We start from the raw sequence: 57,671 nt of genomic DNA on the forward strand, positions 1-57,671 counted from the left end.
GGGCGGTGCGAGACCGATGACGTCCCCTCTCCCGGCTCACTTTCGTTCGCCACCCTCCCCCGCAAAGGGGGGAGGGAGAGACCACTGAAGCCTCCTTCGAGACGCAGACTGCGTCTGCTCCTCAGGATGAGGGGAAGGCAAGACAAAGACGGGGCTGACGAAGAAGGATGCCATTCCTGGCCGTGCACGGCAAAGCAAAGAGGCAGGGCATAAGCCCTGCCTCATGCATGTCCGGTGTTGTGAAGTTTAGTCGAGCGTCCGCACCCGGCGACGCACGGTGGTTGTGGTCGTGGTGTCGTCGTCATCGTTCATCAGACGTCCGGGGGCATAATCGCGGGCGGATTGCACGGTCACGCGCTTCTTCACCTGTCCGGGAGCGTAGTAGGACGCGCCGCGGCGGGTGGTGACGGTGGCGGTGGTGGAAGGCTCGCGCACGACACGGCGCTCCACGGTGCCGGAGCGGCGGATCACGCGGGTGGAACTCACCTCGTCGTCATCCTGCATCATGTGACCGGGGGACACGGAGCGGGAGCGGATTTCCACCGACTGGGCGGAAGCTGCCGTGCCAAAGCCCACAACCAGAGCAGCGGCCATCAGGCCGGTTTTAACAAGACGCATACTAACCTCCTCAAGGGGTTCCTTGGTTGCAGACCCAACGTGAGGTCGCCCTGAGCGTTCCAGCGTGACAATGAATTTTGTCGGCTCCTTAGGACAGGGATCAGCGGTGGCGGTAACGGTCGCCTGTCCTCGTCAGGGCCGGGTCTGGCCTGCCCGCCAACCCTCCGCGGTCCCGACGAACGCGAGCAGGTCGGACACGAAATCCTCCGGCGCTTCCCATGGCGGGTCATGGCCGATCCCGGGGCTGAGCTTGAGGCTGGCGCCCGCGATGCGGGTCGCGAGCTGCTCCTGTTCGGCCTGCGAGAAGACGCTGTCCTGCTCTCCGCCCAGGATCAGCACCGGGCAGCGGATGCGGCCGAGATCCGCCGTGGCATCGGCTTCGAGAAGGCCGGACAGCGCCGCCTTCCACACCCGCGCCGGAACCTTCAGGCTCTCGGCCACGATCCGGTCGAAGAATTCCTCCGGCACCGGGCGGCAGAGGGTGCTGGCCTCGAACGTGCGGACGAAGTCCTCCCCGACGGGATCCTCCAGCGCGTCGACCTGGCGTAGCAGGTCCCGCGTGGCCTCGTTGCGCGCCGTCACGGCCGAGCCGACGAGGACCAGGCGCTCGACGCGCTCGGGGTGCTGGGCCGCAACCAACCGGGCGACGAAGCTCCCCATGGAATGTCCCACCACGACCGCGTTTTCGATGCCGAGACGATCCAGGAGGCGCAGGGCGTCTCCGGCGAAATCGGCGGGGGTGTAGCCCCCGTCGGGCCGGTCGGATTCCCCATGCCCGCGCTGATCCGGCACGATCACGTGCCAGTCCTTCGGAAGAAGCGGGAGGATGCGGCTGTAGGAGAACCAGGAATCGGCATAGCCGTGCAGCATCAGGACGGCCCTGCCGGTCCGCGGGCCCTGCTCGGCGACATGCAGCCCGAGGCCGGATGGCAGACGATGCTTCGCAAAGCGCAGATCGTTCGGCATGGCCGCCATTTTACTGCGGAGGAGAGGAGGCGGCAATTGCCGATGCGTTCCGCTTTTCAGGCGGGCCGTCGGCTAGACGGTGTCCAAGGGTGCAGCCTCCAGGAGCGCGGCCTCCTTCTCCGGCGGCATGCCGGCCTTCAGGGGCACGTCGCGGCGGCCCCGGTCCCAGGCGAGAATCTGGCTCAGGGTCTCGTCGAGCGGCCGCAGCTGCAGGCCGTGCGCAAAGGCCTTGCCGGCGTCGATCTCGAGGAAATGCCGGAAGGCCTCATTCGCCTGCGGCAGCCAGAGAGGAACCTCGCTCCAGGGCTCGAGGCCCGCGGCCAGAACCGCCTCGTCCGGGCGCCAGACGAAGCGCGCATCCGATCCGGCCACCCGGCGGATCGCCTCCAGGAGATCGCCGAACGGAAAGGGGCGGCCGGTGAGGTTGAAGATCCCGCTCAAAGTCCGCTCCGCGCCCTCGACGATGAAGCGCGCTGCATCGCGCACGTCGATGAGCTGGACGAGGCGCCCCGGATCGCCGGGCGCCGGAACCGGCCCGCCCTGATCCACCCGGCGCACCCAGGAGGTCAGGCGGTCGGTGTAATCGCCCGCGCCGACAAGCAGGCCCGCGCGCAGGATGAAGGCGCGTTCGCCGAGGCGGTCGAGCGCCACGAGCTCGCATTCGCGCTTCAGCGGCCCATAGGCCGTGCCGTAGTTCGCGGCGCCGGAGCGCCGCTCCGGGGGCAGGGCGCGCGCCATCTCCAGCTGCTCAGGGCTGGCGCGGCTCGCGGGCGCGTCCTCCGCGATGCCCGGCACCGTGAAGCCCGCATAGACGGAGGCGCTCGTCACCAGCGCATAGCGGCCGACGTCGGGCAACAGGGCATCGAGGAGCGAGGCCACCGCGTCGGGCGCGAAGGCGCAGGTATCGACCACGAGATCGAACGAGCGGCCTTTGAGCGCCGAGAGATCGCTGTGCCGGTCGCCCACGAGAACCTCGATCCCAGCCGGCTCCGCATCATGCCCGGTCTGCCCGCGGGTGAAGATCGCCACCTGGTGGCCGCGCGCCAGCGCCTCCCGCGCGACCGCGCCGCCCAGAAAACCCGTTCCGCCCACCACAAGCACGTTCATCATCCGCCCCTCCTGGTCTCACCGCAGATGGTGATTCCCCGCCGGGATGATCGGCGGCGCCGGGCGGTCAGGCAAGGCGGAGCCGCAGGATGAGGGCTGAGCAGGGAGGACGGGGATCACCGGAACCTGTCCGCGGATGACGTGGAGGGTTCCAGGTCCGGAGGAGCTCAAAGAAATGTGGGGCGCAGGAAAAAATGCGGGTTTCGCCGGCCTGTCCTTGGGTTATAACCTGTCCATTCAAGGGGGCTGGATCGATGGCGACTTATATTTCAGACACAAGGGAAGTGACACAAACCGTTCTCGGCGATCTCGTGCTCGAACGGAGCGGTACCATCCGAACCGTCGCGACCGCCATCGATGCCGAGCGTTTTGCGTCGGTCACGGTTTTCGGCTCGATCTACAGCGAAGCGAATGCGATCGCGGCGAAATTGGGATCGCAGATCAGCATCGGCTCCTCAGGGATTATCTACAGTGAGCTTGTCGGCCTCTCGGTCGAAGGACAGTCGAACGTCAACAATGACGGGTCGATCCTCACCCGAGCCGTCTTCGGCGTCGGGATCATCGCCACCGGTCGGCTGAACACCATCTCGAATACCGGCACGATCCAGGCCTATTACGGCATCCGCGTCACCAGCGGAACGGCGCGCGCCGACAGCATCGTCAATACGGGCAAGATCGTCTCTCACGACGGCGTCGGCATCGAGCTGATCGGCAGCGGCACGATCACCAACAACGGCGACATCCTCGCCGGGATCGCAACCGGCATCAAGCTGACGGACGGCGTGAGCGGCCGGGCCAATGTGGTGATCAACACCGGCTTCATCTGGGCTGGAACGGCCATCGAGGGATCCGCGCAGGCCGATCTCGTCACCAATACGGGAACGATCCGGGGCTGGGTCGATCTGGGAGACGGCAATGACCGTTACCGGGGCGAAAACGGCTGGAGCAACGGCTACATCCTGCTCGGCAATGGCGACGATCAGGCCTGGGGCGGCGCGGCTTCGGAAATTTTCAGCGGCGGGGGCGGCAACGACACCGTCGACGGCGGGGCAGGCGACCAGGATGCGATCTATTTCATGGACGATGCCAACAACGTCACGGCGGATCTGCGCATCGCGGGACCGCAGCAGACCGGCGAGGGCCTCGACACCCTTCTCAATATCGAGTGGGTCTATACCAGCGACGGGGCTGATCGGCTCACCGGCAGCGATCTCGCCAACTTGCTCGACAGCGCCGGCGGAAACGACACCCTCGATGGCGGCCTGGGCAACGACACGCTCGATGGCGGCGGGGGGATCGACACGCTCGTGTTCAGCGGCAGCAAGGCCGCGACGGTCACTCTCGGCCTCGGCTCGGTGGGGCAGAACACCGGCTATGGCCTGGACCTGATCCTCGGCATCGAGAATGTCGCCGGCGGTTCCGGCGCGGACAGGCTGACCGGCGACGGACTGGCGAATGCGCTCGTCGGCAACGGCGGCAAGGACCAGCTCTCGGGCGGCGACGGAGACGATACGCTCACGGGCGGCGCGGACGACGACATCCTGACCGGCGGCGCCGGCCGGGACGTGTTCGTGTTCGATGCGGCGCGCTTGAAGAACGTCGACACCATCAAGGGCTATGTCGTGGCCGACGATGCGATCCATCTGCAGAATGGCATCTACACCAAGATCGGCGCCCCGGGCGCCCTCGCCGCAAAAGCCTTCTGGTCCGGAAAGAAGGCGCACGATTCCTCCGACCGTGTGATCTACGACAAGGCCACGGGCGCGCTCTATTACGACGCCGACGGGACGGGCTCCGCCCTGCAGGTCAAGATCGGCCAACTCGCCAAGAATCTGAAGATGTCCGCGGCGGAGTTCTTCGTGATCTGATTTGCTTGAATCCGGCCGCTCGTCGACGACACTCTCCCGTCATGGCCGGCGCTGTGCCGGCCATCCACGTCCTTGAACCCTTGCAGAAGACGACGTGGATCCCCGGACCACATCCGAGCCAACGGGGAGGCGCTGCGCCGGAAAGGGCGAGGAGGTTCATCGGAATTTCTGTTTCTGTAGCGGGCTTATCACCGCCGCGTCATGGCCGCACTTGATGGACGGCCATCCACGTCTTGATCGGATTCCAGCTCACGACCCTCATCCTGAGGAGCAGCCGTGAGGCTGCGTCTCGCAGGAGGACTCAGCGCGCTCTGGACCCTCCTTCGAGACGGTCGCTGAAGCGGCCTCCTCAGGATGAGGTTGGACGAAGAGCGGTAAAGACGTGGATCACCGGCACAAGGCCGGCGATGACGAAGAAGAGGTCGGGTGCAGCGTCCTGCCGGTCAGCGACGTGCTTAAAGGCCGGATCGCGCCGAGGCGTTCTTCGGCCGCTTGGCGGGCTTGGATGCGTTAAGGGCGGCGGCGGCGCGGATGAGGGTTGTGAAGGCCTCCTCGTCGAGGGCCTCGCCCTCGTGGAGATCGATGGCGCGGCGGGTGTTGCCGTCCAGGCTGGCGTTGAAGAGGCGGGACGGGTCGTCCAGCGCGGCGCCCTTGGGGAAGGTCAGCTTCACGACGCTCTTGTAGGTCTCGCCCGTGCAGATGATCCCGGCCTTCTCCCACACCGGAACCCCACGCCACTTCACCGCCTCGACCACATCGGGCAAGGCCTGCCCGATGAGCGCCCGCACCCGCGCCAACGTCTCGCCGCGCCAGTCGTTCAGGTGCTGGATGTGCGCGTCGATCTGTTGGGAGGGGGAGGGCGGTTCTTGCGGCGGGGTGTTTGTGCTCGTTTGCATGGGTGTTGGCGCTTTCCTCGTAGTAGCTCCCGGTGCCTGTCAGCCAATTCTGGAGATCACCAAGATGTTTGACTGGGAGCGCCAGCAACAGTTTCCATTCTACGTCAGAGTCGCTAAATTGATTTAGGTGCTCTACTATAAATGACAATCAAATGAGTGATAACCCCCTTGATGGGAATGATGAGAGTAACGATTCGCAGAATCCAAAACTCTCCTTTCTAGAGTTGATGGCCCGTGATGCAGCGCGGCGGAGCGCCCGGTTAGAGGCAGCAGCGTCAGCATTGCGCCTTGGTGAGTTTCCGACATCTCCTGAGCTTAGAAAAATCATACAAAGTACGGTCGGACGAGAGAGACAGAGGCTACTACAATCACATCCCTTTTGGACCGAGATGAAGTTGAGAGAGGGCTTCAAGGCACTCGTAAGCGCCGCTTACGCTGCACTGGCAGATATTTGTCGACACGAAGCGGCTCTAACTGCGTATGCCACTGATCGCGGCGTTTTTCAGCAGCACGTTGAATATACCGTCTCCAATCCTGCTCAGAAGGATGTCATGGCATTCTGCGCCGCTGCGACTGGCCTAATCGACACAACCCGGCGAATTTTGAAAAGGCGCCCCGATATTGCTGATGAAGTATCAGCATTAATCGGAAGGCTATTCGTTGATGATCTTACCGCATTTGTGAAAGATCTGAGAAAAAACCTATCGCATGGCTCTGTCGTCGTTCCTGGCTGGATGCTTCAAACCGATCAAACTGGAACCTCAGGAGCTATGAGCTTCGACAGCGATGAGTTGCTAGCGTTTGGAGATTGGTCAGCTTCTGCGCGGAAGTATATCCTTTCAGCCTCCGATGGGCGAATTCGCGTTAGTAAAGTTGCCAATCTATACCATAAGAAAATTCAGGACTTTTCCGTCGGTTTAGATGATGTCTTCTCCCAGAATGTGTCCGCTTCCGAAAGAGACTTCTATGACCTCGAAGATGAGTACCGCATGAGGGGGCAAGGCCAATGGGCAAAAATACTTGCCGACCAAGTTGGCCGAGGACGTGACCCGTACAGATACCTTCACAGGTTTTTCAAGGACGAGGAGGTTCGTGCGATCCTTCGCTTGCCGAGACACAGCAAGGAGCAGGTAGATTTTATAATTGCTTTAAAAGGCGCTGAGATCAGATGTGATAATGCCCTAAGAGATAGTCTCTATCGCATGTTCGGAGCACCTACTGACGATGCTGGATAGGAAATTGGATCTGCGTTTGGGTGCACATTGTGCCTTAGCGTTCATATAACGCTATGCCTCTATCAGGATCCCATTTTCCAGAACGATCTGAATGAGGCTGATGCATCAGTTGGGATCTTGGCTGAAGATATTGGAGGAGGCTTGAGAAATATTGAGCCAGGAAATCGGGCCTGCTCTTCATCCCAAGGTGCTACTAATCGCTTTTGATCTGTGTGTACGAAGCATGTAATCAAAACGTTGTGGTGAAAGACGAACTGATAAAGCCCATAGTCTGGAGATTCAGTTTGTGCCGCTCTGTATGCAAACTGATCCCAGACATCCCACTTGCCTTGTTGAAGCGTGCCAACTTGAGCTGCAGGGATATCAATGTCGGGAAGTTCTCCCTTTATGAACTCAGGCCCGATGCGAACATCAGAGACCACTATACCACTTGGTGGTACAATCAATTTTGTGCCGTGATAGTGCGCTGCTAAGGCCATCTTTGCGCAAAAATTATATAAGTAGGTCCTCACAATAGGACCAATATGCATCAGCTCAAAGTCTGATCGTCCTATCGTCTTTTTTAGTCTTATCTTTTCCTTGGTCAGCCCGGAAGCATTGTAGAACATCTCCAGAATGATGCTCTTATCATTGCTGCTTATGGATCTAATAAGCTCTACGAGGCTGGGATCTTCGCTGTAAGCCTTGTCAAACGGCTTCGCTCTAAAGAGCATGGTGGAAACCATCTCGCTCAACGAACTAGCTCGGTTGCAGTCTGAGCAAGCAGGAAAGACGAAGCCGTCAGGCCTCGCCTTTCCGATAAACATTACCTTCGGTGGAGCGTGATCAATCTCGACAGCAGGTTTTGAGCCACCACAATAGCAACAATAAGGATGGCTCTTTATAAACCGTCGAAACCTGAGTGATCTCTCTCCCATAAGGCTTATCAGCTGCACCCCGTCGTGCTGCCGCAGGTATCGCACTTCAAGCACGTCCCGTTCCGCACCAGCGTGAAGTTGGCGCATTCGGGGCAGGCTTCGCCGACATAGCCTTTCATCTTGGCCTCGGCGCGCCGGTCGGCGACGGAGGGGGCCGTGAAGGCGAGCTTGGACATCTCGGCTTCGCCGACCGGTTTCTCCTGCACAGCAGGCTGTGCCAACTCAGCCTTCAACGCATTCGCCCCGACCGTCATGCCGCCCGTGCGCTGAGTCACGCCCGTGGCGCTGCCACCGCCGGGGATCAGCATGAGGCGGTCGGAATTGCCGCGCACGAAGCCGCGGGAGACGATGGCCGTGGCGGGGGAGGGCTCCGGCGCTTTCGACTGGTCCTCGCCCTTGCCGATGGTGGTGGGGCCGGCTTCCGACGGGTCCACATGGGCGAGGTCGTTGCGGGAGAGATACGAGACCGCGAGCTCGCGGAACACGTAGTCGAGGATCGAGGTCGCGCTCTTGATGCGCTCGTTGCCCTGGACGAAGCCGGCGGGCTCGAAGCGCGTGAAGGTGAAGGCCTCCACGTATTCCTCCAGCGGCACGCCGTATTGCAGGCCGAGCGAGATCGCGATGGCGAAGTTGTTCATCATCGCGCGGAAGGCAGCGCCTTCCTTGTGCATGTCGATGAAGATCTCGCCGAGGCGTCCGTCGTCGTACTCGCCGGTGCGCAGGTACACCTTGTGGCCGCCGACCACGGCCTTCTGGGTGTAGCCCTTGCGGCGGTCGGGCATCTTCTCGCGGTCGTGCACCTTCACGATGCGCTCGACGATCTTTTCGACGATCTTCTCCGACACGTGCGCAACCTTCGCGGCGGCCGGCATGGCGGCGAGGGTCTCGACCGCGTCGTCCGCATCCTCGTCCTCATCGGCGATGAGAGCGGAGTTGAGCGGCTGCGAGAGCTTGGAGCCGTCGCGGTAGAGGGCGTTGGCCTTCAGCGCCAGCTTCCAGGACAGCATGTAGGCGTTCTTGCAATCCTCGACGGTGGCGTCGTTGGGCATGTTGATGGTCTTGGAGATCGCACCCGAGATGAAGGGCTGCGACGCCGCCATCATGCGGATGTGGCTCTCCACCGAGAGATAGCGCTTGCCGATCTTGCCGCACGGGTTGGCGCAGTCGAAGACCGGGTAGTGCTCCACTTTGAGGAAGGGTGCTCCCTCGAGAGTCATCGCTCCGCAGATGTGGATGTTCGCGGCCTCGATGTCGGCCTTCGAGAAGCCGAGGAATTGCAGCAGGTCGAAGGACGGATCGTTGAGCCTGTCCGCCGGCACTTTGAGCGTGCCGGTGAGGAAATCCTCGCCGAGCGTCCAGCGGTTGAACACGAACTTGATGTCGAAGGCCGACTTCAGGCCCTTCTCCACCGCGTCGATCTTCTCGTCCGTGAAGCCCTTTGAACGCAGGGAGCCGGGGTTGATGGCGGGCGCTTGGCTCATGGAGCCGTGGCCGACCGCATAGGCCTCGATCTCGGCGATCTCATGCTCGCGGTAGCCGAGCGCACGCAGGGCATCGGGCACCGCCCGATTGATGATCTTGAAGTAGCCGCCGCCGGCGAGCTTCTTGAACTTCACCAGGGCGAAGTCGGGCTCGATGCCGGTGGTGTCGCAATCCATCACGAGGCCGATGGTGCCGGTCGGCGCGATCACGGTGGACTGCGCGTTGCGGTAGCCGTTCTTCTCGCCGAGCTCCAGCGCCTTGTCCCAGGCGGATTTCGCATGGGCGACGAGATCCTGGTCGGGGCAGGAGGCGTGATCGAGGGGGACCGGGTTGACGGCGAGGCCCTCGTAGCCCTGCGCCTCGCCATGGGCCGCGCGGCGATGGTTGCGGATCACGCGCAGCATGTGCTTCGCGTTGGCCTTGTAGTTCGGGAAGGGCCCGAGCTCGCCCGCCATCTCGGCCGAGGTCGCATAGGACACGCCGGTCATGATCGCGGTGAGCGCGCCGCCGAGCGCACGTCCGGCGTCGGAGTCGTAAGGAAGGCCCATGGTCATGAGCAGGCCGCCGATATTGGCAAAGCCCAGGCCGAGGGTGCGGTACTCGTAGGAAAGCTGCGCGATCTCCTTCGAGGGGAACTGCGCCATCATCACCGAGATTTCGAGCACCACCGTCCACAGGCGGCAGGCATGCTCGAACGACTCGGCGTCGAACTTGTGGTTCTGGCGGTCGAAGAACTGCAGCAGGTTGGCGGAGGCCAGATTGCACGCCGTGTCGTCCAGAAACATGTATTCCGAGCAGGGGTTCGACGCCCGGATGCGTCCGCCGGCGGGGCTGGTGTGCCAGTCGTTCATGGTAGTGTTGAAGTGCAGGCCGGGATCGGCGGAGGCCCAGGCGGCGTGGCCGATCTGCTCCCACAGGTCGCGGGCCTTGAGGGTCTTCACCACCTTGCCGTCCTTGCGGGCGGTGAGGTGCCAGTCGGCATCGTTCTCGACGGCGCGCAGGAAGTCATCCGTCAGAGAGACGGAGTTGTTGGAGTTCTGGCCGGAGACGGTGAGGTAGGCTTCCGAATCCCAGTCGGTGTCGTAGACGGGGAAGTCGATGTCGGTGTAGCCCTGCTTGGCGAACTGGATGACGCGCTTGATGGAGTTGTCCGGGATCATGACCCGGCGGGCCAGCTTGATCTCCTTCTTCAGGGCCGGGTTCTTCTCCGGATCGAAGCAGGCATCGCCCTCGGCCTCGCAATTCACGCAAGAGCGCATGATGGCCTTGAGGTGCTTGGCGGCGAGCTTGGAGCCGGTGACGAGGGCCGCAACCTTCTGCTCCTCCTTCACCTTCCAGTCGATGTAGCTCTCGATGTCCGGGTGATCGACATCGACCACCACCATCTTGGCGGCGCGGCGCGTGGTGCCGCCCGACTTGATCGCGCCGGCGGCGCGGTCGCCGATCTTGAGGAAGCTCATGAGGCCGGACGAGCGGCCGCCGCCGGAGAGCTTCTCGCCCTCGCCGCGCAGCTTGGAGAAGTTGGAGCCGGTGCCGGAGCCGTACTTGAACAGGCGCGCCTCGCGGACCCACAGGTCCATGATGCCGCCGTCGTTCACCAGATCATCCTCGACGCCCTGGATGAAGCAGGCATGCGGCTGCGGGTGCTCGTAGGACGACTTGGACTTGGTCAGCTTGCCGGTCTTGTAGTCCACGTAATAATGGCCCTGGCCGGGGCCGTCGATGCCGTAGGCCCAATGCAGGCCAGTGTTGAACCATTGCGGCGAGTTCGGCGCCACCATCTGGTTGGCGAGCATGAAGCGCAGCTCGTCATAGAACGCCTGGGCGTCTTCCTCGGAGGAGAAGTAGCCGCCCTTCCAGCCCCAATAGGTCCAGCAGCCGGCGAGGCGGTCGAAGACCTGCTTGGAGGAAATCTCGGAGCCGAGGCGCTGATCCTCGGGCAGGGCGGAGAGCGCCGCCTCGTCGGGCACGGAGCGCCACAGCCAGGAGGGAACGTCGTTCTCCTCCACCTTCTTCAGGCGGGCGGGGACGCCGGCCTTGCGGAAATACTTCTGGGCCAGCACGTCGGAGGCCACCTGGCTCCAGGTCTCCGGCACCTCGATGTTCTCGAGCTTGAAGACGACCGAGCCATCCGGATTGCGGATCTCGCTCGTGGCGAGCCGGAAGGCGAGGGAGGAATAAGGCGATTGGCCGGTTTTCGTATAACGCCGCTCGATCCGCATAGGTCACATTCCTAAGTTCTGAGGACAAAACGTCCCCATGGCCGCGATTTGCCCCGCAGCTCATCAGCCCACAATTATTGTTCGACGCCCCAACGATCCGCTCTTTCGGATCGCCCACGCAACACGCCTGAGTTACGGCCCCGTTCGGGCGTCACAGGTGGCGCGGCAACTCTGTTGCCACGGGCTCTGACGCCTGCTCTGGGGAGTGTTCAACCGGCCCTTTCAGGTCGGCCGCCGGTCTCTGGTCGGTACCCCGGCAAGCTAGTCGTGTTGCGAGCCTTACGTCAAGAACTAGTGTCGTGGCTGACGGTTCCGAACTATATGTTGTGTGTACCTGTGAGAATTGTGGATAACAATTTCCCTTCCGGCTAAGCCTCTCAGACTCCTCTGAGAATCCGTTCCCGATTTTTGCAATGGCCAAGCTTTGCCGGCTCAAGAGCGCACTTCGAGTCATGCTTAACGGCCGATCAATGTTGTGCCGGCGCATCAATCTCGGGTGCCAGCTCCGGATGGCGGCTTCGGACCCCGGCCGAGCCTGAAATGGCCCGAATGCGGGAGATTTGCCTGCCGCCGCCGGGGAAGGGGTGAGTCGGAGAATCAGAGCGGGCTTTTCGCGACTCGGAAGGCTGGACTTCGCCCACCCTTGCGGCCATATTCCGCGCAACTTCACGAACCCCTCCGGCGGGAGCAGCATGAAAGAGTTTTTCACCCAGTTCTTCACCTGGTGGAACGGACAGACCCTCGGCACCCGATTCTTCACCTGGCGCAAGGGGCAGTTCGTGGGCACGGACGAGTTCGGCAACACGTACTACCGCTATGTCCAGCCGCAGGCGATCGACTCCAATGTGGGCGCCGAGCGCCGCTGGGTCGTCTATAACGGCGATGCCGACGCCTCGAAGGTGCCGCCCGGCTGGCGCGCCTGGATGTGCCACAACGGCGACGTGCCTCCGAGCGAGGAGACCTACCGGCCTCATTCCTGGGAAAAGCCCTATGTGCCGAACATGACCGGCACGGTTCAGGCCTACCGGCCGCAGGGCTCGCAGCTCTCGACCGGCCAGCGCCCTGCTGCCACCGGCGACTACGTGCCGTGGGCACCGGGGGAGTGAGGCTCCGCCGAGCCTCGCCGCATTATCTGTCATGCTGAAGAAAACGCAGGCCCGCACCTGCATCGAATGCGGGCTGCCTTACGGCCATCCCGATTTCACCTATCACGCCGGCCGGATCGAGAGCGGACCGGCCTATTGGTCGGAGCGTGGACTTCTCTGCTCGCACGCCTGCTCCACGGCGCATTTCGAAAAGCGCGTGAAGCGGGGCGATCCCATGACGGAGCCTGCGCCCAATCCGCTGGAGCAGGACTGGTCCTGAAAGTCTAGCCCAAAAAGCCACAGCCTCTTTCCCCTCCCCCTTGCGGGGAGGGGTAGGGGTGGGGGTCGCAAAGTCAGAGCACTCAACCTTATGAGCAAAGCTGTAGCCTGATACAGCGCCTGACGTCCTAATTATTCACCCAGTCGCACCACCCCACCCTTGATCCCTCCCCGCAAGGGGGAGGGAAACACCTGCCATGTCCTTTATGAGCTAGACTTTGAGGAAGGCCTGGGCCGGGACTAGGCCGACCGATTGCGGAAGGCCTCGATGTTCTGCGCGAGATGCGCGATCTTTCCGGTCCCAGTGAGAATCACGGCGTTCGGAAGCTGTTCCTCGATATAGCGGAACGCGGCCGTTGCCGCCGCCTCGAAAGGCTGCCCCGCCAGCAGGCCGCCCATGGCGAAGGGACGGTTGACGATCGCAGTGCGGTCGCTCGCTGCCAGCTCCGGCAGCAATGGGACCATGCTCGTGTTCGACCTGTTCAGGGGAAACTGCAGCGCGTCGTACAATCCGCTTTCCAGCGCGAGCCGCCCGGCTTCTACATCGCTGACGCTCGCACCGAAGGCGGTCACGCCGCAGCGCCTCGCATACTCCATTGCGGCGATCACATCGGGATCGGTGATGACATCGCTCGTCGCCTTGTGGATCTGAAGCACATCGATGGTCCCGAGGCTGGAGAGGCTATTGTCGATGCTTCGGACCAGCGCATCGCGGCTGTGATCGACAAAGCTGGAGCCGCGCTTGAAGTCCCAATGCTCTCCCATCTTCGTCATGATGGTGAGTCCCTGCCTGCGGCAGGGCTCAAGACCGGCAAGGAAACGGCCGAGGCGCGCTTCGCTGTCCGCATAGGCCGGAGCCGTATCGAGAATGGTGATGCCGAGGTCCAGGGCTTTGGCCAGCAGGGCCTGCGCCTCGTTCTCATCCGGCAGCGCACTATGGTTGACACCCCACGCGCGGCCGATCGAGAGCAGGCCAAGGCCGAGTTTGAGGCCGTGTCCGGTGAATGTCTGCAACATGCGGTTTACCCGCCTGGCTTCGGATGAAAATAGGATTGCCGCCTGAGGATCTCTTCCGAGAAGAGTCCGAAGGCCTGGATGACGGAGCCGGTCGGAACATCGATCTGGCGGGCGACGCCTGAACCTTTCAGGACGCCGCCGCGCTCGTCCGGCTCCGGATGGCGAAAGGTGCCGCCATCCCCCAAGGTGCAGTTCTGGCAGCGGATGGGCCCGAGGATCTGCGCACCGCGCCCAATCCGGTTGGACAGGGTGAGCGATCCTCCACCCAGAAGACGCGCCCCGTCACCGATCTCGATAACATCGCCCGTCCCAGCCTTGAGGGTGAATCCGCCTTCCTCGCCGATCTCGGTCTGAGCTCCGACCCTGATCGATCCGCCGGAGGCAACAAGCCTGCTCCCCGGGAAAAGCTGCGTGTCGTCGCCGATGACGATGGTCCCATCGTCTCGAATCTGAAGGATGACGCCGGGCCAGAGGACCACTCCCTTTCCAAACTGGACGCTTGGTGAGATCAACACGGAGGTCGGCTCCGGTATCAGAACGCCGCGATGGGTGAGGGCAGCCGTTTCTGCAACGGACAGAAAACCGAGCTGTCGTCGGGCATCGTCACTTGGAACCTGGACGTCTCTCATGCAGGTGTCTTCGCTCCCAGAGCATCGGACCCAAAAGCGGATTTGCACTTTCGGGAGTCATCCGATGCTTACGCCTCATGCCGGCGCATCGTGCGGACCCAGAGGTCCGCACGATGCGCTAGGCCGCTTGCACGCCTAGGAGCTTAGCCGATCGATCCCGATCATGAACAGCCCAACGAGATATGAGAGCGCTGGTGCCTTCGTGAGGGGCTACGACCCGTAATCCAGCTTCGGATACCAATCCGTGCCGCGCCCCTCCGGCGTGGTGTCGAGGAAGTTCCAGAGCGGCGCGAAGTCAGGGGCGCCGCGCGGGTCCTGGCCGGGATCGGCGGAATCGCCGGTCATCTCCCCGCTCCAGAAGTGGCGGATGGTGCCATCGCGCCTCGTGAAGACGTTGAAGCTCGGGATCTCCGACCCGTCCGGCAGCACACCATGGTAGTCGCGGGAGTAATTGCCGTTGAGATCCGTATAGAGCCGCAGGTTCGTCCAGCCGCGCTCCTTCTTCCAGGCGATCAGCCGCTCGATCGGCGACCGTGCCACGACGGCGAGCGCCATGCGCTGCTGGATGTCGGCGGCGTTGCCCTCCAGGCCACCGAGAAGGTTGGTGCACATGGGGCAGGGCCGCGCGCGCTGCGGGCCGAACATGTAGCTGTAGACGGCGAGCGACTGCTTGTCATCAAACAGGTCGGCGAAGCTCACCGGGCCGTTCTCTCCCTCGAAGCGATAATCGCCCGTCACCGGGCCGCCGGGCGGCAGGGCGCGGCGCTGGGCGGCGACACGCTCCAGATGACGCCGCAGCTCGATCTCCTCCGCCAGGAGCGCGGTGCGGGCGGCGCGGTACTCGGCGCTCTCGTTCGGAAAGCGCACCGGCGAGCGGCGGGCGAGTTCTTCGGCGGGAGCAAGCTTGTCGGACATGGAATGCTCCTCGGACGCCGCCTCAGGACTTGCGCGGACCGACGAGGCCGAACAGGGCTCCCTGCGGATCGCTGGCGACGATGATGAAGACGCCGCCCGGCACCTCGGCGGGGCCGTAATGGATGGTGCCGCCATTGTCGGACACGGCCTGCGCCGCGGTGTCGATGTCGCCAACACCGAAATAGAAGGTCCATGCGGGCGGCGGCCCATCGGGCGTGCGCCGCATGACGGCGCCGATCGTCTGTCCTTGATGGGTGATGAACTGGTAGTCGCCCATCTCGCCCATCGGCATGGCGTCGCCCTTTTCCCAGCCGAAGCGGGCCTTGTAGAAGGCGAGTGCCGCTGCGGGATCACTGGTGGAGAGTTCATTCCAGTTGCAGTGACCGGACTTGTTCTGGTCGAATGCCGTGCTCGTACCGTCCATCGCCCCGCGCATGACGTAGAACATCACCCCTTGCGGGTCGCTGAGCATCGCGAAGCGCCCGACGCCGGGAATGTCCGAGGGCGGCATATGCTGCGTGCCGCCGTCCCGGACGATGTCGGCCGCCGTCGCATCGACATTCTCGACGGCGACGTAGCCGAGCCATTTGGGGCGCATGCCGGCGCGCTCGGCGCCTTCCGGGAGCCGCATGAAGCCGCCTACATCCGCGCCGCCGGTCCTGAAGATCCCGTAGCCTTGAGCGGAGCCTTCCGCAGCCCGGTTTTGCCAGCCGATGACGGCGCCGTAAAAGCGGGCTGCCGCATCCGCGTCGGTGGTCAGAAGCTCATACCAGGTGAAGTCGCCGTGCTGATTGGCCATGGAGCTGCTCCTTGCACATCGTGCGGACCCGAAGGGCCACGACAGTGAATAATGGCTTCGATTTTACGCGCTCAACAATGCGCTATGAAAAGGATAAGCATCGGATGGATCCCAAAAGTGCCTTCCACTTTCGGGTCCGATGCTAAACGTCGAGAATCGGCATGAAGCCGCCGAAGATCATGCGCTTGCCGTCGAAGGGCATCTGCTCGCCCATCGCCTTCATGCGCGGATCGGTCATCATCTTCCGGTTGGCGGCGTCGCGCACCTCCTTGGAAGGGTACTCGATCCAGCTGAACACCACGACCTCGCCGTCCTGGGCCTTCACGGCCATGCGGAAGTCGGTGAGCTTGCCGTCCGGCACGTCGTCGCCCCAGCACTCGACCATGCGGGTGGCGCCGAACTCCTTGAACAGGGGCGCCGCTTCCGCCGCGTGCTTGCGATAGACTTCCTTCTTATCGGCCGGAACGGCCAGCACGAACCCATCGACGTATTTCATCGGGCATTTCCCTTGTCTCGAGCTTGTAGGCCAGCTGCGTCATTATGATAATTAGTTGATATCAACATAAAAGCGCTTTGTCAAATTGCCGCTTGGTTTCCGCCTCGAGGGCAGGGGGGCTTGGCCAGGCCGCGGACCAGGATGAACCTCCAATCTTGAGCATGTCCTGCTCCGTGGCTTCCGGGCCGGTTCGGCCTGCCAGGCGTCAACTTCCCTGCTTGCCCTTTTTCCATCTTGGTTCACGTGCTATCGCGGTGCCGGACTTCACGGATGGAGTGCGGCCAGGCTCGGCCGGACAGGAACGCCAGATCGAACTTGGCTTGGACAGCATGATGAATTTCGGATGGGCGCGGGCTGCCCTGGTGCTCGCATCGTTTATCGGCGGCCTCGGCACGGCACAGGCGGACAGGATCAAGAATCCCACGGCCGTCTTCTCGGGCCTGGACAAGATCACCGGGCGGATCGTGTCGTTCGAGGCGGCCATCGACGAGACCGTCCAGTTCGGCGCGCTCCAGATGACGCCACGGGTCTGCTTCACCAAGCCGCCGACGGAAACGCCCAACACCACGTCCTTCATCGAGGTGGACGAGCCCGGATCGGACGGAAAGACCAAGCGGGTCTTCTCCGGCTGGCTGTTCGCGGCGAGCCCCGGCCTCCATGGCCTCGAGCACCCGGTTTACGACATCTGGCTCGTCGACTGCAAAGGCGGCACGGAAGTGATCGCGGAGCCGAAGGAGGTCCCCGAGGAGCTCCCGCCGATTCAGGACGCGGCGCGGGGCCCGAACGACCTGGCCCGGCCTGGCGACATCGTGGCTCCGGCCGCAAGCACGGCGCCACGGCCGCCGGCGGTCGAAACGGCCCCCCTGCAACAGCAGCCTGCCCCACAGCCGCGACAGCCTGCCCGCCGTCCGGTCCCAGCGCCGATCATCAACACGGATCGATAAGGCTTCAGGAGGGGGCTTCAGGAGATCTGCAGTACGGCGAGGACCTCCTCGCCGCTGAGTGGGTTCTCCCGCGGCCAGACATGCCAATCCGCCGCATGCTCCATCGCATTGCGCAGCATCTGCTTGTAGGCACGGCGAGGGATCTCGACGGCGCCGAACTGCGCCAGGTGCGAGGTCACGAACTGGGTGTCCAGGAGCGAGAAGCCGCCCCGGCGCAGGCGGGCGACGAGATGGACCAGAGCCACCTTGGAGGCGTCGCGCTCCGTGTGGAACATGCTCTCGCCGAAGAAGGCGCCGTTCAGCCTGACCCCATAGAGGCCGCCGACGAGCCGGCCCTCGCGATACACCTCCACCGTGTGGCAATAGCCGGCGTCGAAGAGCTCACCGTAGAGTTCGCGGATCCGCCGGCTGATCCACGTCTTCTCCCGGTCCGCACCGGGGGTGGCACAGCCGGCGATGATGCCGTCGAAATCATGGTCCACCCGCACCTCGAAGACGTCGGAGCGGACAGTGCGGGCGAGGCGCTTGGAGATGTGGAAGCTGTCGAGGGGAATGATCCCGCGCTCGCGGGGCTCGACCCAGAACAGGGACGGGTCATCCGCATCCTCCGCCATGGGAAAGATCCCGGCTGCATAGGCTTTCAGCAGGATGTCGGGGGTAATCTCGGTTGCGTGGTCGGGAGACCGGGTCATTCACCAACATATCCGATCATTCGGGCAGTCCTTCATAAGATAGGATTGCCGAACCGCGAAGTCAGATTGGTTTCAGGTAGATTTTGCCGAGTTCCTGCATCTCTTCATCGGTTTTTCGAAGCTTCGTCGCGATGCCCCACAGATCGTGCTTCTTCGGGCGGCGAAATCCGAAGAATTTTGCGAACCCGGCGCCGACACAGGCATTCCCGAGCGACTTCAGCGTGAAGCCCGTGTGATGGGCCATGTAGAGGTTCCCGTCAGCCATCGCGGGTCTGAAGCCGTATAGCATGTCGAGAGGCGAAACCGGGCCCCTGCCACTGGTATAGATGGGCGTCTCGATGTCTCCCGAAGCCAAGCGCTCGCCGATGGTCTGGAGATCCGGGCAGGTCAGAATCGCGAATCCGTCAGGCTTGAGAACCCGGCGCATCGCTTTCAGCGCCAGTAGAACCTCGTGAGGATAGAGATGCTCGATGTTGTGGGCCGAATAGACCGCATCGAAGCTGTTGGACTCGACTTGAGATAATTCGGGCAGCTTGTCGACGATGTCCGGTTGAACGCTCCTGTCGATGTCGAGCGTCACCTCTTCCCATTCGGAGCTTGCGAAAGCTTTGACGGTCAGGTGCTTGCGCTTCGGGCCGCAGCCGACATGAAGAAAGCGAGGCATGTTGTTTCCATGGCCTCGCCTCCGACGACGCGGCCTCCCATCCCGGAAGAATAGAAGGCCTGATATTTCATAACAAGACGTTACGCCGGCTCGTCGCCCAATCCGCCGGTTTTCAGGAAGTTCTCGAGCCAGTGGATGTCGTACTGCCCGTTCTGGATGTCCGGATTGCGCACCAGGGTGCGGAAGAGCGGGAGCGTGGTGTCGATGCCGTCGACCACGAACTCGTCGAGGGCCCGGCGCAGGCGCATGAGGCACTCGTTGCGGGTGCGGCCGTGAACGATGAGCTTGCCCACGAGGGAATCGTAGTGCGGCGGGATGCGGTAGCCCTGGTAGGCCGCCGAATCGACGCGCACGCCGAGGCCGCCTGGCGGGTGGAAGTAGCTGATCGTGCCCGGCGAGGGGCGGAAGGTCGAGGGATGCTCGGCGTTCACGCGGCACTCGATGGCATGGCCTTCGATCCTGACGTCTTCCTGCCGGACCGAGAGCGGATGGCCCGCCGCCACGCGGATCTGCTCGTTGACCAGATCGATGCCGGTGATCATTTCCGTAACAGGGTGCTCCACCTGGATGCGGGTGTTCATCTCGATGAAGTAGAACTCGCCGTCCTCATAGAGGAACTCGATGGTGCCGGCGCCGGCATATTGCAGGTCCTGCATGGCCCTTGCCACGACGCCGCCGATGCGCTCGCGCATCTCCACGTTGAGCGCCGGCGAGGGACCTTCCTCCCACACCTTCTGGTGGCGGCGCTGCAGGGAGCAGTCGCGTTCCCCGAGATGGATGGCGTTGCCCTTGCCGTCGCCGAGCACCTGGATCTCGATGTGGCGCGGCTTCTCCAGATACTTCTCGATATAGACCGCATCGTCGCCGAAGGCGGCCTTGGCCTCGGTCTTGGCGGTCTGCAGCGCGTGGACGAGGTCGTCCTCCGTGCGCGCCACCTTCATGCCGCGCCCGCCGCCGCCGGCGGCGGCCTTGATGATGACCGGATAGCCGATGTCCCTGGCGACCCGCTTGGCCTCGTCGTCATCGGTGATGCCGCCCTCGGAGCCGGGCACGCAGGGGATGCCGAGGCGCTTGGCGGTGCGCTTGGCCTCGATCTTGTCGCCCATGATGCGGATATGCTCCGCCTTGGGGCCGATGAAGGCGATGCGGTGATGCTCCAGCACCTCGGCGAAACGCGCATTCTCGGAGAGAAAGCCGTAGCCGGGATGGATCGCGTCCGCGCCGGTGATCTCGCAGGCGGCGATCAGAGCCGGGATGTTGAGATAGCTGTCGCGGGCGGCCGGAGGGCCGATGCACACGCTCTCGTCGGCCAGGCGCACATGCATGGCATCCGCGTCGGCGGTGGAATGGACCGCGACGGTGGCGATGCCGAGCTCCTTCGCCGCGCGCAGGATGCGCAGGGCGATCTCGCCTCGGTTGGCAATGAGGATCTTATCGAACATATCGCGCCTTACTCGATGACGAGGAGGGGTTCGCCGTATTCAACAGGAGTTCCGTCTTCGACATAGATGGCGGTCACGGTGCCGGCGCGGGGCGCCACGATCTCGTTGAAGGTCTTCATGGCCTCGACGAGCAGGACCTTGTCGCCGGCCTGGACCTTGGAGCCGATCTCGACGAAGTTCTTCGCTTCCGGGGAGGGCTTGCGGTAGGCGGTGCCGACCATCGGCGAGAGCACGGCGCCGGGATGGGGTGCGCCAGACTTCGCGGCCTCGATGGCAGCCGCAGCGGGAGGCGGGGCAACGACCGGTGCGGGAGCGTGAGACGCGGGAGCTGCCACCGGGACCGTGACGGCGGCGGTGACCATGCGCGCCACGCGGATGCGAAGGTCGCCCTTCTCCACTTCGATCTCGCTGAGATCCGTGTCGGCGATCAGATTCGCCAGCTCACGGACGAGATCGGGATCGAAAGGGTTTTCCTTGGCCATGGGGCTTACCTCTGCTTCCTGAGGAATTAGTGCTGGGAGGACTTTGCCTGGCGGGCCCGCTCGGCCATCACCCGGTGAACCGCTTCCAGGCCGAGCAGGTAGCTCATGGGCCCGAAACCACAGATCACGCCGACGGAGACGGGCGCTATGAGCGAGCGATGGCGAAAGCCTTCGCGTGCATGAACGTTCGAAAGATGAATCTCGACCGTCGGAGCGCCACTGCCGGAAATGGCGTCGCGCAGCGCGATCGAGGTGTGGGTATAGGCGCCGGCATTGATGATGATGCCGGCTCCCTGCGCTCCCGCTTCATGGATCCAGTCGACGAGGTGTCCCTCATGGTTCGACTGGCGGAACGTGACGGCCGCCCCCAGAGCCTCGGCCTTCTCGCGCACGAGCTTCTCGATATCCTGCAGCGTGGTGCTGCCATAGATCTGGGGCTCTCTGCGGCCAAGCAGGTTGAGGTTGGGTCCGTTGAGGACGAAGACGGTGGTCATCGGATGAGGAGCGTTCCTTGAAGCTCCGCCAGGCGGAGCCGAGACGCCCTCTTAGCCAAAAGGCGAGCAGGGGGGAAGGGGAAAACCAAGGCTTTCCCAAGCTTGGCGGGGGTTCCGTTGGGTTATGAAACCCGTTTTCATCGTCATGGCCGGGCTTGTCACGGCCATCCGCGTCTTCTGAGCGGCTGAAAGACGTGGATCTCCGGAACAGGTCCGGGGATGACGGTGGAAGACGCGGCTATCCGCAGTTTGCCTTGCCGCACTGCCGGACATTGTCCACGAGCTGCTTCAGGGGCTCGAGACCGACGGCGCCGGGGATCACCGTCTCGCCGACGATGAAGGCCGGGGTCCCGGACAGGCTCAGCTTGTCGCCGAGAGCCATGTTTTCCTGCAGGGCGTTGCGAATCTCGGCGCTCTCCACGTCCTTCTGCAGGCGGGCCATGTCCACGCCCACCTCCTTGGCGACCGCCATGGCGCGCTCGCCATTCACGCGGCCCCGAGTGTCCATGACCTTCACGTGGTAATCGAAGAGTTTGGGGCCCTGGAGCTGGTTCTTCACCGCGAGCGCCACACGGCTCGCCTCCACGGAATCGGGTCCGAGGACCGGGAAGTCCTTGAGCACGACCCGCAGCTTGGGGTCGCTCTTCAGGAGCGTCTGGACGTCGGCCAGCGCCTTCTTGCAGTAGCCGCAATTGTAGTCGAAGAACTCGACCAGGGTAACGTCGCCGGACGGATTGCCGACCACGTAGGAGTGGGAAGCGTTCAGGAGAGACTGCTTTGTTTCCTTGACGGCGCCTGCCTGGGCCACCTGCTGCGCCTCGGCCTGACGCTTCTCGAGTTCGGAAATGACCTCGGTCAGAACCTCCGGGTTCTTCAGAAGATAGTCCTTCACGATCTCGCCGATGGCCTGCTTCTGCTGGTCGGTGAAGACCGCGCTCTGCGCCATTGCGGCGGGCGCCATGGCCAGCGTGCCGAGCAGGGCCACAGCCTGGCCGATTTTGAGAAGCGAAGAGCGCATATCCGGTCCTTTGCGGGATTCCTGAGACAAGTCCGGCCTATAACAATGGTTCAAGGCGGAGTTGAGACTCGTTGTTCTATCGCGAGTTAGCGGCTTGAGGCGTGCGGCGTCAAATCACGCCTTCGTAACGCTTATTCCATACGTCATCCCTGGGCTTGTCCCGGGGATCCAGGTTGTGCTCTTGCTGAAGACGTGGATGGCCGCAACAAGTGCGGCCATGACGGGAAAAGTTGGTTCTTGAGGCCGTCCCTGCAACCGGATACGACCCTTTCCATGACCAAATCATCCGCCGATCTCCGCCCGCCCCTCATTGCGCGCCGCATGGACCGCGTCGCCTCGTTCCTGGCCATGGACGTGCTGAGCGCGGCCGCAGCCAAGGAGAGGCGGGGGGACAGCGTCATCCATATGGAGGTGGGCCAGCCCTCGGCGCCCGCCCCGCGAGCGGCCCGCGAGGCGGCCAAGGCGGCTCTCGATCTCGGCCGTATCGGCTATACGGAGGCGCTCGGCCTCTCGGCGCTGCGCGAGCGGATCGCCCGGCATTACCGCGAGACCTACGGGGTCGGCATCGCGCCGGAGCGGGTGGTGGTGACGACCGGCTCCTCGGCCGGCTTCGTGCTGGCTTTCTTGAGCCTCTTCGATCCGGGCCAGCGGGTGGCGATCACGGCGCCCGGCTATCCGGCCTATCGCAACATCCTGGAGGCCCTCGGCATCGAGCCGGTGACGATCCCGCTCGCCAAGGCGGATGGCTGGATCATGACCGCCGAAGCCATCGCCAGGGCTCATGCGGAAAAGCCGCTCCACGGCATTCTCGCCATGAGCCCGGCGAATCCTTCGGGCACCATGATCGGCCGCAAGGCGCTCGCCGAGCTGGGCGAGACATGCCGCCGTCTGGGGCTGTGGTTCGTATCCGACGAGATCTATCACGGCCTGACCTACGGCGAGCCGGCCGCGACGGCGCTCGCCTCGGACGACGATGCGGTCGTGATCAACTCGTTCTCCAAGTACTATTGCATGACGGGCTGGCGCATCGGCTGGATCGTGGTGCCGGAGCGCCTCGTGCGGCCCATCGAGCGGCTGGCGCAGAACCTCTACATCTCGCCGCCCTACCTGTCCCAGGTGGCGGCGCTAGCCGCCTTCGACGCCATGGAGGAGTTGGAAGCAGTGAAGGCGGGATATGCCCGCAACCGCGCCTACCTCCTGGAGGAGCTGCCCAAAATCGGCATCACGGAGATGCATCCGGTGGACGGCGCCTTCTACATCTATGCCGACATCGCCCGCTTCACGAACGATTCCATCGGCTTCTCCAGGCGCATGCTGGAGGAGGCGGGCGTCGCCGCGACCCCAGGCCTCGACTTCGACCCCCTCGAAGGCTCGCACTATCTGCGCCTGTCGTTCGCAGGCTCCGAGAACGATTGCCGCGAGACGGTGGCACGGTTGAGGGGATGGCTGAAGTAGAAAACCTATACCTCCCGGTCATGGCCGGGCTTGTCCCGCCCATCCACGTCTCCGTAAACACAAACCTCATCCTGAAAGTCTGGCCCCATAGTCAGCGACTCTTCTCCCTCCCCCTTGCGGGGAGGGGTAGGGGTGGGGGTCGCAAAGTCAGAGCACTCAACCTCTTGGGCGAAGCTGCACGCTGATACAGCGCCTAACGTTCTAACCAATTACCCAGTCGCACCACCCCCACCCTTGATCCCTCCCCGCAAGGGGGAGGGAAACAATTGCCATGTCCTTTATGAGCCAGACTTTGGGGAGGTCGCGCTGCAAGCGGTTCCTCAGGATGATGCCTGTGTTTCCCAAGGCGTGGATGCCCGCAACAAGTGCGGGCATGACGAGCAAGACACTTCCAAACGAAAATGCCCGGCGTTGAGCCGGGCATCTCTTTTTGTCCTAAGATCCGCTCAGGACCGACTTGGCCTTGGACCACCAGCCGGCGCGCTTCGGACGCTCCGGGTCGGGCGGGGTCAGCACGACGGCGACCGGCTCGGGCTCGGGGATGACCGGAGCAGGAGCGGCAGGCTCCTCGGCCACAGGCTGCTGCGGCGCGACGATACGCTCTTCCCGGCGCTCTTCCTGACGCTCTTCCAGGGCGGCAGGCCTGGGAGCCTCGGCTTCGGACCTGGCCTCCTGCGCGGGTGCCGCCTCGGCCGCAGCCTCGTCGGGAGCGACGAAACCTTCCTCCATCGCGAACTCGGTGGTCTCGTCCCGGCCGCGTCCGCGTCCGCCGCGGCGACCGCGACGGCGGCGGCGTCCGCCACGCGATTCCTCGTCGGATTCGCCGGCCTCAAGCGGAGCCGCTTCGTCTCCTGACGTTTCGCCCTCGGTCTCATCCTCGTCGGATTCGCCTTCGGCCTCTCCGCCCTCGCCCTGATCCGCTCCCGCGAAGGTCTCGCGGTCGCGACCCCGGCGACGCCGGCGGCGGCGGCGGCGGCCACGGCCGACCCCTTCGCCTTCCTCCTGCTCGCTGCGTTCCTCGCCGGCGGCCTGGACCTCCTCGGCGGTTTCCTCTTCCGTCTCGACCTCATCCTCCTCCTCGACGGGCTCGTCGACCGGGGTGATGGCATCGATCTGGATGCCGGTCGCGGCCGACTTGTGCTCCAGCTTGAGGGCCGGTTCGCCGCGATCGATGGCATAGGTGGTCGAGCCGGTGATGCTGTCGTCGGCCACGATGGAGATGGCGACGCCGAAGCGGGTCTCCAGTTCGCGCAGGTGAATGCGCTTCTGGTTCAGGATGTAGAAGGCCGCCTCCATCCGCGTGCGGACGACGAGGTTGTAGCCGGCATTCTTGATGAGGGTTTCCTCGATCGAGCGCAGCACCTGCAGGGCGACCGACGGGGTCGAGCGGACGAAGCCGGTGCCGGCGCAGTGCGGGCAGGGGATCGAGGAGGATTCGAGCACGCCGGTGCGGATGCGCTGGCGCGACATCTCCAGCAGGCCGAAGGGCGAGATGCGGCCCACCTGGATGCGGGCGCGGTCGTTCTTCAGGCACTCGTTCAGCTTCTTCTCGACGGCGCGGTTGTTCCGCTTCTCCTCCATGTCGATGAAGTCGATGACGATGAGGCCGGCGAGATCGCGCAGGCGCAGCTGGCGGGCGATCTCCTCGGATGCCTCGAGGTTCGTGCGAAGGGCCGTGTCCTCGATGTTGTGCTCGCGGGTCGACCGTCCTGAGTTCACGTCGATGGAGACGAGGGCTTCCGTCGGGTTGATGACGAGATAGCCGCCGGATTTTAGGGTCACGACGTTCGAGAACATGGCGTCGAGCTGTGCCTCGACGCCGAACTTGGCGAAGAGCGGCTGCGGATCGCGGTAGGGCTGGACCAGCTTCGAATGGCTCGGCATGAGCATTCGCATGAAGTCCTTGGCCTCGCGGTAGCCGTCCTCTCCGGCCACCATCACGTCGTCGATGTCCTTGTTGTAGAGGTCGCGGATGGCGCGCTTGATGAGGGAGCCTTCCTCGTAGACGAGGGCAGGGGCCGCGGAGCTGAGCGTGAGCTCGCGCACGCTCTCCCAGAGGCGCATCAGGTATTCATAGTCGCGCTTGATCTCGGGCTTGGTGCGCGAGGCGCCGGCCGTGCGCAGGATGATGCCCATTCCCTCGGGCACCTCCAGCTCCTGGGCGATTTCCTTAAGGCGCTTGCGGTCGGCCGCGTTGGTGATCTTGCGGGAGATGCCGCCGCCCCGGCCCGTGTTGGGCATGAGCACCGAGTAGCGCCCGGCGAGGGACAGGTAGGTGGTCAGCGCCGCGCCCTTGTTGCCGCGCTCTTCCTTGACGACCTGGACCAGAAGGATCTGGCGGCGCTTGATGACTTCCTGGATCTTGTACTGCTTGCGCGGGGTGCGCCGGCGCTGGGGCAGATCCTCGATGGCGTCGTCGCCGCCGAGCTGCTCGACGATCTCGTGCTCTTCCAAATCGTCTTCGTCGTGGTCTTCCTCGCCGCCCTCGGACTCATCCTCGTCGGATTCGTCGTCCTCCGTCGAGCGGGCCTCGGCTTCGCCCCTGGCCTCATCGCTCCGAGGAGCTTCGACATGAGCCGATCCCTCGACGGCCTCGAAAGCGTCTTCCGCGGCGCTTTCAGCGGGGGGCACAGCCTCGACCGGCGCAGCGTCGCCTGCCTCGCTGAATGTTTCTGTGACTTCTTCGGTCGCGCTGGAGGTCTCGCCTTCAGGAGCGGCCTCGGCGCTGTTCTCGGCGCCCGCCTCGGCCTCGGTCGAGACGACCGCCTCGTCGTTCTGAGCGCGGCGCGGCGAGGAGCGGCGACGGCGGCCGCGGTTGTTGCGGCGCTCTTCCTCGTGCTCTTCCTCGCGCTGGGCTTCGGCCTCGGCCTCGAGCAGCGCCTGACGGTCGGCAACCGGGATCTGATAGTAATCGGGATGGATTTCGCTGAAGGCGAGGAACCCGTGGCGGTTTCCGCCGTATTCCACGAAGGCCGCCTGGAGCGACGGTTCGACCCGGGTGACCTTGGCGAGATAGATATTCCCGCGCAACTGCTTCCGGTTAGCGGATTCGAAGTCGAATTCTTCGACCTTCTGACCGCGTACCACCACGACCCGGGTTTCTTCCGGGTGTGAGGCATCGATGAGCATCTTGTTTGCCATGTTGAACTCTCGACATGGCGATCGAGGGCAGGACCTGAGGCAGGGGCCGCATTGTGGGCGGTGAAGCCCGCCGCAAACGAAGGCGGCGGGCTGAAATTGCGTTCGGATTGCTGTCGATCGCCATCCTGCGCCGCGATGGGGCGCATTCTGGGTTGAATTGGGCCGGCTCAGGGCCGGAAAGGGTGGTGCTGGGGCGTGCGCGAAGGGATACGCGCGATTCGAACGGTGCAGAAACGAAGGTCAAACCTGACTTCGTGCGTGCAACCATGCGAGACGGCCCTTCCGTAAATATCGATGGGCCGCGCGAAGCCGGCCATCGGCGAGTGGCGACAAGCGTCGCCCTGTGACCCAGTCCGTGAGCCTGTCGAGGGTGAGGCGGTACCTGAAGGATCGGTCAACACAACCGTCTCCCTCGGATCCGCCGTCAGATTCGGCCATGCCGGACGGGGTCATGATCATTACAGAGGGATTGGGGCATTTGGCAAGATGCTGTGTGACTGTGCCATGAATGCAACAGAGTCTCAGCATCGTGCCGCCAGGCGTGAGGTTCCGTTAACCAAACGACGTCTATGAGTATAGGAAGGACGCACGCGCATCGTTCGAAAAGTGGAGCCGGTTTCCACTGGCGTGGCCCTCCGGGTCCGCACCGACGATGCGCCGCTTGAGGGATCGAGCATCGGATCGATCCCGAAAGTGCAGGCTATTTTGGGTCCGATGCTCGAAACGCAGCGATCAGCGATGACTCTCTCCTCCTTCATCCGCCTTGCCGGCGCATGCCTCGCGGCGATCGTCATCGCCGCCGTGGCCGGACGTGCCTGGGCGGCGGGCGAGGGAGCGAAGACGGCGGCCACGATCATTGCGGCTGCCGCTTCGGTCGAATCGGAAGGGTCGAAGACACGGTTCAAGGTGATCTTGTCCAAGGCCGTGACGGCGCAGGTCTCCCTCATGGAGCGCCCGGACCGGGTCATCATCGACCTGCCGGAAGTCGCCTTCCATCTCCCAGTAGAGGCCGGGCGCAGCAAGGAAGGGCTTGTCGCCTCCTACCGCTACGGTCTCTTCGCCCCTGGCCGCTCCCGCGTGGTGATGGAACTGACCCAGCCGGCGGTGGTCTCCGGCATGACGACCACGCCTGATGCCACGGGTGCCGCCACGATCCTGACCATCGAGCTCTCCCGTGCCGACCGCGACGAGTTCCGGCGCTCTGCTGCCGAGAACGCTCCTCCTGCCAAAGAGGCTGCGGTGCCTGTCGTTCAGGGAGCCAAGGATGCACGGCCCGTGATCATGATCGATCCGGGCCATGGCGGCATCGACCCGGGAGCGGCAACCTCCTCCAACAACGTCGTCGAGAAGGACCTGGTCCTTTCCTTCGCCCAGCGCTTGAAGAGGAAGTTCGAGGAAAGCGGCCGCTACAAGGTGCTGATGACCCGCGAGCAGGACGTGTTCGTCTCCCTCGGCGACCGGGTGCGGGCTGCGCGGGCAGCCCAGGCCGACCTCTTCATCTCGGTCCACGCGGATTCGATCTCCGGCGGCCAGGATGTGCGGGGGCTGACGGTCTATACCGGCTCCGAGCGCGCCTCCGACGCCGATTCCGCCCGCCTCGCCGACCGCGAAAACAAGGCCGACGCCGTGGCCGGTGTCGAATCGGGCGACATGCCGGACGACGTGTCCGATATCCTGATGGATCTGACGCTTCGGGAAACGCGAAGCTTCTCCCACGGCTTTGCCTCACGCCTCGTGGGCGAGTTCGATTCCGTCGCCCGGCTCAACAAGAACCCCCACCGGCAGGCCCGCTTCCAGGTGCTGCGGGCCCATGACATCCCGTCGGTTCTTGTCGAGCTCGGCTATCTCTCGAGCCAGAAGGACCTGGACCTGTTGATGTCCGAGGAATGGCGGGGCAAGATGGTCTCGGCCATGTCGAGTGCCGTGGATCGGTTTTTCGCAACACGGTTCGCCCGGAGGGGCGCTGCCGCAGTTTTACCATAGATACAGTGTGGATACCCGTAGCGGGGGCGCGATTCATCGGATAACGAGGGTCAGCGTTTCAAGATCTGCATAAACAGGCGCCTCGAAGGCGCTGTCATGGAACACCTTACGGATGCGCTTCGTCCTACGATTTTTCGGCTTCCTCTTCAGCGTCGGAGCGATCTTCTTTCTGATCGGCGCCGTGGGGCTGGCTTACGGCTTCTGGTTCTACTCGAAGGATCTGCCGGATCACGCCCAGCTCGCCAACTACGAGCCGCCGGTCATGACCCGCATCCACGCTGCGGACGGCAGCCTGATCGCCGAATATGCGCGCGAGCGGCGTCTCTACGTGCCGATCGACTCCGTGCCCAAGCTCGTGATCGGGGCCTTCCTCTCGGCCGAGGACAAGAATTTCTACAAGCACCCCGGCATCGACCCGGAAGGGCTCATGCGCGCCGTCGTGGTCAATCTGCGCTCGGGCGGAGCGCGCGAGCAGGGCGCGTCCACCATCACCCAGCAGGTCGCCAAGAACTTCCTCGTCGGCAACGAGCGCAGCTATGAGCGCAAGATCCGTGAGGCGCTGATCGCGCTGCGTATGGAATCGACCTTCTCGAAGGACAAGATCCTCGAGCTCTACCTCAACGAGATCTTCCTCGGCACCCTGACTCCCGGGCGCAACCTGCACGGTGTAGCCGCCGCGGCCCTCGACTATTTCGGCAAGTCCATCCATGAGCTGACCATCGCCGAGTCCGCTTACATCGCGGCCTTGCCGAAGGGGCCGAACAACTACCATCCTTTCCGCCAGCGCAAGGCCGCCGTCGAGCGCCGCAACTGGGTGATCGACCGGATGGCCACCAACGGCTACGTCTCGCAGGAGGCTGCTGAGGAGGCCAAGAAGGAGCCGCTCAACGTCAAGCCGCGGTATGTCTCCCCGAACAGCATCGCCTCGGGCTACTTCGCCGAGGGCGTGCGCCGCGACATCGCAGAGCGCTACGGCGAGGAAACCCTCTACGAGGGCGGCCTGCTCATCCGCTCGACCCTCGACCCGAAGATGCAGGCCATGGCCCGCAAGTCCCTCGTGGACGGCCTCGTGCGCTTCGACGAGGCGCGCGGCTGGCGCGGTGCCCAGCAGAAGATCGATCTCGCGGGCCGCGAATGGGGCCTCGCCCTGTCGGAGGTGCCCGTGCTGGGCGACATCCAGCCCTGGCGGGTCGCCGTGGTGCTGGAGGTAGCCGGCGGCCGCGCCAAGGTCGGCCTGCAGCCCAAGCGCGAGGCATCCGGCCAGATGTCGAAGGATCGCGAGACGGGCTTCGTCACCGCCGATGGCGCGAAGTGGACCCGCCGCACCGTCGATAAGGCGGTGGCGGTCGGCGACGTGGTCTATGTGGAGCCGCTGGCCGACAAGCAGGGCCAGTTCCGCCTGCGCCAGATCCCGGAGATTTCAGGCGCCATCGTCGCCATGGACCCGAATACGGGCCGCGTTCACGCCATGGTGGGCGGCTTCTCCTACGACCAGAGCGAGTTCAACCGGGCGATCCAGGCGATGCGCCAGCCGGGCTCGTCGTTCAAGCCCATCGTGTATGCGACGGCTCTCGACAACGGTTATACGCCCTCGTCGCAGATTCTCGACGCACCCTTCGTGCTCGACATGGGGCCGGGGCAGGCGGCCTGGGCGCCCTCGAACTATGACGGCAAGTCGGCCGGCATCCGGACGCTCCGCTACGGCATCGAGCATTCGAAGAACCTGATGACGGTGCGTCTGTCGAACGAGGTCGGCATGCCGATGATCGCCGAATACGCCCGCCGCTTCGGCGTCTACGACGACATGCTGCCGCTGCTCTCCATGTCGCTGGGTGCCGGCGAGACGACGGTCATGCGCATGACGGCCGCCTATTCGATGTTCGCCAATGGCGGGCGCAGGATCAAGCCGACCCTAATCGACCAGATCCAGGACCGCAACGGCCGGACGATCTACCGTCACGACGACCGCAAATGCGCGACCTGCAATGCGGAGAAATGGGACGGCGGCGCCGCGCCGAAGCTCACCGAGAACCGGGAGCAGGTGCTCGATCCGCTGACCGCCTATCAGATGACCTCGATTCTCGAAGGCGTGGTCCAGCGCGGCACCGCTCAGACGGTCAAGGCCGTCGGCAAGCCGCTCGCGGGCAAGACCGGCACCACCAACGATGCCAAGGACGTGTGGTTCGTCGGCTTCTCGCCGGATCTCGCCGTCGGCGTGTTCCTCGGCTACGACCAGCCCAAGTCGCTCGGCAATGCGGCAACGGCCGGCCAGTATGCCGCGCCCGTCTTCCGCGACTTCATGCAGCTGGCCCTCAAGGACAAGCCCGCGACGCCGTTCCGCGTGCCGCCGGGCATCAAGCTGATCCGCGTCAACGCCTCGACCGGCACCCGCGCGGGCGGCGAGGGCGGCGGCACGATCCTCGAAGCCTTCAAGCCAGGCACCGCTCCTCCGGAGTTCGTCCCGCCTGAGCCGGCCGAGGAAGCGCCGCAGGTCGAGTACCAGGGCGCGCCGGGGGCTCCCCGGCAGGTCGGTGGCGTCGGGCCCGGCGGATTGTACTGAACGGCCCGATCGACCATATAGAGATTGCCCTCCATAGCGCGAGAAACGGCTGATCCCTGCATCCGAACCCGGGTGCGGGGAGGTCCGTTGATCGGCCGGAGGGTTCCTTTGACAGGGTGCAGTGCTCCCCTTTAAGACGCCATCATCATCTGGCACGGACACAACGGAAACCATGCGCGCCGAAATTCAACATCTCGTAGAAGAGACCAAGCAGTCAGTCGGGCTGCTGAGGAGGCATCTTTGACTGGGATACTGCCCAGCGACGCCTCGCGGAACTGAACGCCCAGGCCGAGGATCCCAACCTCTGGAACGATGCCGATGCCGCGCAGAAGATCATGCGCGAGCGCACCGCCCTCGAAGACCAGATCTCGGCCGTGAAGCGTCTCGACCAGGAGCTTGAGGACGCGATCACCCTGATCGAGCTCGGCGAGGCCGAAGGGGACGAGGCCACGATCAAGGAGAGCGAGGAGACGATCCGCAGCCTCCAGGCCGAGGCCGCCCGCCGCCAGGTCGAGACCCTGCTCTCGGGCGAGGCCGATGCCAACGACACCTATGTCGAAGTGCATTCGGGCGCCGGCGGCACGGAGAGCCAGGACTGGGCCAACATGCTCCAGCGCATGTATGCCCGCTGGGCCGAGCGCCGGAAGTACAAGGTCGAGCTGCTCGAAATCACCGATGGCGAAGAAGCGGGCATCAAGAGCGCCACGCTCCTGATCAAGGGCCTCAACGCCTATGGCTGGCTCAAGACCGAGTCGGGCGTGCACCGTTTGGTGCGCATCTCGCCCTACGACTCGAATGCGCGCCGCCATACGAGCTTCGCCTCCGTGTGGGTGTATCCGGTGGTAGACGACCGCATCAACATCGAGATCAAGGAATCCGACTGCCGCATCGACACGTTCCGCTCCTCGGGAGCGGGCGGCCAGCACGTGAACACCACCGACTCGGCGGTTCGCATTACGCACATTCCGAGCGGCATCGTGGTGGCCTGCCAGCAGGAGCGCTCCCAGCACAAGAACCGGGCCACCGCCTGGAACATGCTGCGCGCGCGCCTCTACGAGGCCGAGCTGAAGAAGCGCGAGGAGAAGGCCAGCGCCGAGGCCGCCGCCAAGACGGATATCGGCTGGGGCCACCAGATCCGCTCCTACGTGCTGCAGCCCTACCAGATGGTGAAGGATCTCCGCACGGGCGCGCAGTCGACGAGCCCGCAGGATGTGCTCGACGGCGATCTCGACCCCTTCATGGAAGCCTCGCTTGCCCAGCGCGTCTATGGCGGCGCCGACGAGGTCGAGGATATCGACTAGACCCGCTCCTTTCCTGGTCTCGGTTCGCTTGCTAAAAGGCTTTGAACCGCGACTACTGGAACAACCCCATGAGGCAGGAAAAAGTCGATATTAGGGGCCGTAACGGACACCCTATTGCAGGCACTCTGATCCGACAGGACGGCCCCGCCTCCCGTCTGGCAGTGTTCTTCCCAGGTCTCACGTACCGCACCACCATGCCGGTGCTCTACTATCCACGCCAGCTTCTGCTCGCACGTGGCTACGACGTGCTTTCGGTGGATTACACCTATGACCGCATTCCTGAATTCATGGTTTTGGACGAAGAGGAGAAGGTCGCTTGGATCGGCGCCGATGCCCGAGAGGCCATGTCGGTCGCCTTGGCTCTTGGGGACTATGGGCATTTCACGCTGGTAGGAAAATCGCTGGGAACCGCCGCTATGGCAGCCGTTGCACCCGATGAGCCGCGGCTTGCTTCCGCCGACCTCATATGGCTAACGCCGGGCTTTAAGACCCGTGGCGTCCTCGAGGGAATGGCACGCTCGCCGCAGCGCTCGATCGTCGTCCTTGGAACGGCCGATCCGCATTACGAAGAGTCTTATATTGCGGCGGCGCGCACGAGGGGATCGACAGTCGTGCTCATGCCCAACCTCGACCATGGTCTTGAGAGCCCTGGAGATCTTGCGGGTTCGCTCATGGCAATGAGGGAGATCATCGAGCACCTTTCGACTTGGCTCGACGCACCGCGGTGATGCGAACTCCGATATAGCGCCTATGCTATGAAGAAGTCGGCGGCGGTGATCGTTGCCGTTCCCAGGATCTTCGCGAAACGCACGGCAGCGACGGGGCCGGAGCCGTCCGTGTCGTAATAAGCGGCTCGTTCTCCGGCGTTGTGGAAGATGATCCGGTCGTCGGCGTCCTTTGCCGCGGGCCCGTCGACGAAGAATGCCGCGTTCAAGGCGCCCGCACCGAGCGTGGTGAAGATCGCTGACGACAGGATGATCCTGTCCGTGTCCCAGGTGTTGTTGAAATCAAGGATCCGATCGGTGTCGTTGACGCCGTTGAACCGTGTGTCGAACACGAACTGGTCGTCGCCACCCCCGCCGCTCAGCGCGTCGCTGCCTCTGCCGCCATACAGAACATCGTCGCCGTTGAAGCCGAAGAGCTTGTCGTTGCCGCTGGCACCTTTGATCACATCTTTGACCGCGACCCCGTAGATCACCTCGGCCTTGCTCTTGCCGGTCTGGGTCAGGGTCTGCTTCGTCTTGCTCCAGCTCCACTTCGCAACCTGCCGCCCATCCTGCGAGGGGCTGCCGTAGAGCGCCTGGATCGCCGCGATGTCCAACGATCCGAGCCCGGCGGATTGCATGTCGGGATCGCCTCCCGTGTAGCTCATCACGGTGTGCCTGACATTGTCCATGCTTGTGTCGAGCAGTTCCTTGTTGTGATCCATCTTGTGGAAGGGGTGCTTCAGCCCGAGCGCGTGGCCGATCTCATGGAGGAGCACGTAGAGCTTGTAGGATCCGTTCCCCGACAGTTCGCTGCGGTGCTCGGTGTTCAGATAGACGTTTCCGCCATCATCATCCCGGATCCGGTCGTCCCATGGTCCGAAGGTATCCCGGTCGAGCTCCGGGAACTCCGCCCAGGCGGTCACGGTCTGAAAATTCCATTGCCACTGGAACTTCAGCTCGGCCTCCGCGCCCTTCACCTCGATGAAGCGGATGCCGCAGGCATCTCCCCACAGCTTGAGAGCCTTTTGCGCCACGGCCTTGTCTGCGCTGCCGAACTTCGTCGAGTCCCACACCGAAGAGGAGAGGTTGAAGGTATAGGTCAGGAATATGGGCTTCCTGCCGCCTTTGACGCCTGGAAGAGAGTTCCAGCTCTGGCCGGAGAGGATCGCAGTATAATTTGGCATGGAAAAACTTAGAGGAGGGAATGAACGTTACTAGGTATCATATCCTGTAGCGGTGACCGGCTGCAAGGAGAATCCTGCCGCTAGGGCAGGGTCTTCGCCGCCGCCAGCACCTCCTCGGCGTGGCCCGGCACCTTCACCTTGCTCCAGACCTGGGCGATGGTGCCCGTACGGTCGATCAGCAGCGTCGTGCGCTCGACGCCCATGTAGGTGCGTCCATACATACTCTTCTCCACCCAGACCCCATAGGCCTCCAGCATGGCCGTGGCCTCGTCGGAGGCGAGGGCGAAGTCCAGGCCGTACTTGGCGCGGAATTTGTCGTGGCTCTTCAGAGAGTCGGGCGAGACGCCGATGATCTCCGTGTCCGCGGCGGCAAAGTCCTGCTTGAGGGCCTGAAAGTTCTGGGCTTCCAGGGTGCAGCCGCTGGTGTCGTCCTTCGGGTAGAAGTAGAGCACGATCTTGCGGCCCTTCAGGCTGTCCAGGCTAATGTCCCGACCATCTGTCGCAGGTAGGGAGAAGGCCGGGGCTCGGGTTCCGATGGTAAGGGACATGAATCGCCTTCGTTTTGGCGGAATGTACTGTTTGGAAACCTCCAGTGTGCACGACTGACGGGGAAACAGTCGCAGGAGGCATCCGAGACGGCTAAGGTCTCATCCTCTGATTCCCTAAACCGCGCCCATGCGCAAGAACCGGATCGCGTGACATCACAAGAATGAAGCTGCCATTCCGTACCACGTTGTCCCGGCGAGACCCGGCGAAGCGAAGCCTCCTCAGACGTGTGCTTCGTGGTACCCTCTATGTGAAGCTTGGGCTGATCGTCTTTGTGGCAGCGGCGTTCGGGCTCCTTTATCTGCGCCTGTCGGCCGCTCCTATGAGCTTCGGGCGTCTGCCGGAGCGGGTCGCGGAAGCGCTGGCCGCCCGCATCGGGCCGGGCTGGAACGTGACGCTGCGGAATACCGCCATCGAGCTGCATGACGGATCGCCGGCCCTCAGGGCGAACGGCCTCGACATCCGCGCTCCGGGAGGCGAGCTCGTGCTCCGCGCGCCCTATGCCATCCTGAGCGTGGACCTGACGTCGCTCCTGACGGCCAACCTCCAGCCCAAGGCCATCGAGGTGCGCGACCTGCAGCTGCGGGTTCTGGTCAATCGGGATGGCTCGCTCACCTTCTCGCCTGTCCAAGGGGCGGAGGAGGATGGTGCCGCGCAGCCTGCCCCCGTCGCTCCCGAGCCCTCGAAGGAAGCTGCCGCTTCGATGGCGCGCGACACCAACGGGCCTTCTCCCGTTTCCGGCGCCGTCGGATCTCTGCTTGAGCTCATCGTCGGTCCTGGAAGCATTCTGCACTCTCTCAATCAGGCTCAGCTGACCAATGCGAGGCTGGTCTTCATCGATGCGGACGGTCGCGAGCGCGCGCGGTTCCAGCGTGTCGATGCCGCCTTCGACTGGGCGGAGAACGGCAGACGCCGGTTCGCTGCAACGGTTGAGGGGCCGCAAGGGCCCTGGCAGCTGAACGGCGACGCCACGGCGGAGGGCACGGACGCCTACCGCGCCAGCATTGTTGCGGAGCGGGCACCTATCACGGACATCCTTCTCCTCAGCGGGGCATCCGATCTGCCGGCGACCACGGACCTCGAGTTTTCGGGACGCTTCGACATTGCTTTCGCCAAAGGCCGCGTTACGGAGCTGAAAACCCGGCTCGAGAGCACGGCCGGCACGATCCAGATCCAGGACGTGGACACGTCTCCGTTCCCTGTCGAGCGGGCCGTCATCGCGGCTCACTGGAACGAGCCCGAGAAGGCGCTCGAAATCGAGCGCATCGAGGCGAGGGGCGGCGAAACGAATCTGCTCCTGCAAGGGCGTTTCCTAGCTCGCAACACGAATGCTCCCTGGCGCCTGATCCTGGGCGGCCGGGATATCACCTGGTCCGGAGCCGCAGCAGGAGATCGCCCCCTGAAGGTCAGCGAATTCGCCGCCGACCTCTCCGGGCACGAAGGGGTCAGGATCAACGGCATCACGCTTGCAGGACCGGACCTGTCCGCCCGCATCAGCGGGCTCGTGGCGGCGAATGCTGACCCGAAGGGTCTGAGGCTCGACGTCCACGCCGAGAAGACCGACGTCCGGTCCGCCCTGCGCGTCTGGCCGGAAGCGGTCGCCCCGCCGGTGCGGCGATATCTGGTATCTCACCTGAAGGCCGGGATGCTCAACTCTATCGATCTCAAGGTCGCGATGACCGGCGCCGATATCGAAAAGGCGTTGAACGGCGGCCCGACCCCCGACGATTCCCTGAAAATCGATTTTGCGGTCTCGAACGGCACCCTTCAGGTCGACGAGGGGATTCCGCCGATCTCCGGCATGGACGCGACCGGTCATGTGACCGGAACGAAGGTGCTCGTCCGCGCGCCTGCGGGTGTCGTCCAGATGGCGAACAGCCGGTCCCTGACGGCGTCAGAGGGCGTCTTCATCCTGGACAATTACTGGGACGACAACGGGGTGGCCCGCATCGACTTCCGCCTGACGGGAGGCGCCGACGGCCTGGGCGCCCTCCTGCTGGAGCCGCGCATCAAGGAAATCGCCGGCTTCAACATCGATCCCGCCACCATGAAGGGCAGGACGGACCTGAGCGTCGGCATCGGCCTGCCGATCAAGAACATTCCCGCGTTCGTCGACCTGCCGCTCAAGGTCAGCGGGATGGTCAGCGGTTTCGGCGTCGACGGGTTCTTCGGGAAGGATCGCCTGGAAGCCGCCGACCTGACGATCGCCTATGATCGCGGCAATCTCGCCGTCAAGGGCAGCGGCAAGCTCGCCGGCAGCGCAGCGGCCATCGACCTGCAGAAGAACCGGCAGGGCGGGCAGGCGAGCGTGGCCTTCTCGCTCGACGACGCTGCGCGCAGCCGGCGTGGGCTCTCCTTCGGCTCGCAGCTCACCGGAACCATCGGCCTCAAGGCGAGCCTGCCGCTGGGCGAGTCCTCTCCGTCGGTCATTTTCGTCGAGGCGGATCTCGCAAAGGCCGGTGTGGATCAGCTCGTCCCCGGTTGGGTGAAGCCGGCCGGAAAGCCGGGCAAGCTGAGCTTCACCATGGTCGACGGGCCGGCGAGCGAGATCAAGGACCTGCAGCTCGACAGCGGCAGCGTGCAGCTGCGGGGCCATGCCACCCTGTCGAACGAAGGCAGTTTGGACAAGGCGGAGCTGTCGACCTTCAAGCTCTCGCCGGGCGACGACATGCGCGCCGAGATCGAACGCTCCAACGGTGTCTACAAGGTCACGATCCGGGGCAATGTCGGCGACGCCCGCCCGTTCGTGAAGGGAAGCGTGTCGGCGGCTCCGACGGGGCGTAGCGGAGCGGCCCAGAAGGACGGCAGGGACGTCGATCTCGATCTGAGCCTCAACATCCTGACCGGCTTCAATGATGAGGCGATCACCAATGCCTCCATCAAGGCGTCCATGCGCAAGGACAGCCTGCGCCAGCTGGACATGAAGGGACGCCTCGGGGCGACCGACATTCTCGGCCGGACCATTCCCCAGGCCGGGAGCAGCCCGGTGGTGATCATCCAGGCCGACGACGCCGGCGCGCTTCTGCGCTTCACGGATGTCTACAAGCGGATGTCGCGCGGCAATCTCATTCTCCAGCTCGCGACCGGTGACGAGCCGCAGGCCGGGCATGTGATCATGCACTCCTTCGCGCTCGTCAACGAGCCCGCCCTGCGCCGGATCATTCCCACCCAGACCCAGGTCGTCGCCGGGCGTGACCAGGCCGGCAAGCCGCAGATGGTGCGCGTGGACGTGAACGAGGTTCAGTTCACCAAGGCACGGCTCGAGTTCACCCGGGGTTCCGGGCGCCTCGACTTCAAGGATGCCGCCATCTGGGGCAACCAGATCGGGTTCACGCTCGGCGGCTTCATCGATTATGCCCGCGACCGTCTCGACATCACGGGGACCTTCGTGCCGGCCTACGGGCTCAACAATGTCTTCGCCCAGGTGCCGCTCTTCGGGCCCTTGCTGGGGGGAGGGCAGAATGAGGGGCTGTTCGCCGTCAATTTCCGCCTGAACGGTCAGGCCAGCGCGCCGTCCCTGTCGGTGAACCCGCTCTCGGCGGTAGCGCCCGGCTTCCTGCGCAAGCTGTTCGGCGTCGCCGCCGAGAGGGAGCCGCAGACAGGATCGCTGCCGACGGTTTCCGACCGCTAGAGCATCGCGCGGCCCTTCGGGCCTGCACTACGCGATGCACCGCTCAAGGGATTGAGCATCGGATGAATCCAAAAGTGCAAATCCGCTTTTGGATCCGATGCGCTAAGGCTTCAAACGGCGCGCAGGAGAACGTGCTTCTTCTTGCCGAAGGACAGTTTGATCACGCCCTCGGCCGTGACATCCGACAGGCTTAAAGTTCCGCGCTCGTCCGAGACCGCTTGATCGTTCACCCTGAGGCCGCCGCTCTTGATCTGTCGGCGTGCCTCGCTCGACGACGGCACGAGCTTCGCGTAGTCGGGGCCGAAGGCCGCGAGCACGCCGAGGCCGCCCTTCAATACGTCCGATGCAATCTCGACGGTGGGCAGGCTCTCCGCCAGGGTGCCCTGCTCGAAGGTCTTGCGGGCGGTCTCCGCGGCGAGTTCCGCCGCCTCGCGGCCGTGGAGGAGGGCGGTCGCTTCCGTAGCGAGAATCTTCTTCGCCTCGTTGATGTCGGCGCCCTGGAACGCTTCGAGCCGGGCGATCTCATCCATCTCCAGGATGGTGAAGAGCTTGAGGAAGCGGACCACATCCGAGTCCTCGGTGTTGCGCCAGAACTGCCAGTAATCGTAGGGGCTTAAGCTGTCGGCATTGAGCCAGACCGCGCCGGAGGCCGTCTTGCCCATCTTGGCGCCGGAGGCCGTGGTCAGGAGCGGGCAGGTGATCGCATAGAGCTGCGGCGTGCCGAGGCGGCGGCCGAGATCGATACCGTTGACGATGTTGCCCCACTGGTCCGAGCCGCCCATCTGCAGGATGCAGCCATAGCGCTTGTTGAGCTCCACGAAGTCGTAGGCCTGGAGGATCATGTAGTTGAATTCCAGGAAGGACAGCTCGTGCTCGCGGTCGAGGCGCAGCTTCACGCTGTCGAAGGACAGCATGCGGTTGACCGAGAAGTGCCGGCCCACATCGCGCAGGAACTCGATGTAGTTGAGCTTGGTCAGCCATTCGGCATTGTCGACCATCATGGCGTCGGTCTTGGCTTCGCCGAACGAGATGAAGCGCGAGAAGACGGTCTTGATGCTGTCCTTGTTGGCCTCGATCTGCTCGACCGTGAGAAGCTTGCGGCTCTCGTCCTTGCCTGAAGGATCGCCTACCCGGGTGGTGCCGCCGCCCATGAGCGTGATCGGCCGGCCGGCGCCGGTCTTCTGCAGCCAATGCAGCATCATGATCGAGAGCAGGTGCCCGACATGGAGCGAAGGGCCGGTGCAGTCATAGCCCACATAGGTCGTCAGCCGCCCTTCGGCAGCTGCCGCATCGATGCCCTCCAGATCGGAAGTTTGGTGGATGAAGCCCCGCTCGGTGAGCACCTTCAGGAAATCGGATTTCGGCGCGTTCATCGCGTCTCTCTCATGGGTCAGGGTCGTAAAGATGGGGACCCTCTATCAGCTTCGGTATAGGATTTCACGCGGTTTCCGCTCTACGAAGAGAGCTCCACCGTACATCAGGATTTCTCTTGGCTTCGACGCCTCGATCTTACCCTGCGTCAGCTTGACGCAGAGGCACAGCCGCGATAATGTTGAAACGAAATATCATTAGGGGCGGTGTGACCATGTCTTGGCTCAACGATGCGTGGAATTGGATTTCCAACTCGGCTGAAGGCATTGGGCGAGGGATCCTTGATGTCTTTCAATCCCTCGGTGAGTCCATCAAGAACAGCTTTCTTGAATTGCCGCTCTGGTTCAACTCGGCAATGAGCAGGATTCTGCCCGGGGCGGTTATTGGGGACGTCAAGTATTTTACACCTTCTCATCCCGACGCTGACGTCCAGGCCTTGATGTCCGGCTCCAAGTGGAATGGAGCGACCATTACCTATTCGCTGCCTGACCAGCGGGGCGATTACTCCTATATCAACCCGCATGTGACAGGATTTGAGCGTCTCTCCGCCGATGGCGAGAGGACGGTTCATGACGCTATGGCTGCGGTGGCAGGCTATGTGAATACTGGCGTCGCGTTTGCCGGTCATAACAACGCCAACATCAAAGTTGCGAGCTTCGTGCCTGGAGGTGTGATCACCAGCAGCACCGGTTTTTATCCTGGCATGCCGGCCTATGGCGGCGAGACTTGGATCGTTGGAGGTTCATCCCCGGGCATTACGAAGGGCACGCATAAATATGCCCTTATTCTCCATGAGCTAGGCCATGCCTTGGGCCTTAAGCATTCCCACGACGCGGTTCCAGGCCTCCCGAGAATGTCGGCGGCGCATGACTCCGCGGAATATACCGTGATGTCCTACAACAACACGAGATATGCGCCACAGACCTTCATGCAGTACGACATCGCTGCCCTGCAGGCTATGTATGGCGCGCACTTCAGCACCAATGGCAAGAATACGACCTACACCTGGAGCGAGTCCTCCGGCGCGATGACCATCAAGGATGGTGACAGTAATCCTGCCTATCAGGGCAGCACCTACAATGCCAAAATCTTCCTTACAATCTGGGACGGCGGCGGCATTGACACCTATGATATGTCGAATTTCAGGGACAATGCAGTTATCGATCTGAGCCCCGGCGGCTTCTCACGGTTTTCCAATGCGCAATTGGCGCAAAGAGCGAATGGTTCGAGCGTCAACGGGAACGTCTACAATGCCTTCCAGTACAAGGGGGATGCGCGCTCTCTCATTGAGAATGCCATCGGTGGCAGTGGCAATGACAAGATCCTTGGCAACCAAGCCAACAATCATCTGCAAGGAAAGAACGGCCATGATGAGTTGAGCGGATATGCCGGTAATGATTCACTTCTTGGCGGTGACGGAAACGACGTGCTCCTCGGCGGAGCCGGCGACGACGCGATATTGGCCGGCGACGGCAATGATCGCCTGGACGGTGGTGCTGGTGCCGACCGTTTCGATGGTGGTGCGGATCGGGATACGGTGAGCTATTGGTCGGCTGCTGGTGCGGTTCAAGTCTATCTGTGGGATGTTTCGCGCAATCGGGGTGAAGCCGCAGGTGACACCTATGCCAGCATCGAGGTCATAGACGGCACGCGCTACAACGACGTGATGGAGGGCAACAACTCTTCTGTCGCCTTCTGGGGTGATGCAGGTGACGATTACCTGAAAGGTGGCGCGGGTGCGGATACCTTGTCCGGTGGCGACGGCAACGATAAGCTAGAAGGTGGCGTAGGCCCCGATCGCTTCGACGGCGGCTCGGGTCAGGACACCGTGAGCTATTGGTCGGCTCGCGGCCCAGTCGCGGTTTATCTCCACAATCTCAGCCGCAACGACGGTGATGCTTACGGCGATACTTACTTCAATGTCGAAGTGATCGACGGATCGACCTTCGGCGACGTGCTGGAGGGCGATGGCAATGCCAACACCTTCTGGGGTGATGCAGGCAACGACCTGATGAAGGGCGTCGGCGGAAATGATACCCTCAAGGGGGCATCCGGCGACGACTGGCTTGTGGGCGGGATCGGTGGCGACCTGCTGGATGGCGGAGACGGCTATGACACGGCCGATTACTCGGGGGCGGCTTCGGGAGTGATCGTGGATCGCACCAGCATGGCCCGCAATGTGGGCGAAGCCTTCGGCGACGTATATGTCTCTATCGAGGGCGTGGTGGGCTCAGGCTTTGCCGACCAGTTTTATGGCGCGAGCGGTTGGGATGGGTTCTGGGCCGGCGCTGGTGACGACGTGCTCGAAGGCCGGGGCGGCGGCGACCATCTCGATGGAGGCGAAGGCCGCGATTTTGCCAGCTACTTCAATGCGGGCTCGGCAGTGGTGGCCAATCTCACGGAGGCTTGGCGCAACACCGGCGAAGCGGCGGGCGACAGCTATTTCTCGATCGAGGCTGTTCACGGCTCTCAATTCAACGACGCTCTGACGGGAAATGCAGGCGGCAACGACCTCTATGGCCACGAGGGCAACGACATGCTGCGCGGCGAAGCAGGCCGCGACTATATGTCGGGCGGCGGCGGCCATGACACGCTGTCGGGCGGGGACGGTTCGGATTGGCTTGAAGGCAGGGCTGGCTTCGACGTATTCCGGTTCGATGCGGCGCTGAACGCCTCCACCAATGTGGACGAAATCATCGACTTCGGCACGAACGAGGATCTGATTCAGCTCAGCCGGAGCTTCTTCACCAATGTGACAGGTGGCTCCCTCTTGGATGCTTCGGCCTTCACCACTGGCTCGATGGCGACAACTTCGTCCCACCGCATCATCTACAACAAGGGAACGGGCGAGCTTTTCTACGACGCCGACGGTTCCGGATGGGCCGCGGGGCAGGTGAAGTTCGCGATTCTCAAGAACGCTCCGACCCTAACAGCGGCTCATTTCCTGCTTATCTAGAGCAGGCTTTATCATGATGCAAAAAAGGCCGGTGGATCACACCGGCCTTTTCCTTGCAATGAAACCGCAACTCGTTGCCGGCGCAGATCTGCAGGCTACTTTGCCTCCGAGACAGCCTCGCTCACTCCAAGGCGCTTGTCGAGGTACGCGTCTACCGAGACCATCAGCTCATCCACCCTGCCGTCGAAGAAGTGGTTGGCGCCTTCGATGACGGCGTGCTCGAGCTTCACGCCCTTCTGGGTCTTCACCTTCTCGATGACGCTGACCACGTCCTTGACCGGCGCAACGCGGTCTTCCGAGCCGTGCACGAACAGGCCTGACGACGGGCAGGGGGCGAGGAACGAGAAGTCATAGCGGTTGGCCATGGCGGCAATCGAGATGAAGCCTTCGATCTCCGGGCGGCGCATGAGGAGCTGCATGCCGATCCAGGCGCCGAAGGACACGCCGGCAATCCAGCAGGCGCGGGCATCGGGGTTCATGGCCTGGGCCCAATCAAGGGCGGCGGCGGCGTCCGAGAGCTCGCCCTGGCCGTGATCGAAGGCGCCCTGGCTGCGGCCGACGCCGCGGAAGTTGAACCGCAGAACCGAGAAGCCGCGCTTCGCGAAGTCATAGTACAGGTTGTAGACGATCTGGTTGTTCATCGTCCCGCCGAATTGCGGGTGCGGGTGCAGGATGATGGCGATGGGAGCGCCCTTCTCCTTGGCTGGCTGGTAGCGTCCCTCGATGCGACCGGCAGGACCCGTGAAGATAACTTCAGGCATATACGCTAACCTCTTGATCACCTCTCCATCAAGAGAGGGAAAACCCCGGACGACCTTGACTCCAGGTCGCGGATCCTCATAAAAGAACCCTTAGAACTATTCTAAATTGTTCCATTGTTTCATTAATCCGGACGGCTACGGCCAGCGGATGAAACACCGGACAGATGTGGTTGCGGTGCTTTAGCACGGCAACCTGGGTCGATTGCAAGAATTTCGTGAGGCCTCCGGCAGTGATGGCATCCGGCCAGCGCACATACCTTGACCATAACGCCACCTCGCCCCTGCGGCCGGAGGTGGCTGAGGCGGTGCTGCGTGCGCTCCAGCTCCCGGGAAACGCCTCTTCCGTCCATGCCGAAGGTCGCGCTGCGCGGGCCGAGATCGAGAAGGCCCGCGAGACGGTGGCGCGCCTCGTCGGCGCCAGGACGAAGAACGTCATCTTCACGAGCGGTGGCACCGAAGCGGCTAATCTGGTTCTGACGCCAGGCTTCCGTCGCCTGGGGCAGGCGGGGCCAACCCGGCTGCTGGTCGGGGCCGCCGAGCACCCCTGCGTTCTCAACGGCCACCGCTTTCCTCAGGATGCCGTCCACAGCATCCCCGTTGATTCCAGCGGTATTCTTGATCTGGCCTGGCTTGAGGCGCATCTGAAGCGGGCGGGCGACGAGCGGGTTCTGGTTTCCGTCCAACTGGCCAACAACGAGACCGGCGTGCTGCAGCCGGTGGCCGAGGCGGCCCGGCTCGTGCACATGCATGGCGGCCTGATCCATACCGATGCGGTGCAGGCCGCGGGCAGGATCCCGATCGATATCGCCGCGCTCGGCGTCGATGCGCTGACCCTCTCGGCCCACAAGATCGGCGGGCCGAAGGGAATCGGGGCCGTAATCCTCGCCTCCGACCAGTTCGAGATCGCCGACCGTCTGATCCGGGGCGGCGGGCAGGAGAAGGGTTTCAGGGCCGGCACCGAGAACGTGGCGGCCATTGCCGGCTTCGGCGCGGCGGCCGAGATCGCCTTGGAAAGCCTGGAGCAGGAAGCCGCTCGGCTTGGTGTTCTCAGGAGCGAGGCCGAGGCCGAGCTTCGCCGGATCGCGCCGGATGCGGTTGTTGTGGGCGCGCTGGCTGAGCGGTTGCCTAACACCGTCGCCTTTGCCATACCCGGCCTCAAGGCCGAGACGGCATTGATCGCCTTCGATCTGGCAGGGGTTGCCCTGTCCTCCGGTTCGGCCTGCTCGTCCGGAAAGGTCAAGCGGTCGCATGTGCTCGATGCCATGGGCATGGAGCCGGCCCTCGCCGAGGGCGTTTTGCGTGTGAGTTTGGGGTGGTCGACCACGAAAGAAGACGTAATCCGCTTTGCGGAAGCGTGCGAAAGGGTGGTCGGCACCTTATATAAGCGGAAGGCGAGCGCGGCCTGAAAGGCTTCGCTTCGCATTCCATGTCATCAACCCGCGGCCCTTGAAGCCGTGAGCGGTGGGAGAGACAGATGCCTGCAGTGCAGGAAACGATCGATCAGGTTCGTCTGATCGACGTCGATCAATACAAGTACGGCTTCGAGACCGAAGTCGAAATGGAGAAGTCCCCAAAGGGCCTCTCCGAGGACGTGATCCGCTTCATCTCGGCCAAGAAGGGCGAGCCTGAGTGGATGCTCCAGTGGCGCCTCGACGCCTACAAGCGCTGGCTCACCATGAAGGAGCCGAACTGGGCGCGCGTGTCCTACGACAAGATCGACTACAACGACATCTATTACTATGCCGCGCCGAAGAAGAACCAGGCGCCGAAGTCCCTGGACGAGGTGGATCCGGAGATTCTCAGAACCTACGAGAAGCTTGGCATTCCGCTGCGCGAGCAGGAGATCCTGGCCGGCGTCGAGCCGCAGCGCCGGGTCGCCGTGGATGCGGTGTTCGATTCAGTGTCGGTGGCCACCACCTTCAAGGAAGAGCTGGCCAAGGCCGGCGTGATCTTCATGCCGATCTCGGAAGCCATCCGGGAATACCCCGACCTTGTGCGCCAGTACATGGGCACGGTCGTGCCGGTGACGGACAACTTCTTCGCCACCCTCAATTCTGCTGTCTTCACGGACGGCTCGTTCGTCTACATTCCGCCGGGCGTGCGCTGCCCGATGGAGCTGTCCACCTACTTCCGCATCAACGAGAAGAACACGGGCCAGTTCGAGCGCACCCTGATCATCGCAGACAAGGGCTCCTACGTGTCGTATCTCGAAGGCTGCACGGCCCCGAAGCGCGACGAGAACCAGCTCCATGCCGCTGTGGTCGAGCTGATTGCCCTCGACGATGCCGAGATCAAGTATTCCACGGTCCAGAACTGGTATCCGGGCGATGCTCAAGGGAAGGGCGGCATCTACAATTTCGTGACCAAGCGCGGCGATTGCCGGGGCAAGAACTCGGTCATCACCTGGACGCAGGTGGAGACCGGATCGGCCATCACCTGGAAGTACCCGTCCTGCATCCTGCGCGGAGACAACTCGCGGGGCGAGTTCTACTCGATCGCGGTGTCGAACGGCATGCAGCAGGTCGATTCCGGCACCAAGATGATCCACCTGGGCAAGAACACCAAGAGCCGGATCATCTCGAAGGGCATCGCTGCGGGCAAGTCCGAGAACACCTATCGCGGTCTCGTTTCGGCTCACCGCAAGGCGACCGGCGCTCGCAACTTCACGAACTGCGACTCGCTCCTGATCGGCAACCAATGCGGCGCGCATACGGTGCCTTACATCGAGTCGAAGAATGCGTCCGCCGTGTTCGAACACGAGGCGACCACATCGAAGATCTCCGATGATCAGATGTTCTACTGCCGGCAGCGCGGCCTCTCGGCAGAGGAAGCGACGGCGCTGATCGTCAATGGCTTTGTGAAGGACGTGCTGCAGCACCTCCCCATGGAGTTCGCGGTCGAGGCGCAGAAGCTGATCTCGATCTCACTTGAAGGCTCGGTGGGCTAATCAAAGGCGAAGACGTGGATGCCCGGGACAAGCCCGGGCATGACGCGAGACCCTCAAAGCCCGTCATGGCCGGAGTTGATCCGGCCATCCACGACTAACAAACGGAATTCTACAATGCTCGAAATCAAGAACTTGGTTGTCCAGATCGAGGACAAGCGCATTCTCAACGGCCTCAACCTCACCGTGAACAAGGGCGAGATCGCCGCCATCATGGGCCCGAACGGCTCCGGCAAGTCGACCCTGTCCTATGTGATCGCCGGCAAGGAGGACTACGAGGTCCTCGACGGCGAGATCCTGCTCGACGGCGAGAACGTGCTGGAGATGGAGCCCGACCAGCGCGCCGCAGCCGGTGTATTCCTGGCCTTCCAGTATCCGCTGGAGATCCCCGGCGTCGCCTCGATGACCTTCCTGAAGGCCACCCTCAACGCCCAGCGCAAGGCGCGCGGCGAAGTGGAGCTGACCACGCCGGATTTCATCAAGCGCGTGAACGCCGTCGCCACCCAGCTCGAGATCCCGAAGGACATGCTCAAGCGCGCCCTCAATGTCGGCTTCTCCGGCGGCGAGAAGAAGCGCATGGAGATCCTGCAGATGGCGCTGCTCCAGCCGTCCTTCTGCATCCTCGACGAAACGGATTCCGGTCTCGACATCGATGCGCTTCGCGTCGTGTCCGAGGGTGTGAACGCGCTCCGCTCGCCCGACCGCGCCTTCCTCGTCATCACGCACTATCAGCGCCTCCTGAACTACATCGTGCCGGACACCGTGCATGTCATGCACTCGGGCCGCATCGTGAAGTCGGGTGGCAAGGACCTAGCCCTCGAGCTCGAGGCGAACGGCTACGCCGATTACCGGGACAGCGAGGCCGCGTAACATGGCTGATGTCACTCTCATGAAGACGCCGGCGGAAACCGCGCTGGTGCAGGCTTTCGAGAGCGCGAAGACCAGTCTGCCGGGTCAGGCCGAGTCGCGCGCTCAGGCTTTCGAGCAATTCAACCAGCGGGGCCTGCCGCACCGCCGGGTGGAGGAATTCAAGTATACCGACCTTCGCGCCATGATGCGCGAGGTTGCGCCTTTCGCCTCCACGCCTTCCTCGGAGGAGGCGCAAGCGGCCCTGGCAGGCGCGAAGGCGCTCGCCGGCGTCGCGGCGCTGCAGGTGCCGTTCGTGAACGGCCACTTCGTGCGCGAGGCGGTGGACTTCCACAAGCTGCCCGAGAATGTCGAGATCGTCCCGCTGGCCGAGGCTTTGGCGGATGGCCATGAGTGGCTCGCCCGCCTGAGCCCGGTTCCCTGGTCGAACGACAATCCGGTTTACCAGCTCAACACGTCCTTCATGGCCGATGGGGTGATGATCCGGATTGCCGGACCCGTCGAGACGCCGGTTCACTTGCGCTTCGTCACGTCAGCGACATCCGCCGTCGCCACCGCGACCCGCATTCTCGTGGTCGTGGAGGAGGGCGCCTCGGCGACCCTGCTCGAAACCCACGAGAGCACCGACGGCGCCAACCACCAGCCCAACGACGTGGTCGAGATGATCGCCGGCGACCGCACCAACGTGCAGCATGTGCGCGTCAACGCCGAGGGCGACAAGGCGCTGGCCCTTTCGACGCTCGCCGCCAAGATCGGCGGAGAGGCGGTGTTCAACAGCATCAACGTCACAGCGGGATCGGCGACCTCGCGGCACCAGGTCTTCACGATTCTGGACGGCGAGAATACGAACCTGCGCGTCAACGGCGCGACGATGCTGAAAGGCACGCAGCATGCCGACTCGACCCTGGTGGTCGAGCACGCCGCACCCCATTGCGAGAGCCGCGAACTGTTCAAGACGGTCATCGACAACGAGGCGACCGGCGTCTTCCAGGGCAAGATCATCGTCCCGCATCATGCCCAGAAGACCGACGGGCGGATGATGTCGGCGGCGCTCCTCCTGGAGGAGGGCGGCTCGATGAACAACAAGCCCGAACTCGAAATCTTCGCCGACGACGTGCAGTGCGCCCACGGCGCCACCTGCGGCCAGCTCGACGAAGACCTCCTGTTCTACCTGAGGGCTCGCGGCTTGCCGAAGAAGGAGGCCGAAAGCCTCCTGGTCCAGGCCTTCCTGGGCGAGGCGCTGGAGTTCGTCGAGAACGAGACCGTCCGTGAGGCCCTCGTCGGCACGGTCGAGGGCTGGCTGAGGGCTCGCTCGTAAGACTCAACGCGTCATGGCCGGGCTTGTCCCGGCCATCCCGATGTGAAAAAGCGCGGCGCTTTTCCTAATCGGGATCACCGGCACAAGGCCGGTGATGACGGCAGAGGAAGACAGGTAAGGCAATGAACGCTCCTATGAAGCCCTACGACGTCGAAGCCGTCCGGGCGGAGTTCCCGATCCTGGGCCAGCAGGTCTATGGCAGGCCGCTCGTCTATCTCGACAGCGCCGCCTCGGCCCAGAAGCCGCGCGTGGTGATCGATGCCATGGTGAACACCATGCAGACGGGCTACGCGAACGTTCATCGCGGCCTGCACCATATGGCGAACGTGGCGACGGAAGGCTTCGAGCGCGCCCGCGAGACGGTGCGGGAATTCCTCAACGCCGAATCGACGGATGAGATCGTCTTCACCAAGTCGGCCACCGAAGCCTACAACCTGGTGGCGGATTCCTTCGGTCGCATGAACATTGGGGAGGGGGACGAGATCATTCTCTCCATCATGGAGCACCATTCCAACATCGTGCCCTGGCACTTCCTGCGCGAGCGGAAAGGCGCGGTGATCAAGTGGGCTCCCGTGGATGACGAAGGCAATTTCCTCGTCGAGGAATTCGAAAAACTCTTCTCGCCCCGCACGAAGATCGTCGCCATCACCCACATGTCCAACGTGCTGGGCACCGTGACGCCGATCAAGGAAATCATCCGTATCGCCCATGCCCATGGGGTTCCGGTTCTGGTGGACGGCGCCCAGGGGGCGGTCCATCTCCAGGTGGACGTGCGCGATCTCGATGCGGATTTCTATGTCTTCACCGGTCACAAGGTCTATGGGCCGACGGGCATCGGCGTCCTCTACGGCAAGCGCGAATGGCTTGAGAAGATGCCGCCCTATTCGGGTGGCGGCGAGATGATCCGCGAGGTGCGCCAGGATGCGATCACCTACAATGATCCGCCGCACCGCTTCGAGGCCGGAACGCCGCCGATCATCGAGGCCATCGGCCTCGATGCGGCCCTGCGCTTCATGATGGAGCTTGGCCGGGAGAACATCCAGGCGCATGAGGCGGCGCTTTCGGCCTATGCCCACGAGCGTCTGGGCGCCATGAATTCGGTGCGCATTATCGGCCGCGCCAAAGGCAAAGGCGCGATCCTCGCCTTCGAGATGAAGGGCGCGCATGCCCATGACGTCGCCACGATCATCGACCGCCAGGGCGTTGCCGTCAGGGCGGGCACCCATTGCGCCATGCCGCTGCTGGAGCGCTTCGGGGCGACTTCGACCTGCCGCGCCTCGTTTGGCCTCTACAACACCATGCAAGAAGTCGATAAGCTGGCGGATGCCCTGCAGAAGGCGGAAGCCCTGTTCGCCTGAGGATTTGACCTGTGAATGACATGACCCCCACCCAGGACGGCCCCAACGCGCCGCAGGTATCCCCTGGCTCGGCGATCCCACCGGAAGAGCTCGACCGCATGACGGACGACATCATCGCGTCACTCAAGACCGTCTACGACCCGGAGATCCCGTCCGACATCTACGAACTCGGCCTGATCTATCGAGTTGACATCGACGATGACCGCAACGTCACCATCGACATGACCCTGACCGCCCCCGGCTGCCCGGTCGCCGGTGAGATGCCGGGATGGGTGGAGAATGCCGTCTCGGCGGTGCAGGGTGTCCAGAGCGTCAGGGTCAACATGGTTTTCGACCCGCCGTGGGATCAAAGCCGCATGTCCGACGAGGCGCGGGTTGCGCTGGACATGTGGTGAGGGCTTCGCCTGCCACCATTCTCATTCGAAATTTCTACCGCCATGGCCGGGCTTGTCCCGGCCATCCACGTTTTAGGAGGTTTGAAGACGTGGATCCCCGGAACAAGTCCGGGGATGACGAGGGGTGAAGCTGCACAAAATCCTGTGCTAAGCTTTCCCTAATCGAGCCCGAATGCCTTGAGGCCAGTATGAACGCGCCTCCGAACCTTGAAACCCTCCACGTCCGCTGCTGCATCGTCGGCGGCGGGCCTGCGGGAATGATGCTGGGGCTGCTGCTGGCCCGGCGGGGTGTCGAGGTTCTGGTGCTAGAAAAGCATGCGGACTTCCTCCGCGATTTCCGCGGGGATACCATTCATCCGTCGACGCTCGAAGTCATGCATGAACTCGGGCTGCTCGATGAGTTCCTGGCCCGGCCGCACCAGCAAACCCAGACGGTCAGCCTTGTTGTCGGCGGTGAGACGCTCACCCTCGGGGACTTCTCGCATCTGCCGACCCGCTGCAAGTTCATCGTCTTCATGCCGCAATGGGAGTTCCTCGATTTCCTGGCCGATCACGCCCACGAGTATCCGCATTTCAGGCTGCGCATGGAGGCGGAGGTGACGGATCTGATCGAGGAGCAGGGCAGGATAGCCGGCGTGCAGGTTGCGACGCCCGAAGGACCTCTCGCCGTTCGGGCCGACCTCGTGGTCGCCGCCGATGGCAGGCGCTCCGTCGTTCGCGAGAAAGCGGGGCTCGAAATCCACGATCTCGGCGCGCCAATGGACGTACTCTGGATGCGGGTATCGAGGCGTCCCGGCGATCCCAGCCAGCTGCTCGGGCGCATCGAGGCCGGCCAGATGCTGGTGATGATCGATCGCGGAGATTACTGGCAATGCGCCTATCTCATCGCGAAGGGAACGGCGGAGCGTCTTAAGGCGGAGGGGCTTCCAGCCTTTCGTGCGAAGCTCGCCGGGCTCGCTCCTTTCCTTGGAAACCGGGTCGATGAGCTTCAATCCTGGGACGACATCAAGCTGCTCACCGTCGCCATCGATCGTCTCAAGCAATGGTACAGGCCCGGGCTGCTGTGCATCGGCGATGCGGCACACGCCATGTCGCCCGCGGGCGGGGTGGGGATCAATCTCGCAATCCAGGATGCGGTCGCAACCGCCAATATCCTGGGGCCCTTGCTCACGCGCGGTTCCGCAGGCATCGAACAGCTGGCTCTTGTGCAGAAGCGGCGCGAGTGGCCGACCCGCATGACGCAACGGCTTCAGATGCTGCTTCAGAACCGGCTGATCACGCCGGTTCTCAACAGCAAAGGGCCGGTCTCACCGCCCTGGCTCATCCGTTGGCTGGCGCAAAGGCCCCTGTTCCGGCGCATTCCCGCCCGCCTCGTCGGCATCGGCTTCCGGCCGGAGCATGTGCGCTGAAGGCCCAGCCTCGTCCTGATCGGCCGCCACGATGTCATCCGCTTCCTCGACGGAGGACAGAACGGGTTCGCGGGGAGCGTCGGGCACGGCGGCGAACATGGCCCGGGCGATCTCCTGCTCACCCATCACGATCCGGGTCGCGCCGCATTTCATGACGTGCTCCTCCTGGGCGAAGGAGTGGGCACGGACGATGATCGGCAGGTCCGGGTTGATCCGGCGGGCCTGCTCGACCACCTGGCCGCTCTCGAAAGCGTCTGGAATGGCGACCAGCAGGCAGCGGGCTTGCCTGATATTGGCGGCGGCCGCCACGTCGGGATCGGCGGCGTTGCCGACGATGACGTCAAGACCGTCCTTTTGCAGCTCGGCGCCGAGCTGCTCCTTGTTGGTCTCGATGACGAGGAGGGGTGCCCCGATCGAGGCCATCTTGCGGCTGATGTATTTGCCGACCCGGCCATGGCCGACGAGCACCACGTGATCGGTGAGAGACGTGACCGGAAGCGGCCCCCGCGCGGCGGCTGCGGCGGCTTCTTCTGCGGCGACGGCTTCCTTCTCGGCGGCGGCAGCTTCCGCCTTCGCCTGGGCTCTGACGGTGTCCCGCTTCGCAAACCACCGGTCCAGCAGGGTGAAAAGGAACGGGTTCATCAGGATCGACAGGATCGCGCCTGCGAGGATCAGGTCGCGTCCCTTTTCGGGCAATATCTGAAGACCGACGCCCAAGCCCGCGAGAATGAAGGAGAACTCGCCGATCTGGGCGAGGCTCGCGGCGATGGTCAGCGCAGTCGAGTTCGGGTGTCCGAAAAGCCGGACGATGGCGAAGGCGGCGAGCGACTTGCCCACGACGATGATCAGGAAAGTCGCAACGACGGGGCCGAAATTGTTGACCAGGATCATCGGGTCGAACAGCATGCCGACCGAGACGAAGAACAGGACCGCGAAGGCGTCCCGAAGGGGCAGGGTTTCGGAAGCCGCCTGATGGCTGAGCTCCGACTCGCTCAGGACCATGCCGGCAAAGAAGGCTCCAAGGGCGAAGGACACGCCGAAGAGCTCGGCCGCACCGAAGGCTGCCCCCAGCGCGATGGCGAGAACCGCCAGGCGGAAGAGCTCGCGCGAGCCGGTGTGGGCAACGTAGTGAAGGATCCAAGGAATGACCCGGCGGCCGACGATCAGCATGACCGCCACGAACGCGATGACTTTGCCCAGGGTCAGTCCGAGGGAGATCACGATGGATTCGAGATCGGCCGAGGCACTGGAGGTGGCATTCGCAAAGGCCGGCAGCAGCACCAGCGTCAGCACCATGGCCAGATCTTCCACGATCAGCCAGCCGACGGCGATATGGCCGCGCTCGGTCTCGACGAGCCGGCGCTCCTGCAGGGCCCGCAGCAGCACGACCGTACTGGCGACCGAGAGGGCCAGGCCGAAGACGATGCCGCCGCCGATGGTCCAGCCCATGAGCCAGGCGACGCCCATGCCCAGCACGGTGGCGCTGGCGATCTGCACGACGGCGCCGGGAATGGCGATGGCGCGGACCGAGAGGAGATCCTTCAACGAGAAATGAAGTCCGACGCCGAACATGAGCAGAATGACGCCGATTTCCGCCAGCTGGTTGGCGAGCCCCTGGTCCGCCACGTAGCCGGGCGTGAAGGGTCCGGCGAGCACGCCAGCGAGCAGATAGCCGATGAGAGGGGAAAGGCGGAACCGATGTGCAACAGCGCCGAGAGCAAATGCCAGGACCAGGCCGATAACAATGGTCGAAATCAGCGGCGTATGATGCGGCATCGGCTCTCCTTCGGACGGATTTTGGGGGATCGTTGTTCCCGATATGGGCGACCTGGGCTGTTCGGGCAACCCTGAACGGTCTCGACGTTTGCCCTTTCACCGCTTATCTATAGTGGAACGAACTCGTTCTGCCCGGGCCTTGAACCCGGCTGTCAGGAGAGAAGGCTTATGGCTCTACCAGGCTTCAAGGTCGTGACCTTGACCGACGCGGCGGCGAACCGCGTCAAGGACATCATCAGTAAGGCGGACCGCTCCATCGTGGGCGTGCGCGTGGGCGTCAAGAACGGCGGCTGCGCCGGCATGTCCTACACCATGGAATATGCGGAAAGCGTCAACCCGCTCGACGAAGTCGTCGAGGACAAGGGCGTGACCGTGCTCATCGATCCGAAGGCGGTGCTGTTCCTGCTCGGCACGGAGATGGATTTCCAGACGACCAAGATGTCGTCCCAGTTCGTCTTCAACAATCCCAACCAGACGTCGGCCTGCGGCTGCGGCGAATCCGTCGCCATTACTCCCGCGACGCCGACAGCTCTTCAGCCGGCAGGCTAGACCATGGATGCCGAAGCCATTCGCGACGTCTTCCGCGGCTTCGGTCCTGTTCAAATCCGCAGGATGTTCGGTGGTCAGGGGATCTATCAGGGCGAGCAGATGTTCGCCCTGGAGGCCTATGGCGAGCTGTACCTCAAGGCGGACGAGGAGAGCGTCGGGCTCTTCAAGGAACGAGGCTCCCGTCCCTTCACCTTCGAGATGCGGAACGGCCGCACGACCCTGACGAGCTACTGGCTCATCCCGGAATCGGCCCTGGACGATCCCGACGAGGCGCGGGACTTCGCGACCATGGCCTTAGGCGCAGCCGGGCGCGCCAAGGCCGGCAAGAGCCGGAAGGGCAGCAGGGCGGGATCGCCCAACAAGTCCCGTAAGCCTGCCGTCGAGCCGGTTACTTAGCTTTCTTGACCGTCACCGGCCGCATGAGGAAGGCCGGAACGTGATCGCCCAGGCCAATGACCCGCTCGTCATCGTCCTCGCGCCGCGAACGGCCCTGATAGCCACGATCCGGGGACCTCTCGCGGTCTGACCTGTCGCGTTCAGGCCGAGGCCTGCGGCTTGGCCGCTCCTCCCTTGGCTGCTCCTCCCGAGGGATCGGCGTGACGATGGGCGCCGCTTCCCTTGCGGTCTCCGGCATCTCGCGCGATCGTCCCGAAGACCGGACCTTGACCTTGCGCCCGCGTGACCGTTCCTCGCCTCGATCTCCACGTCCGCCGCGACGGCGCGAGGAGCCCTCGGATTGCGGACGTTCCGCCAGCGTCGGCCCCTGCCATTCGACCGGCTGACCGATCAGCTTCTCGATTGCAGCAAGCGACTTTTCATCGCCCGGCCCCACCAGCGTGAAGGACTGGCCGGCGCGCCCGGCCCGTCCCGTGCGGCCGATGCGGTGCACGTAATCCTCGGCATGGTGCGGGGTGTCGTAGTTGAACACGTGGCTGACGGCAGGGATATCCAGGCCCCGCGCCGCCACGTCGCTCGCCACCAGCAGGGGCATCTCGCCGCTACGGAAGCTGTCGAGGGCCGCCATACGGGCGTGCTGATCCATGTCACCATGAAGCGCCACCGCTGCGAAACCGTGCTTCTGCAGGGAGCGGTGGAGAACGGCCACATCGCGCTTGCGGTTGCAGAACACGATGGCGTTCTGCAGGTCCGTGGCGCCTCTGATCAGCTCCCGCAGCGTCTCGCGCTTTTCGAAATCCTCCCGGCCCGTCGCCACGAGGCGCTGGGTGATGGTCGAAGCCGTCGAGGCGGCTCGGGCGACCTCGACCTTCACGGGATTATGAAGGAAGGCGTCCGCCAGACGCTGGATCTCGGGTGGCATGGTCGCGGAGAAGAACAGGGTCTGCCGGGTGAAAGGCACGAGCTTCACGATGCGCTCGATGTCCGGGATGAAGCCCATGTCGAGCATCCGGTCGGCCTCGTCGATCACGAGGAGCTCGACGCCCGTGAGCAGCAGCTTGCCGCGTTCGAAATGGTCGAGCAGGCGGCCCGGGGTCGCGATCAGCACGTCGACGCCGCGGGTGATCTTGGCATCCTGGTCGCCGAAGGACACGCCGCCGATCAGCAAGGCGACGGAAAGCTTGTGATTGATCCCGTACTTGTCGAAGTTGTCCTCGACCTGTGCGGCGAGCTCGCGGGTCGGCTCGAGGATCAAGGTGCGCGGCATGCGCGCCCGGGCCCGGCCGGTTTCCAGCAGGGTGAGCATCGGCAGGGTGAAGGCCGCCGTCTTGCCGGTGCCGGTCTGGGCGATGCCCAGCACGTCGCGGCGGGCAAGCACATGGGGAATGGCCTGGGCCTGGATCGGCGTCGGCTCAGTGTAGCCTGCGCTGGCGACAGACTGTTGAACTTTCTCGCTAAGTCCGAGTTCGGCGAACGACATGAATGCTAATTACCGTTGGGGCTAGGCGCGCTCTTAGGTGCCGGCCGCGCTCTACGGCAACAAACAGGCGCGAGTCTGGTTTCACCTGAGGTTCTTGCTCAAGTTTAGGGTGGCGGGACCATAGGATAAGCTATGGGCTTGTCAATCCAAGGAATTTGCCGAAGGGCAGAGAAGGAAGCTTTGATGGCCGAAACACTCGTATTGATTCCCGGTCTGGCCTGCACCTCCCGTCTCTTCGAGCCGCAGATCGCAGCCTTGTCGGAAGAACGCACCATCCTGGTCGCGGATCATACCCGGGATGATTCGATCCCGGCCATCGCCGCCCGCCTGCTGCGTGAGACGCCCGACCGCTTTGCTCTCGCCGGGCTCTCCATGGGCGGATACGTCGCCCTGGAGGTCCTGCGGCAGGCGCCTGAGCGGGTGGCGAGGCTCGCTCTGCTCGACACGAGCGCGCGCCCCGACTCGGTCGAGGCAAGCCAGGATCGCGAGCGGCTCATCGATCTGGCGGAGGCGGGGCGTTTCCAGGACATCCATTCCAAGCTCTGGCCGCGCCTGGTTCATCCCGACCGCCGGGCCGATCAGGCTCTGCAGGACATCGTGTTCGGCATGATGCAGGATACGGGACCTAAGGCTTATGGCCGGCAGCAGCGGGCCATCATGGCCCGGGCCGACTCGCGCCCGACGCTCCCAGGCATCGAGATTCCGACTCTGGTGCTCGTCGGGGAGGGCGATGCCATCACGCCGCCCGAGATCGCCCGGGAAATGGCCGAGATGATCGAGTGGGCTTCACTGGTGGTCGTGCCTGAGTCGGGACATCTATCGACCCTCGAGCAGCCAGAGCGGGTGACTCAGGCCCTCAAATTGTGGCTGGCCCAGGTTTAACCATGATTCCGTTCGCCTCTTGCGAAGCTCTTCGCGATCATGGTCAATGAATGGTTACCGATCCGGACAGAGGCGGCGAGGTAGGGCGATATTCTCCTTAAATGATTGTTATTTAAGGATTTTATTAGATCTCTGAATGGAAGGAAGAAGCTTCTGCCGTGACGAATTCCGCGCGTTGGGCGGCAGGATTTTCGTCGGATCCGCGGTTCAGGTTCAGACTGTGGCAGGAAAGTGACAGACGCAAGGGCACGTCTGGGGTAAAAGCTAAGCCACATCCTTCTAACAGACGGACCAAACCAATGAAAAAGATTCTCCTCTCCTCGGTTGCCTTGCTCGGCCTCGCCACTGGCGCTCTGGCTGCTGACCTTCCGTCCCGCCGCGCTGCTCCGGCTCCGATCATCGCTGCCGTTCCGGTCTTCACCTGGACCGGCTTC

General features: G+C 63.6%; 47 protein-coding genes (1 of these 47 running past the window's edge). 23 read left to right on the forward strand and 24 right to left on the reverse strand.

The features are described from left to right. Positions 1-246: 246 nt before the first annotated feature. The 3 genes from ILT44_RS06680 to ILT44_RS06690 form a co-directional block, all read right to left on the reverse strand. Entirely contained in the window at positions 247-618 is a 372-nt protein-coding gene (locus tag ILT44_RS06680; RefSeq protein WP_204238798.1) for a hypothetical protein, read from the reverse strand. Between the two features lie 132 nt (positions 619-750). Beyond that, positions 751-1,584, reverse strand: coding sequence for an alpha/beta fold hydrolase (locus tag ILT44_RS06685; protein ID WP_204238799.1), 834 nt, complete (start codon positions 1,582-1,584; stop codon positions 751-753). Between the two features lie 72 nt (positions 1,585-1,656). Further along, a complete protein-coding gene (locus ILT44_RS06690) occupies positions 1,657-2,694 on the reverse strand; it encodes an NAD-dependent epimerase/dehydratase family protein (RefSeq protein WP_204238800.1) in 1,038 nt (345 codons plus the stop codon). 251 nt (positions 2,695-2,945) lie between these two features. Between ILT44_RS06690 and ILT44_RS06695 the strand changes: the two genes are divergently transcribed. Then, positions 2,946-4,559 carry a calcium-binding protein gene (locus tag ILT44_RS06695; protein WP_204238801.1) on the forward strand — a complete coding sequence of 538 codons (1,614 nt, stop codon included), beginning with the start codon at positions 2,946-2,948 and terminating at the stop codon, positions 4,557-4,559. A 455-nt stretch (positions 4,560-5,014) separates the two neighbouring features. Here the strand turns inward: ILT44_RS06695 and ILT44_RS06700 are convergent, their stop codons facing one another. Then, on the reverse strand, positions 5,015-5,455 hold the full coding sequence (locus ILT44_RS06700; RefSeq protein WP_204238802.1) for a DUF1801 domain-containing protein: 441 nt from the start codon (positions 5,453-5,455) through the stop codon (positions 5,015-5,017). Between the two features lie 152 nt (positions 5,456-5,607). Between ILT44_RS06700 and ILT44_RS06705 the strand changes: the two genes are divergently transcribed. After that, complete coding sequence (locus ILT44_RS06705) at positions 5,608-6,690, forward strand: hypothetical protein (RefSeq protein ID WP_204238803.1); 1,083 nt, start codon at positions 5,608-5,610, stop codon at positions 6,688-6,690. A gap of 62 nt (positions 6,691-6,752) precedes the next feature. Here ILT44_RS06705 and ILT44_RS06710 read toward each other — a convergent pair whose 3' ends face one another. Both ILT44_RS06710 and ILT44_RS06715 read right to left on the reverse strand, forming a co-directional pair. Next, positions 6,753-7,424: a hypothetical protein gene (locus tag ILT44_RS06710; protein WP_204238804.1), complete on the reverse strand. Its 672-nt coding sequence runs from the start codon at positions 7,422-7,424 to the stop codon at positions 6,753-6,755. A 191-nt stretch (positions 7,425-7,615) separates the two neighbouring features. Further along, positions 7,616-11,311 (reverse strand): vitamin B12-dependent ribonucleotide reductase, encoded by a 3,696-nt coding sequence (locus tag ILT44_RS06715; RefSeq protein ID WP_204238805.1) that lies wholly within the window; start codon positions 11,309-11,311, stop codon positions 7,616-7,618. A 692-nt stretch (positions 11,312-12,003) separates the two neighbouring features. Here ILT44_RS06715 and ILT44_RS06720 point away from each other — a divergent pair. Further along, positions 12,004-12,417 (forward strand): NADH:ubiquinone oxidoreductase subunit NDUFA12, encoded by a 414-nt coding sequence (locus ILT44_RS06720; protein WP_204238806.1) that lies wholly within the window; start codon positions 12,004-12,006, stop codon positions 12,415-12,417. A gap of 31 nt (positions 12,418-12,448) precedes the next feature. Next, a complete protein-coding gene (locus ILT44_RS06725; RefSeq protein WP_204238807.1) occupies positions 12,449-12,676 on the forward strand; it encodes a hypothetical protein in 228 nt (75 codons plus the stop codon). Between the two features lie 239 nt (positions 12,677-12,915). On the opposite strand, the gene ILT44_RS06730 is transcribed toward ILT44_RS06725, so the two are convergent. The 5 genes from ILT44_RS06730 to ILT44_RS06750 all read right to left on the reverse strand — a co-directional run bounded on the left by ILT44_RS06730 (position 12,916) and on the right by ILT44_RS06750 (position 16,531). Next, the gene (locus ILT44_RS06730) at positions 12,916-13,692 is read right to left on the reverse strand and encodes an aldo/keto reductase (protein ID WP_204238808.1); all 777 of its coding nucleotides are present in this window, start codon (positions 13,690-13,692) and stop codon (positions 12,916-12,918) included. A 5-nt stretch (positions 13,693-13,697) separates the two neighbouring features. Next, positions 13,698-14,321: a hypothetical protein gene (locus tag ILT44_RS06735; RefSeq protein WP_204238809.1), complete on the reverse strand. Its 624-nt coding sequence runs from the start codon at positions 14,319-14,321 to the stop codon at positions 13,698-13,700. A 210-nt stretch (positions 14,322-14,531) separates the two neighbouring features. Further along, complete coding sequence (locus ILT44_RS06740; RefSeq protein ID WP_204238810.1) at positions 14,532-15,236, reverse strand: DUF899 family protein; 705 nt, start codon at positions 15,234-15,236, stop codon at positions 14,532-14,534. Positions 15,237-15,258: 22 nt separating this feature from the next. Beyond that, a complete protein-coding gene (locus ILT44_RS06745; protein ID WP_204238811.1) occupies positions 15,259-16,035 on the reverse strand; it encodes a VOC family protein in 777 nt (258 codons plus the stop codon). Between the two features lie 142 nt (positions 16,036-16,177). Further along, complete coding sequence (locus ILT44_RS06750; RefSeq protein ID WP_204238812.1) at positions 16,178-16,531, reverse strand: DUF1428 domain-containing protein; 354 nt, start codon at positions 16,529-16,531, stop codon at positions 16,178-16,180. A 332-nt stretch (positions 16,532-16,863) separates the two neighbouring features. On the opposite strand from ILT44_RS06750, the gene ILT44_RS06755 reads away from it, so the two are divergent. After that, positions 16,864-17,475, forward strand: coding sequence for a DUF2155 domain-containing protein (locus tag ILT44_RS06755; protein WP_204238813.1), 612 nt, complete (start codon positions 16,864-16,866; stop codon positions 17,473-17,475). Positions 17,476-17,492: 17 nt separating this feature from the next. Here ILT44_RS06755 and aat read toward each other — a convergent pair whose 3' ends face one another. From aat to ILT44_RS06785, 6 genes are all read right to left on the reverse strand, one after another. Further along, a complete protein-coding gene (gene aat / locus ILT44_RS06760) occupies positions 17,493-18,167 on the reverse strand; it encodes a leucyl/phenylalanyl-tRNA--protein transferase (RefSeq protein ID WP_204238814.1) in 675 nt (224 codons plus the stop codon). A 61-nt stretch (positions 18,168-18,228) separates the two neighbouring features. Then, the gene (locus tag ILT44_RS06765) at positions 18,229-18,831 is read right to left on the reverse strand and encodes a class I SAM-dependent methyltransferase (protein ID WP_204238815.1); all 603 of its coding nucleotides are present in this window, start codon (positions 18,829-18,831) and stop codon (positions 18,229-18,231) included. A gap of 80 nt (positions 18,832-18,911) precedes the next feature. Then, a complete protein-coding gene (gene accC, locus ILT44_RS06770) occupies positions 18,912-20,273 on the reverse strand; it encodes an acetyl-CoA carboxylase biotin carboxylase subunit (protein ID WP_204238816.1) in 1,362 nt (453 codons plus the stop codon). Between the two features lie 8 nt (positions 20,274-20,281). Further along, positions 20,282-20,755, reverse strand: coding sequence for an acetyl-CoA carboxylase biotin carboxyl carrier protein (gene accB / locus ILT44_RS06775; protein WP_204238817.1), 474 nt, complete (start codon positions 20,753-20,755; stop codon positions 20,282-20,284). A 26-nt stretch (positions 20,756-20,781) separates the two neighbouring features. Next, a complete protein-coding gene (aroQ, locus tag ILT44_RS06780) occupies positions 20,782-21,249 on the reverse strand; it encodes a type II 3-dehydroquinate dehydratase (RefSeq protein ID WP_204238818.1) in 468 nt (155 codons plus the stop codon). Between the two features lie 238 nt (positions 21,250-21,487). After that, positions 21,488-22,267 carry a DsbA family protein gene (locus ILT44_RS06785; RefSeq protein WP_204238819.1) on the reverse strand — a complete coding sequence of 260 codons (780 nt, stop codon included), beginning with the start codon at positions 22,265-22,267 and terminating at the stop codon, positions 21,488-21,490. Positions 22,268-22,540: 273 nt separating this feature from the next. Between ILT44_RS06785 and ILT44_RS06790 the strand changes: the two genes are divergently transcribed. Next, positions 22,541-23,722, forward strand: a complete 1,182-nt coding sequence (locus ILT44_RS06790; RefSeq protein ID WP_204238820.1) for a pyridoxal phosphate-dependent aminotransferase — start codon at positions 22,541-22,543, stop codon at positions 23,720-23,722. 435 nt (positions 23,723-24,157) lie between these two features. Here ILT44_RS06790 and ILT44_RS06795 read toward each other — a convergent pair whose 3' ends face one another. Next, on the reverse strand, positions 24,158-26,863 hold the full coding sequence (locus ILT44_RS06795; protein WP_204238821.1) for an Rne/Rng family ribonuclease: 2,706 nt from the start codon (positions 26,861-26,863) through the stop codon (positions 24,158-24,160). A 738-nt stretch (positions 26,864-27,601) separates the two neighbouring features. Here ILT44_RS06795 and ILT44_RS06800 point away from each other — a divergent pair. From ILT44_RS06800 to ILT44_RS06815, 4 genes are all read left to right on the forward strand, one after another. Continuing rightward, a complete protein-coding gene (locus tag ILT44_RS06800) occupies positions 27,602-28,846 on the forward strand; it encodes an N-acetylmuramoyl-L-alanine amidase (protein WP_239467973.1) in 1,245 nt (414 codons plus the stop codon). Between the two features lie 112 nt (positions 28,847-28,958). Then, positions 28,959-31,406, forward strand: coding sequence for a penicillin-binding protein 1A (locus tag ILT44_RS06805; protein ID WP_204238823.1), 2,448 nt, complete (start codon positions 28,959-28,961; stop codon positions 31,404-31,406). Between the two features lie 172 nt (positions 31,407-31,578). Further along, positions 31,579-32,707 (forward strand): peptide chain release factor 2 gene (gene prfB, locus ILT44_RS06810; protein WP_204238824.1). Its coding sequence is split into 2 segments (ribosomal slippage): positions 31,579-31,647 and positions 31,649-32,707, totalling 1,128 coding nucleotides; the frame shifts between segments, so codons are not numbered across the junction. Positions 32,708-32,775: 68 nt separating this feature from the next. Beyond that, entirely contained in the window at positions 32,776-33,435 is a 660-nt protein-coding gene (locus ILT44_RS06815) for an alpha/beta fold hydrolase (protein ID WP_204238825.1), read from the forward strand. A gap of 20 nt (positions 33,436-33,455) precedes the next feature. Here the strand turns inward: ILT44_RS06815 and ILT44_RS06820 are convergent, their stop codons facing one another. Both ILT44_RS06820 and ILT44_RS06825 read right to left on the reverse strand, forming a co-directional pair. After that, positions 33,456-34,598, reverse strand: coding sequence for a matrixin family metalloprotease (locus ILT44_RS06820; RefSeq protein WP_204238826.1), 1,143 nt, complete (start codon positions 34,596-34,598; stop codon positions 33,456-33,458). Positions 34,599-34,678: 80 nt separating this feature from the next. Then, on the reverse strand, positions 34,679-35,146 hold the full coding sequence (locus tag ILT44_RS06825) for a peroxiredoxin (RefSeq protein ID WP_204238827.1): 468 nt from the start codon (positions 35,144-35,146) through the stop codon (positions 34,679-34,681). Positions 35,147-35,373: 227 nt separating this feature from the next. Here ILT44_RS06825 and ILT44_RS06830 point away from each other — a divergent pair, with 227 nt between their 5' ends. Beyond that, on the forward strand, positions 35,374-38,775 hold the full coding sequence (locus ILT44_RS06830) for a YhdP family protein (RefSeq protein WP_204238828.1): 3,402 nt from the start codon (positions 35,374-35,376) through the stop codon (positions 38,773-38,775). A gap of 110 nt (positions 38,776-38,885) precedes the next feature. Here ILT44_RS06830 and tyrS read toward each other — a convergent pair whose 3' ends face one another. Then, the gene (gene tyrS, locus ILT44_RS06835) at positions 38,886-40,148 is read right to left on the reverse strand and encodes a tyrosine--tRNA ligase (RefSeq protein WP_204238829.1); all 1,263 of its coding nucleotides are present in this window, start codon (positions 40,146-40,148) and stop codon (positions 38,886-38,888) included. Positions 40,149-40,585: 437 nt separating this feature from the next. Here tyrS and ILT44_RS06840 point away from each other — a divergent pair, with 437 nt between their 5' ends. Then, a complete protein-coding gene (locus ILT44_RS06840; RefSeq protein ID WP_204238830.1) occupies positions 40,586-43,102 on the forward strand; it encodes a M10 family metallopeptidase in 2,517 nt (838 codons plus the stop codon). Positions 43,103-43,197: 95 nt separating this feature from the next. Here ILT44_RS06840 and ILT44_RS06845 read toward each other — a convergent pair whose 3' ends face one another. Then, entirely contained in the window at positions 43,198-43,863 is a 666-nt protein-coding gene (locus ILT44_RS06845) for an alpha/beta hydrolase (RefSeq protein WP_204238831.1), read from the reverse strand. A gap of 233 nt (positions 43,864-44,096) precedes the next feature. Between ILT44_RS06845 and ILT44_RS06850 the strand changes: the two genes are divergently transcribed. The 7 genes from ILT44_RS06850 (at position 44,097) to ILT44_RS06880 (ending at position 52,154) form a co-directional block, all read left to right on the forward strand. Beyond that, the gene (locus ILT44_RS06850; RefSeq protein ID WP_239467975.1) at positions 44,097-45,269 is read left to right on the forward strand and encodes a cysteine desulfurase family protein; all 1,173 of its coding nucleotides are present in this window, start codon (positions 44,097-44,099) and stop codon (positions 45,267-45,269) included. Between the two features lie 68 nt (positions 45,270-45,337). Further along, positions 45,338-46,810, forward strand: coding sequence for a Fe-S cluster assembly protein SufB (sufB, locus tag ILT44_RS06855; protein ID WP_204238833.1), 1,473 nt, complete (start codon positions 45,338-45,340; stop codon positions 46,808-46,810). Between the two features lie 114 nt (positions 46,811-46,924). Continuing rightward, positions 46,925-47,677 carry a Fe-S cluster assembly ATPase SufC gene (sufC, locus tag ILT44_RS06860; protein ID WP_239467966.1) on the forward strand — a complete coding sequence of 251 codons (753 nt, stop codon included), beginning with the start codon at positions 46,925-46,927 and terminating at the stop codon, positions 47,675-47,677. A 1-nt stretch (position 47,678) separates the two neighbouring features. Next, on the forward strand, positions 47,679-48,992 hold the full coding sequence (gene sufD / locus ILT44_RS06865) for a Fe-S cluster assembly protein SufD (protein WP_204238835.1): 1,314 nt from the start codon (positions 47,679-47,681) through the stop codon (positions 48,990-48,992). A gap of 122 nt (positions 48,993-49,114) precedes the next feature. Continuing rightward, positions 49,115-50,350 carry a cysteine desulfurase gene (locus ILT44_RS06870; RefSeq protein WP_204238836.1) on the forward strand — a complete coding sequence of 412 codons (1,236 nt, stop codon included), beginning with the start codon at positions 49,115-49,117 and terminating at the stop codon, positions 50,348-50,350. 20 nt (positions 50,351-50,370) lie between these two features. Next, the gene (locus ILT44_RS06875; protein WP_239467976.1) at positions 50,371-50,745 is read left to right on the forward strand and encodes an SUF system Fe-S cluster assembly protein; all 375 of its coding nucleotides are present in this window, start codon (positions 50,371-50,373) and stop codon (positions 50,743-50,745) included. Between the two features lie 188 nt (positions 50,746-50,933). Then, the gene (locus ILT44_RS06880; RefSeq protein ID WP_204238837.1) at positions 50,934-52,154 is read left to right on the forward strand and encodes an FAD-dependent oxidoreductase; all 1,221 of its coding nucleotides are present in this window, start codon (positions 50,934-50,936) and stop codon (positions 52,152-52,154) included. Here ILT44_RS06880 and ybaL read toward each other — a convergent pair. Next, positions 52,053-53,930 (reverse strand): YbaL family putative K(+) efflux transporter, encoded by a 1,878-nt coding sequence (gene ybaL, locus ILT44_RS06885; RefSeq protein ID WP_204238838.1) that lies wholly within the window; start codon positions 53,928-53,930, stop codon positions 52,053-52,055. The two genes, ILT44_RS06880 and ybaL, sit on opposite strands and share 102 nt — an antisense overlap. 168 nt (positions 53,931-54,098) lie before the next feature. On the opposite strand from ybaL, the gene sufA reads away from it, so the two are divergent. Both sufA and ILT44_RS06895 read left to right on the forward strand, forming a co-directional pair. Continuing rightward, positions 54,099-54,479, forward strand: coding sequence for a Fe-S cluster assembly scaffold SufA (sufA, locus tag ILT44_RS06890; protein ID WP_204238839.1), 381 nt, complete (start codon positions 54,099-54,101; stop codon positions 54,477-54,479). A 3-nt stretch (positions 54,480-54,482) separates the two neighbouring features. Continuing rightward, positions 54,483-54,875 (forward strand): TfoX/Sxy family protein, encoded by a 393-nt coding sequence (locus ILT44_RS06895; RefSeq protein WP_204238840.1) that lies wholly within the window; start codon positions 54,483-54,485, stop codon positions 54,873-54,875. Here ILT44_RS06895 and ILT44_RS06900 read toward each other — a convergent pair. Continuing rightward, the gene (locus ILT44_RS06900; RefSeq protein ID WP_204238841.1) at positions 54,868-56,355 is read right to left on the reverse strand and encodes a DEAD/DEAH box helicase; all 1,488 of its coding nucleotides are present in this window, start codon (positions 56,353-56,355) and stop codon (positions 54,868-54,870) included. The two genes, ILT44_RS06895 and ILT44_RS06900, sit on opposite strands and share 8 nt — an antisense overlap. Positions 56,356-56,538: 183 nt before the next feature. On the opposite strand from ILT44_RS06900, the gene ILT44_RS06905 reads away from it, so the two are divergent. Together ILT44_RS06905 and ILT44_RS06910 are read left to right on the forward strand one after the other, a co-directional pair. Next, complete coding sequence (locus tag ILT44_RS06905; protein WP_204238842.1) at positions 56,539-57,237, forward strand: alpha/beta fold hydrolase; 699 nt, start codon at positions 56,539-56,541, stop codon at positions 57,235-57,237. A 299-nt stretch (positions 57,238-57,536) separates the two neighbouring features. After that, positions 57,537-57,671, forward strand: partial view of an outer membrane protein gene (locus tag ILT44_RS06910; RefSeq protein ID WP_204238843.1) — the start only. Its footprint extends 507 nt past the window's final position; the window shows 135 of its 642 coding nt (coding positions 1-135); its start codon is at positions 57,537-57,539; its stop codon lies beyond the right edge, outside the window.

The sequence above is a fragment of the Microvirga arvi genome, assembly GCF_016892765.1.
Classification (GTDB): Bacteria; Pseudomonadota; Alphaproteobacteria; order Rhizobiales; family Beijerinckiaceae; genus Microvirga; species Microvirga arvi.

Coding starts and splice junctions, on each gene's coding strand:
- ILT44_RS06900 (WP_204238841.1), bottom strand. CDS start 56,355: ATGTCGTTCGCCGAACTCGGACTTAGCGAGAAAGTTCAACAGTCTGTC.
- ILT44_RS06740 (WP_204238810.1), bottom strand. CDS start 15,236: ATGTCCGACAAGCTTGCTCCCGCCGAAGAACTCGCCCGCCGCTCGCCG.
- ILT44_RS06720 (WP_204238806.1), top strand. CDS start 12,004: ATGAAAGAGTTTTTCACCCAGTTCTTCACCTGGTGGAACGGACAGACC.
- accC (WP_204238816.1), bottom strand. CDS start 20,273: ATGTTCGATAAGATCCTCATTGCCAACCGAGGCGAGATCGCCCTGCGC.
- sufB (WP_204238833.1), top strand. CDS start 45,338: ATGCCTGCAGTGCAGGAAACGATCGATCAGGTTCGTCTGATCGACGTC.
- ILT44_RS06850 (WP_239467975.1), top strand. CDS start 44,097: ATGGCATCCGGCCAGCGCACATACCTTGACCATAACGCCACCTCGCCC.
- ILT44_RS06695 (WP_204238801.1), top strand. CDS start 2,946: ATGGCGACTTATATTTCAGACACAAGGGAAGTGACACAAACCGTTCTC.
- accB (WP_204238817.1), bottom strand. CDS start 20,755: ATGGCCAAGGAAAACCCTTTCGATCCCGATCTCGTCCGTGAGCTGGCG.
- ILT44_RS06755 (WP_204238813.1), top strand. CDS start 16,864: ATGAATTTCGGATGGGCGCGGGCTGCCCTGGTGCTCGCATCGTTTATC.
- ILT44_RS06725 (WP_204238807.1), top strand. CDS start 12,449: ATGCTGAAGAAAACGCAGGCCCGCACCTGCATCGAATGCGGGCTGCCT.
- ILT44_RS06840 (WP_204238830.1), top strand. CDS start 40,586: ATGTCCGGCTCCAAGTGGAATGGAGCGACCATTACCTATTCGCTGCCT.
- ILT44_RS06750 (WP_204238812.1), bottom strand. CDS start 16,531: ATGAAATACGTCGATGGGTTCGTGCTGGCCGTTCCGGCCGATAAGAAG.
- ILT44_RS06805 (WP_204238823.1), top strand. CDS start 28,959: ATGCGCTTCGTCCTACGATTTTTCGGCTTCCTCTTCAGCGTCGGAGCG.
- aroQ (WP_204238818.1), bottom strand. CDS start 21,249: ATGACCACCGTCTTCGTCCTCAACGGACCCAACCTCAACCTGCTTGGC.
- ILT44_RS06735 (WP_204238809.1), bottom strand. CDS start 14,321: ATGAGAGACGTCCAGGTTCCAAGTGACGATGCCCGACGACAGCTCGGT.
- sufA (WP_204238839.1), top strand. CDS start 54,099: ATGGCTCTACCAGGCTTCAAGGTCGTGACCTTGACCGACGCGGCGGCG.
- ILT44_RS06795 (WP_204238821.1), bottom strand. CDS start 26,863: ATGGCAAACAAGATGCTCATCGATGCCTCACACCCGGAAGAAACCCGG.
- ILT44_RS06730 (WP_204238808.1), bottom strand. CDS start 13,692: ATGTTGCAGACATTCACCGGACACGGCCTCAAACTCGGCCTTGGCCTG.
- ILT44_RS06765 (WP_204238815.1), bottom strand. CDS start 18,831: ATGCCTCGCTTTCTTCATGTCGGCTGCGGCCCGAAGCGCAAGCACCTG.
- ILT44_RS06790 (WP_204238820.1), top strand. CDS start 22,541: ATGACCAAATCATCCGCCGATCTCCGCCCGCCCCTCATTGCGCGCCGC.
- ILT44_RS06820 (WP_204238826.1), bottom strand. CDS start 34,598: ATGCCAAATTATACTGCGATCCTCTCCGGCCAGAGCTGGAACTCTCTT.
- sufC (WP_239467966.1), top strand. CDS start 46,925: ATGCTCGAAATCAAGAACTTGGTTGTCCAGATCGAGGACAAGCGCATT.
- ILT44_RS06880 (WP_204238837.1), top strand. CDS start 50,934: ATGAACGCGCCTCCGAACCTTGAAACCCTCCACGTCCGCTGCTGCATC.
- ILT44_RS06905 (WP_204238842.1), top strand. CDS start 56,539: ATGGCCGAAACACTCGTATTGATTCCCGGTCTGGCCTGCACCTCCCGT.
- aat (WP_204238814.1), bottom strand. CDS start 18,167: ATGACCCGGTCTCCCGACCACGCAACCGAGATTACCCCCGACATCCTG.
- ILT44_RS06825 (WP_204238827.1), bottom strand. CDS start 35,146: ATGTCCCTTACCATCGGAACCCGAGCCCCGGCCTTCTCCCTACCTGCG.
- ILT44_RS06690 (WP_204238800.1), bottom strand. CDS start 2,694: ATGATGAACGTGCTTGTGGTGGGCGGAACGGGTTTTCTGGGCGGCGCG.
- tyrS (WP_204238829.1), bottom strand. CDS start 40,148: ATGAACGCGCCGAAATCCGATTTCCTGAAGGTGCTCACCGAGCGGGGC.
- ILT44_RS06895 (WP_204238840.1), top strand. CDS start 54,483: ATGGATGCCGAAGCCATTCGCGACGTCTTCCGCGGCTTCGGTCCTGTT.
- ILT44_RS06745 (WP_204238811.1), bottom strand. CDS start 16,035: ATGGCCAATCAGCACGGCGACTTCACCTGGTATGAGCTTCTGACCACC.
- ILT44_RS06870 (WP_204238836.1), top strand. CDS start 49,115: ATGAACGCTCCTATGAAGCCCTACGACGTCGAAGCCGTCCGGGCGGAG.
- ILT44_RS06705 (WP_204238803.1), top strand. CDS start 5,608: ATGAGTGATAACCCCCTTGATGGGAATGATGAGAGTAACGATTCGCAG.
- ILT44_RS06680 (WP_204238798.1), bottom strand. CDS start 618: ATGCGTCTTGTTAAAACCGGCCTGATGGCCGCTGCTCTGGTTGTGGGC.
- ILT44_RS06815 (WP_204238825.1), top strand. CDS start 32,776: ATGAGGCAGGAAAAAGTCGATATTAGGGGCCGTAACGGACACCCTATT.
- ILT44_RS06800 (WP_239467973.1), top strand. CDS start 27,602: ATGACTCTCTCCTCCTTCATCCGCCTTGCCGGCGCATGCCTCGCGGCG.
- ILT44_RS06685 (WP_204238799.1), bottom strand. CDS start 1,584: ATGCCGAACGATCTGCGCTTTGCGAAGCATCGTCTGCCATCCGGCCTC.
- ILT44_RS06875 (WP_239467976.1), top strand. CDS start 50,371: ATGACCCCCACCCAGGACGGCCCCAACGCGCCGCAGGTATCCCCTGGC.
- ybaL (WP_204238838.1), bottom strand. CDS start 53,930: ATGCCGCATCATACGCCGCTGATTTCGACCATTGTTATCGGCCTGGTC.
- ILT44_RS06845 (WP_204238831.1), bottom strand. CDS start 43,863: ATGCCTGAAGTTATCTTCACGGGTCCTGCCGGTCGCATCGAGGGACGC.
- ILT44_RS06700 (WP_204238802.1), bottom strand. CDS start 5,455: ATGCAAACGAGCACAAACACCCCGCCGCAAGAACCGCCCTCCCCCTCC.
- ILT44_RS06785 (WP_204238819.1), bottom strand. CDS start 22,267: ATGCGCTCTTCGCTTCTCAAAATCGGCCAGGCTGTGGCCCTGCTCGGC.
- ILT44_RS06715 (WP_204238805.1), bottom strand. CDS start 11,311: ATGCGGATCGAGCGGCGTTATACGAAAACCGGCCAATCGCCTTATTCC.
- sufD (WP_204238835.1), top strand. CDS start 47,679: ATGGCTGATGTCACTCTCATGAAGACGCCGGCGGAAACCGCGCTGGTG.